The 57671-nt window shown below is 52.1% G+C and carries 44 protein-coding genes, 1 tRNA gene and 1 pseudogene (1 of these 46 running past the window's edge); 26 read left to right on the top strand and 20 right to left on the bottom strand.

Annotated features, from left to right (window positions below; translation table 11 throughout):
* The 4 genes in view from PK629_05770 to PK629_05755 are tightly spaced (at most 24 nt apart) and all read right to left on the bottom strand, a layout consistent with a single transcriptional unit that may run on beyond the window.
* Positions 1-1042 carry the 5' portion of a class I adenylate-forming enzyme family protein gene (locus PK629_05770; protein HOP10980.1) on the bottom strand. Its footprint begins 488 nt before the window's first position, so only the first 1042 of its 1530 coding nucleotides appear in the window; the start codon lies at positions 1040-1042; the stop codon falls past the left edge of the window.
* A gap of 20 nt (positions 1043-1062) precedes the next feature.
* On the bottom strand, positions 1063-2349 hold the full coding sequence (locus tag PK629_05765) for a lysophospholipid acyltransferase family protein (protein ID HOP10979.1): 1287 nt from the start codon (positions 2347-2349) through the stop codon (positions 1063-1065).
* Positions 2346-3773, bottom strand: a complete 1428-nt coding sequence (locus tag PK629_05760) for an MFS transporter (GenBank protein ID HOP10978.1) — start codon at positions 3771-3773, stop codon at positions 2346-2348. Before PK629_05760 ends, PK629_05765 begins: the two co-directional genes overlap by 4 nt.
* Positions 3774-3797: 24 nt before the next feature.
* Positions 3798-5729 carry an AMP-binding protein gene (locus PK629_05755; protein HOP10977.1) on the bottom strand — a complete coding sequence of 644 codons (1932 nt, stop codon included), beginning with the start codon at positions 5727-5729 and terminating at the stop codon, positions 3798-3800.
* A 479-nt stretch (positions 5730-6208) separates the two neighbouring features.
* Between PK629_05755 and PK629_05750 the strand changes: the two genes are divergently transcribed.
* The 3 genes from PK629_05750 (at position 6209) to PK629_05740 (ending at position 13780) form a co-directional block, all read left to right on the top strand.
* Positions 6209-9376 carry an exodeoxyribonuclease V subunit gamma gene (locus PK629_05750; GenBank protein HOP10976.1) on the top strand — a complete coding sequence of 1056 codons (3168 nt, stop codon included), beginning with the start codon at positions 6209-6211 and terminating at the stop codon, positions 9374-9376.
* Positions 9369-12767, top strand: a complete 3399-nt coding sequence (locus tag PK629_05745) for a UvrD-helicase domain-containing protein (protein ID HOP10975.1) — start codon at positions 9369-9371, stop codon at positions 12765-12767. Before PK629_05750 ends, PK629_05745 begins: the two co-directional genes overlap by 8 nt.
* Before the next feature lie 74 nt (positions 12768-12841).
* Positions 12842-13780: an alpha/beta fold hydrolase gene (locus PK629_05740; protein ID HOP10974.1), complete on the top strand. Its 939-nt coding sequence runs from the start codon at positions 12842-12844 to the stop codon at positions 13778-13780.
* On the opposite strand, the gene PK629_05735 is transcribed toward PK629_05740, so the two are convergent.
* On the bottom strand, positions 13752-14195 hold the full coding sequence (locus PK629_05735) for a SpoVA/SpoVAEb family sporulation membrane protein (protein ID HOP10973.1): 444 nt from the start codon (positions 14193-14195) through the stop codon (positions 13752-13754). The two genes, PK629_05740 and PK629_05735, sit on opposite strands and share 29 nt — an antisense overlap.
* 204 nt (positions 14196-14399) lie before the next feature.
* Between PK629_05735 and gpr the strand changes: the two genes are divergently transcribed.
* The 4 genes from gpr to PK629_05715 all read left to right on the top strand — a co-directional run bounded on the left by gpr (position 14400) and on the right by PK629_05715 (position 18752).
* Complete coding sequence (gpr, locus tag PK629_05730) at positions 14400-15266, top strand: GPR endopeptidase (GenBank protein HOP10972.1); 867 nt, start codon at positions 14400-14402, stop codon at positions 15264-15266.
* A 518-nt stretch (positions 15267-15784) separates the two neighbouring features.
* Positions 15785-16810: a stage II sporulation protein P gene (locus tag PK629_05725; protein ID HOP10971.1), complete on the top strand. Its 1026-nt coding sequence runs from the start codon at positions 15785-15787 to the stop codon at positions 16808-16810.
* 94 nt (positions 16811-16904) lie between these two features.
* Positions 16905-17636: a polysaccharide deacetylase family protein gene (locus tag PK629_05720; protein ID HOP10970.1), complete on the top strand. Its 732-nt coding sequence runs from the start codon at positions 16905-16907 to the stop codon at positions 17634-17636.
* A 165-nt stretch (positions 17637-17801) separates the two neighbouring features.
* On the top strand, positions 17802-18752 hold the full coding sequence (locus PK629_05715; protein HOP10969.1) for a class B sortase: 951 nt from the start codon (positions 17802-17804) through the stop codon (positions 18750-18752).
* Positions 18753-19026: 274 nt separating this feature from the next.
* On the opposite strand, the gene PK629_05710 is transcribed toward PK629_05715, so the two are convergent.
* From PK629_05710 to PK629_05675, 8 genes are all read right to left on the bottom strand, one after another.
* Entirely contained in the window at positions 19027-19230 is a 204-nt protein-coding gene (locus tag PK629_05710; GenBank protein ID HOP10968.1) for a hypothetical protein, read from the bottom strand.
* Between the two features lie 534 nt (positions 19231-19764).
* Complete coding sequence (gene nadC, locus PK629_05705; protein HOP10967.1) at positions 19765-20598, bottom strand: carboxylating nicotinate-nucleotide diphosphorylase; 834 nt, start codon at positions 20596-20598, stop codon at positions 19765-19767.
* A 129-nt stretch (positions 20599-20727) separates the two neighbouring features.
* Entirely contained in the window at positions 20728-22257 is a 1530-nt protein-coding gene (gene nadB, locus PK629_05700; GenBank protein ID HOP10966.1) for an L-aspartate oxidase, read from the bottom strand.
* Positions 22258-22288: 31 nt separating this feature from the next.
* Positions 22289-23197 (bottom strand): 2-oxo acid dehydrogenase subunit E2, encoded by a 909-nt coding sequence (locus tag PK629_05695; protein HOP10965.1) that lies wholly within the window; start codon positions 23195-23197, stop codon positions 22289-22291.
* Between the two features lie 17 nt (positions 23198-23214).
* On the bottom strand, positions 23215-24303 hold the full coding sequence (locus tag PK629_05690) for a phosphotransferase (protein ID HOP10964.1): 1089 nt from the start codon (positions 24301-24303) through the stop codon (positions 23215-23217).
* Between the two features lie 42 nt (positions 24304-24345).
* A complete protein-coding gene (locus PK629_05685) occupies positions 24346-25116 on the bottom strand; it encodes a TatD family hydrolase (protein HOP10963.1) in 771 nt (256 codons plus the stop codon).
* A complete protein-coding gene (gene metG / locus PK629_05680) occupies positions 25110-27044 on the bottom strand; it encodes a methionine--tRNA ligase (protein ID HOP10962.1) in 1935 nt (644 codons plus the stop codon). The genes PK629_05685 and metG overlap by 7 nt, the downstream gene beginning before the upstream one ends.
* A 21-nt stretch (positions 27045-27065) precedes the next feature.
* Entirely contained in the window at positions 27066-29465 is a 2400-nt protein-coding gene (locus PK629_05675; GenBank protein ID HOP10961.1) for a glycogen/starch/alpha-glucan phosphorylase, read from the bottom strand.
* 183 nt (positions 29466-29648) lie between these two features.
* Between PK629_05675 and PK629_05670 the strand changes: the two genes are divergently transcribed.
* Both PK629_05670 and PK629_05665 read left to right on the top strand, forming a co-directional pair.
* Positions 29649-30500 (top strand): DNA-3-methyladenine glycosylase, encoded by an 852-nt coding sequence (locus PK629_05670; protein ID HOP10960.1) that lies wholly within the window; start codon positions 29649-29651, stop codon positions 30498-30500.
* 254 nt (positions 30501-30754) lie between these two features.
* Positions 30755-31630, top strand: a pseudogene (locus tag PK629_05665) (AraC family transcriptional regulator).
* 283 nt (positions 31631-31913) lie between these two features.
* On the opposite strand, the gene PK629_05660 reads toward PK629_05665, so the two are convergent.
* The 3 genes from PK629_05660 to PK629_05650 form a co-directional block, all read right to left on the bottom strand.
* Complete coding sequence (locus PK629_05660; protein ID HOP10959.1) at positions 31914-33773, bottom strand: carbohydrate-binding domain-containing protein; 1860 nt, start codon at positions 33771-33773, stop codon at positions 31914-31916.
* Between the two features lie 85 nt (positions 33774-33858).
* The gene (locus tag PK629_05655) at positions 33859-34536 is read right to left on the bottom strand and encodes a DUF4956 domain-containing protein (GenBank protein ID HOP10958.1); all 678 of its coding nucleotides are present in this window, start codon (positions 34534-34536) and stop codon (positions 33859-33861) included.
* Positions 34529-35257, bottom strand: a complete 729-nt coding sequence (locus PK629_05650) for a polyphosphate polymerase domain-containing protein (GenBank protein ID HOP10957.1) — start codon at positions 35255-35257, stop codon at positions 34529-34531. Before PK629_05650 ends, PK629_05655 begins: the two co-directional genes overlap by 8 nt.
* A gap of 235 nt (positions 35258-35492) precedes the next feature.
* Between PK629_05650 and PK629_05645 the strand changes: the two genes are divergently transcribed.
* From PK629_05645 to PK629_05575, 15 genes are all read left to right on the top strand, one after another.
* The gene (locus tag PK629_05645; protein ID HOP10956.1) at positions 35493-36167 is read left to right on the top strand and encodes a response regulator transcription factor; all 675 of its coding nucleotides are present in this window, start codon (positions 35493-35495) and stop codon (positions 36165-36167) included.
* On the top strand, positions 36164-37591 hold the full coding sequence (locus tag PK629_05640; GenBank protein HOP10955.1) for a sensor histidine kinase: 1428 nt from the start codon (positions 36164-36166) through the stop codon (positions 37589-37591). The genes PK629_05645 and PK629_05640 overlap by 4 nt, the downstream gene beginning before the upstream one ends.
* Positions 37592-37767: 176 nt before the next feature.
* Positions 37768-38868, top strand: coding sequence for a hypothetical protein (locus PK629_05635; GenBank protein ID HOP10954.1), 1101 nt, complete (start codon positions 37768-37770; stop codon positions 38866-38868).
* A gap of 62 nt (positions 38869-38930) precedes the next feature.
* Entirely contained in the window at positions 38931-39626 is a 696-nt protein-coding gene (locus tag PK629_05630) for an ABC transporter ATP-binding protein (GenBank protein ID HOP10953.1), read from the top strand.
* The gene (gene rnhA / locus PK629_05625; protein ID HOP10952.1) at positions 39613-40059 is read left to right on the top strand and encodes a ribonuclease HI; all 447 of its coding nucleotides are present in this window, start codon (positions 39613-39615) and stop codon (positions 40057-40059) included. Before PK629_05630 ends, rnhA begins: the two co-directional genes overlap by 14 nt.
* A 165-nt stretch (positions 40060-40224) precedes the next feature.
* Positions 40225-41226 carry an aliphatic sulfonate ABC transporter substrate-binding protein gene (locus PK629_05620; GenBank protein HOP10951.1) on the top strand — a complete coding sequence of 334 codons (1002 nt, stop codon included), beginning with the start codon at positions 40225-40227 and terminating at the stop codon, positions 41224-41226.
* The gene (locus PK629_05615) at positions 41223-41978 is read left to right on the top strand and encodes an ABC transporter ATP-binding protein (protein HOP10950.1); all 756 of its coding nucleotides are present in this window, start codon (positions 41223-41225) and stop codon (positions 41976-41978) included. Before PK629_05620 ends, PK629_05615 begins: the two co-directional genes overlap by 4 nt.
* Positions 41968-42741 (top strand): ABC transporter permease, encoded by a 774-nt coding sequence (locus tag PK629_05610; protein HOP10949.1) that lies wholly within the window; start codon positions 41968-41970, stop codon positions 42739-42741. Before PK629_05615 ends, PK629_05610 begins: the two co-directional genes overlap by 11 nt.
* A 294-nt stretch (positions 42742-43035) precedes the next feature.
* Positions 43036-44385, top strand: coding sequence for a magnesium transporter (mgtE, locus tag PK629_05605; protein HOP10948.1), 1350 nt, complete (start codon positions 43036-43038; stop codon positions 44383-44385).
* Between the two features lie 357 nt (positions 44386-44742).
* Positions 44743-46437 (top strand): ABC transporter ATP-binding protein, encoded by a 1695-nt coding sequence (locus PK629_05600; protein HOP10947.1) that lies wholly within the window; start codon positions 44743-44745, stop codon positions 46435-46437.
* A 548-nt stretch (positions 46438-46985) separates the two neighbouring features.
* Positions 46986-47879: an alpha/beta hydrolase gene (locus PK629_05595; GenBank protein HOP10946.1), complete on the top strand. Its 894-nt coding sequence runs from the start codon at positions 46986-46988 to the stop codon at positions 47877-47879.
* A complete protein-coding gene (locus tag PK629_05590) occupies positions 47869-49158 on the top strand; it encodes an alcohol acetyltransferase (GenBank protein HOP10945.1) in 1290 nt (429 codons plus the stop codon). The genes PK629_05595 and PK629_05590 overlap by 11 nt, the downstream gene beginning before the upstream one ends.
* Before the next feature lie 28 nt (positions 49159-49186).
* On the top strand, positions 49187-49900 hold the full coding sequence (locus tag PK629_05585) for a hypothetical protein (GenBank protein HOP10944.1): 714 nt from the start codon (positions 49187-49189) through the stop codon (positions 49898-49900).
* A 132-nt stretch (positions 49901-50032) separates the two neighbouring features.
* Positions 50033-50308, top strand: coding sequence for a cold shock domain-containing protein (locus PK629_05580; protein ID HOP10943.1), 276 nt, complete (start codon positions 50033-50035; stop codon positions 50306-50308).
* A gap of 33 nt (positions 50309-50341) precedes the next feature.
* On the top strand, positions 50342-52462 hold the full coding sequence (locus PK629_05575) for a hypothetical protein (GenBank protein ID HOP10942.1): 2121 nt from the start codon (positions 50342-50344) through the stop codon (positions 52460-52462).
* 49 nt (positions 52463-52511) lie between these two features.
* Here the strand turns inward: PK629_05575 and PK629_05570 are convergent, their stop codons facing one another.
* From PK629_05570 to PK629_05560, 3 genes are all read right to left on the bottom strand, one after another.
* Positions 52512-53774 carry a hypothetical protein gene (locus tag PK629_05570; protein ID HOP10941.1) on the bottom strand — a complete coding sequence of 421 codons (1263 nt, stop codon included), beginning with the start codon at positions 53772-53774 and terminating at the stop codon, positions 52512-52514.
* A gap of 173 nt (positions 53775-53947) precedes the next feature.
* On the bottom strand, positions 53948-54724 hold the full coding sequence (locus PK629_05565) for a hypothetical protein (GenBank protein HOP10940.1): 777 nt from the start codon (positions 54722-54724) through the stop codon (positions 53948-53950).
* A gap of 262 nt (positions 54725-54986) precedes the next feature.
* Positions 54987-55062 (bottom strand) — tRNA-Val (locus PK629_05560).
* A gap of 154 nt (positions 55063-55216) precedes the next feature.
* Between PK629_05560 and PK629_05555 the strand changes: the two genes are divergently transcribed.
* On the top strand, positions 55217-55924 hold the full coding sequence (locus tag PK629_05555; protein HOP10939.1) for a hypothetical protein: 708 nt from the start codon (positions 55217-55219) through the stop codon (positions 55922-55924).
* Between the two features lie 165 nt (positions 55925-56089).
* Here the strand turns inward: PK629_05555 and PK629_05550 are convergent, their stop codons facing one another.
* Entirely contained in the window at positions 56090-56956 is an 867-nt protein-coding gene (locus PK629_05550) for a dihydrodipicolinate synthase family protein (protein HOP10938.1), read from the bottom strand.
* Between the two features lie 132 nt (positions 56957-57088).
* Here PK629_05550 and PK629_05545 point away from each other — a divergent pair.
* Positions 57089-57671: hypothetical protein (locus PK629_05545; GenBank protein HOP10937.1), on the top strand; the 583-nt coding region annotated here is incomplete at its 3' end.

The raw sequence follows: 57671 nt of genomic DNA, 5'->3' as shown, positions 1-57671 counted from the left end.
GTTCCTGATTGGGGTAGGGCATTCCGACCGAATCCGGGTGGGTCAGAAAGTCACCGCTGCCGCTGACGAGGTTGGCGGTTTCGGTCAGCCCGTAACCCGGGCATACCGCCACGCCGAGTTTGTCGAACTTGGCGATCAGATCGGGCGAGACGGGTGCGCCGCCGCAGATGATGCATTTCAAGTTTCCGCCCAAAGCACCGAGGCCGTAGGCCGAGGCGATGGTATAGAGCAGTTCGGCCAATGCCGGAACCAGCACCATCGTGTCGGGTTTCGCGGCGGGCAGGTCCTTCATAAACGCCTTCATGTTCGCGCATAAATATAACAGCGAACCGGTATAACAGGCGGTCAGCAGATTGCGCACCAGCCCGAACACATGGATGAACGGGATCATCGCGTAATAGCGGTGGAAAAACGCCTTTCCGAGTCCGTAAGCGCCGTTTTGCGCACCGCGCATCAGCGCTCCGTGGGAGAGCAGCGCACCTTTCGGCATTCCGGTCGTGCCGCCGGTAAAGATGATAACCGCCGGCGCGGACTTTTCGATGCGGCTTGCCGCAGGCGCTTTTTCGCTTTGCGCAAGGTCCTCTTCGATATCTGCTGCGTTGAAAAATTTCACATCGGGACAAGCGGCTTTCACCGGTTCGACCGACGCCGCAATCTCGGGATTAAACAGCAGCATCTTGGCTTGAAACTTCTTCAGCGAGCCGATCATCGCGGGCGGCGGAAGCTGTACGGGAACCAAAACCGCCACACAGCCGAGCGTTGTCGCCGCAAAGAAGAACCGCACAAAATTATACTCGTTTACGAAGGCAAACGCAAGATGGTCGCCCGGTTTTACGCCGTTTTTTAATAAAAATCCCCGTGCCGCAGCCACATCCGCGTCGAGTTCGCGGTAGGTCTTGACATGACCCTCCCACGCGACGGCTTCACGGTCGCCGAATCTCTTCACGCTGTCGCACAGCAAGCCGGAGATGGTCGGAATGTAGACGAGTTTTTCGAACTCGCCCTCATCCAACAAATTTTTAAAATACGTTCTGCTGTCCATTTTCAAATGCCTCCTTTTTTTCATTTATGCCGCTGCGCTTGTTCCGGCATCGACGCCATCATGCGGCGCAGTTCCTCGGTGTGTTTTTCAAGCATGTCCGGCGATGGGAAACCGCCGGAATTATACGCGGAAAAGTCAATCGGACGCCCGACGATAATCTCTTGCCGCCGAAAAATCCGGCAGGGTTTTACCGTATAAATCGGAATGATCGGTGCGCCCGAAGAGAGCGCCAGAAGAACAGCGCCCGGCTTGAACGGCAAAAGGCCGCCTTCGGGTTCTTCGCCGGGCAGTTTGAGGCGGCCCTCGGGGAACAATCCCACAACGCCGCCCGCTTTCAACACGTCAAGCGAATAGTTGAAACTCTCCAAATCGATGGATTCGCGGTTGATCTTGATGCAGCCCATCGACCGCATGAACCAGCCCATCAAAGGACCGCTTGTGAAAACCTCATCGGCGGCCACAATCCGCACCCGCCGCCTCATAAACGCATGGGACATCATCACCGGATCCCAGTAACTCCTGTGATTTCCGATCAAAATCGCGCTGCCCTTGATTTTTCGGGTCGCGCCGTCGAGATAACGGTATTTCGTGCCGAACGCAAGGCGCATCAGCGGCCATGCGGTGATGCGGACAAAATCCATCACGAACCAACGCGGGTTCAAAACGCCCGTCTGCCCGACTTTTTCCCGGAGCCGCACCTGCTTTTCAAATCCGAAAATCTTCTTTTTCAGCAGCCCCGCGATCTCCTCTGCTTTTTCGGGCGATGGGTCGACCGTATCGCAGTATTGGCTCAGATACATCTTCTCGCCGATCATCAGCTTGGCGCGTTTGAACAGCCCGTATTTCCCCTCGAACCACACCGGAATCACCGGCGCGCCGCTCTGGAGCGCCATATAGACCACGCTGGGCTTGAACGCCTCGCTGTCGCCGTTTCTGATCAGGCGGCTCTCGGGAAACACGATCACCACGCCGCCTTTTTTGAGCGTGTCGATGCTCTCGGCCAAAAACGAGACGTTTCCGCTGCCGCGGTCCACCCGAATGGCGCCGAGTGCTTTTAAAAACCACGGCATCAGTTTGCCGCTCTCATACACGACCTCAGCGGCCAAAAAGCGGCAGCTGCGCCCGAAAAACGTGAAAAACAACACCACGAAATCGAACATGGAGGTGTGGTTTGCCGCGATGATCGCCGGCCCTTTGATTCTTCGGCTCTGCCGCTGCCGATTTTCGTAATAGGTCTTGCGTTTGAGATACAGCAGTTCGGGCAAAAACGAGGTGATTTTGATAAACCAGATCATGAAACGGTTCAATTCCCGTGCTCCTTTTGGGGTAGTTCCACCCCGAGTTCTTTTGCCACGATCTCTTTGGTGTAGGTCTTGTGCATTTTAAACGCCAGCGCCCAGCCGAGCAGGCAGGTCACGCAGACGATGATCGGCACAAACATCAACCCCAGCTTAAACGGTTCTCCCGCAGGCGCGGTGATGCCGAACAGTTGGTCGGCGGTCAGCCCTTTGATGTATTCGTAGACGACCCCGGTCGAAATCGCCGCCGCCAGCGAAGTGAACAGCGCCTGCATCGCAAAATACGACGCGCTGCGGTTCTTTCCGGTCAGTTCGAGTTCCACCGCAGCCAGTTGGGTCGGCACGATATAGGGCATCGCAAAGAACGCGCCGATGCTGAAACTGCTCATCACGCCGCCGATGCAGCCGATCACGACCTGCGCGGTCACGTTGTCGGGCCAGAAGATTTTCCCGCCCGCAATAAAGCCCAGAATCGACACCGCAAACAGCAGAAACGCGGTCTGAACCGCAAACCGCATGCCCTTTTTGCGGAAGATTTTATAAAAGAAATACAGCATCAGCGGCACAGGTGCAAACGCCGTCGTGTTCATGATGGCCGCATAGTTCGCGCCGAGGCCCATCCACCCCGAAATCAGGGCGTTTTGCGCGGCCAAAAAGATCTGAAGCCCGAAAAAGACACAGCAGTTGACCAGTTCCCACTTGATAAAGGACTTGTTTTTCAATACGATTCTGAGGTTTTCCCAGAACGGGATTTTCGGTGTGTCTTTGGTGGTGTCGCCGTATTTGTCGCCCTCTTTGATCATAAAAACGGGAATCAAAATCGTCAGCATCAGCGGCAGCGCATAAAGCGCGACCGAGCGGATGTTGACGCCCGTGCCCAAAAACACCGGCACCAGCGCATACACGAGCGAATACCCGACCGTGTCGAAAAACGCCTTATAGCTCGATACCCGCACCCGCTGGGGTTCGTCTTTGCACACCGTCGATAAGCTGCCGTAAAACGCCAATAAACACATCGTATAAGTCGTGAAGAACAATACGCCCCAAATCATAATCCAAATCGTGTTTTTCACGCTGTTCTCGACGAATTCGAGCGGGATCCACATCAGCAGATAGGCGATCATCATCGGCAGAAACGAAACCACGATCGCGGGTCTGCGGTTACCCCATTTGGTGCGCAGATTGTCGGTCAGATGGGCCAGCGGGATGTCAACCACGCCGTCGAAAATCCGCCCCAGCGACCATAACAACCCCCATACCGCCGGAAAAATCAACGTATAGCCGGCGACGCTCCATTGGGCCTTGTCGGCCGACAGCGCGACCGGATAGACGGCGTCGGTAAAATAGGCCATCAAAAACACCATCATGATATTCGGCCCGAACCCGGACGCGGCATAGACAAATTCCTTCCATCGCTTATCCAGCGAATGCATAATAAAAGTCATCCTTTCTGTCTGCTAATTCTTCATAATAAATCCCGCGAATTCCGCAGGGGTTGCAAAAAATTCGGACGCGCCCAGCGAGATGGTCACATTGAATTCGGCGCAGATTTTCTCGACCAGCGAAAAATACTGCAAACTGTTCCCGCTGAGGTCGTATAAAAAATGCGCTTCGGGCTTGACGGGTTCTTCGGCGGAGAGCACCTCGGTAAAAAGTTCGCATACGCGCCCGAGGGTCTTGATGTAATAGCCGCCGTGTTTTCCCTCGAGGACAGCCATCTCCGAGAGTTTGACTTCCCGAAATCCGGTTTCGCCGTTTTCGAGCATTTTTGCGACCGCTCTGCGCTGCACCTTGCATTCCAGCACCGTCGGAAGATCCTTTTCGGCAAGCAGCACCCGTCGGACCTGCATGTTCATCGGCAGCGCGGAATTGATTTGAAACACCTGCGACAGCACCCCGTCGATCTGATAGGGTGTGGCGTTGTCCTCCGGCCGGACGATCAGCGCCGGACAGACGGTGTTTTTCGCGCCTTTGACGCCCAGCACGCACAAATGCTTGACGCGTTCAATCCGAAAATGACACTCAATCGCATCCGGACTCAGATTTTCACCGTTTTCGCAGATGATCAAATCGTCTTTGCGCCCGTCGATCCAGTAATCGCCCTTATCGCCGCGATGCACCAGATCGCCGGTATAAAACGGTTCCTCCGGTTTTCTTTCATGTAATACGCCGTTCTCGATAATCGCATGGGCAAGCGAATTTCCCCGCACAATCAGTTCGCCGCTGTCACCGCCCGCAATCTCATAAGTCACCGACGGGAACGGTTTGCCCACGCTGCCCGAGAGCCGTTTTTCAGCCGGCAGCGCCAGCTGCACCGACGTGATGCCGATCTCGGTCATGCCGTAGCCGTTGTAGAGCGGATAGCCGATCGCGTTAATCAGCCGCAGGGTATTTTCGTAGATATAACCGCCGCCGCTGATGCAAAACCGCACCGACGGCCCGAAGACCCGTTCCAGCACCTCTTTGAAAATCGAGGCGCTCACCAGTTTTCTGCCGAACTGCGGGAAAACCGACTGCAGCCAAAGCGAAAACCCGACGCCCTTTTCAAATTTCGCGGCGAGTTTTTCTCCTCGGTCCGCGATCTCTTTTTCGATGCCCGCGGCGACGGTGTTCCACAGCACCGGAATCGCGAAAATATGGGTCACGCCGTGGCGGCGGCAGGCGTCGCGGATGGCCTCGTGGGTATAGCCGGATGAAAAAACGAACGTGCGCCCGAAAAAGCTGAACCACAGCAGATTCGCCACCAGCCCGAAGATGTGGTAAAACGGCAGAAACGCCAGCAGTTTGGCTTCGCCTTTGTAATAGCTCTCAATGGTCGGGTTGGCCTTTAAAACATAGCGGCTGTTGAAAATCTGTTCCGAAATCGCCCGTCCACGGTAAAGGCAGAGCTTCATGGTGCCGGTCGTGCCGGAACTGCACAGCGCAATCTCGTCCGCCCATGCGGGTTCAATCGGCTTTTCGGGCTTTCGGATCAGCTGATTTGCGTCGATAAAAGGATATTCGCCGAACGGGGCGTCGGAAATCACGGCGGCGGCGTCTGCGGATTTCAATACCGCGCCGATGTCGTCCTGCGGCGCTCTGGTGTTGACAAGCAGCGGACGGTATCCGGCCATCAGCAGCGCCCAGAACGCGACGATCCACTCGGGGCTGTTTTCGAGCTTGATCCCGACAAACCTGCTGCGTTTTTGTTCCCCGAGCGCGGCAAAAAGCACGCCTGCGGCGTCCTCGATGTACGCTTTGCACTGCGCATAGGTGATTTTAGCGATTTCGCCGTCTTTTTGATATTCCAAAAAGACGTTCCCGCCGAAGCTGAAAACGACTTCAAAAATAGCCCGAAACGTCAGATCGCTTTTTTCAAGGTCGGAAAGCGCCCTGTTGTAATATTTCATACACACTCCCCGCGCGGTGTTTTTTGCAATATGGCATATGCCGCTCACATCCAAATCAGAACCGGCGGCGAAACATACGAAATCAGTTTATCATAACCCGCAAATCATTGCAAGAAATTTGTCATTTTAGGGCGAATCCCACCGCATGATGCCGGTTTCAAACGTGTCAAAAAATCTGTCGGTTTTTATAAAACGGGAAACCGCTGAAACGGTTTCCTGCGCGCCGCTTCCACACTCGGTATTTTTCTCTGTAGGGAACGGTCTTGACCGTTCCGAATGAAAATTCGCCAGAGACAATGACCGTCTATTATTCAACAGCAGACAGAACATACCCAAACGGGTGTTGCCCGCTTCGGAGACGGTTATCGAACAAAGTTTGAAGACCGTTTCCTACAAAGCAAATCCTCCGCCGAATCCCTCTCTTGAAACGCAGGCGGAAAATGTGGTAAAATAAATTCAACAAATCCGGAGGAACACGAATGCTCAGATTCATCGTCGGCCCCGCGATGTCGGGCAAGACATGGGAAATACAAAAACAAGCCGCCGAATACGCCGAAAAAGGCGAAAAGGTGTTGTTTGTCGTGCCCGAGCAGTTCGTGTTTTCCAGTGAGCAGATGCTGTTAAAAGCGGGCGGCGAACGGTTCATGCGCACCGCCGAAGTGCTGTCGCTGTCCAAACTCGCCCACGCGCAGGGCGCCGACGGCTGCAAAATGGCCGACGCCGCCGCCAAACAGGCGCTGATGTCGCTGGCGGTCTCACAGGTCTCGGACGAATTAACGATTTATAAAAAGCAGTCCGCCCGTGCCGACTTCATCCCGATGGCGCTCGCCGCGATCCACCGTTTAAAACGCGCCGCGCTCGACGAGACCAAACTGCACGACCTCTTTCTTCGGGCAAAAAGCCCGTTTTTAAAACAAAAGCTCTCCGATCTCGCATTGCTCTCGGGGGCTTATAACGCCGTCATGGGTGACAAATATTTCGACCCCGACGACGACATGAAACGGCTGGCCGAAATTCTCGAAGACAACAACCCCTACAAAGGCGCCTGCATCTTTTTCGACGCCTTCAAGGACTTCACCGGCGTCGAATACGACGTTCTGCGCCCTTTAGTCCGCGACGCCAAGGAGGCGGTTTTCACCTTTGCCTCCGACCGCGAAAACTTTTTGAAATGCGGCAGCGGCGCGCTGTTTTCGACCGTGGATCGCACCGCTCTGAAACTCATCGAAACGGCAAAAGAGACGAGACAGCCCGTCGCCGAGACCGAATTTCTTGAAAACACCTATTTCAACAGCGCCTTTTTGGCCTCTGCGGAAAAGACCTTCCGCACCGGCGCAACCGATGTGGAAGGCCCCTATGACGGCAGTTTGCGCATGACCCGCTGTTCCGGCCCGGTCGAAGAGGCCGAACGCGTCTCTCAGGCCGTCGAAAACCTCGTGCGCAAAGGCGATATCCGCTACAAAGACGCTGTGATCATCGCCCGCGACTGCAAACCGCTTCAGGGCATTCTCGACCGCGCGTTGGCCAAATATAATATCCCGTTTTTCTGGGACAACCGCAAACCGCTGTCGGCCTCACCGGTCTTCCGGTTTCTGCGCGGCGCGCTCGAAGTCGCCTGCGGCGACGGCGCAAAGCTGCTGGGCTGCCTCAAGTCGGGCTTTTTCGACCTCGATCAAAAATCCGTCTGCAAACTCGAAAATTACGCAATCGAAAACGGCAAGCGGACGCTGTCCGATTTCCGCAGCCCCTGGCCCGATCCCGAGATCGATCAAGTCCGTGCATCCGCCATGCAAAAACTCGACGCGCTTTCCGCCGGCATCGACAAATCCGACCCCATCGGTTTTGCCAGGGCGGTCTATGAATTTTTACAGACCAGCGGCGTGCGCAAACGCTTTGACGAACTCGTGGAACTCGAAAAAATCCCGCGTCTCGAGGCGATCATGACCGATCCCCGGCGCGCTTACAATACCCTGATGACCCTGCTGGACAGTTTCGTTGCGGCGCTCTCGGAAAACGAAGCCCTTCCCAAACTCAGCAAACGCCGTTACTGCGATATTTTGAATCTGATGGCCGATGCGATGACCATCGGCGAAATCCCGGAACACATCGACTGCCTGCAGGTCGGCGACGCCGACCTGATCCGTCCCGCGAACGCCAAAGCGGTGTTCGTCATCGGCGCCAACAGCGGTGTTTTTCCGGCGGATCCGTCCGAATTTCAACCGTTTTCCGCTTCCGAAAGCCGCGAACTGGCCGAACTCGGCGCCGATCTGGCCGACGAACCCGAGCGCCAGATCGCCGACGAGGATTACCTCGTTTACAGCGCCCTGTTCTGCGCCCGCGACTATCTGTGGGTCAGCTACAATTCCGCCAACCTCAGCGGCACCGAAAAACTCCAGCCCTCGCCGTTCGTCAACCGCTTAATTGAAATCGCGCCCGACGCCGAAAAAATCCCCGAATCCGGTTTTGCCGAACGGGTTTTCAATCCCGAACAGGCGGCGCTGCTGCTGACCGAATCGGACCCGGATGAATATGCCTCGTTGGAAGCCGCGCTGAAAGACACGGGACACGCAAACTTAGCCGAAGCGCTCAAAGAGAGCGCCGAATACGGCAAAACCCAAAACGCCCGAAACGCCTCCGCATTGCTGTTCGGCAGGAATATGCACCTCTCGCCGTCTCAAGTCGAGAGCTTTTCCCAGTGCCGTTTCGCCTATTTCTGCAATTACGGCCTCGGCGCAAGGCCGATCCGCCAAAAGAAACTCGACGCCGTTCAGTGGGGCACGGCGGTGCATTACGTCATGCAGCATCTGCTCCAAAAATACCCGCAGGGCGTCACCGCGTTAAGCGATGAGACGCTGACGTCCGAGATCGGCCTTTTGTTGGACGAAGCGGTCAAACTACTGATGCCGCCCGATTTTTCCCCGAGCGGTGAGGCGAAATTTTTTCTCGAAAAACTCAAAGCCGGATTGGTCGGCGACGCACGCCGCATCTCGGAGCACCTCGACAAAAGTTTGTTTAAAATCGACGGCTGCGAGATCGAGATCGGCCCCGATAAAGAGATTCCGCCGCTGGATTACGCATACGGCGACACGAATGTCATGCTGCGCGGTAAAATCGACCGGGTGGATCGCTACGACGCCCCCGACGGCAAGACCTACCTGAGCGCCGTCGATTATAAAACCGGCAGCACGAATTTCACGATGGCATCCCTTGCCGACGGCAGTAAGATTCAGTTGGCTTATTATCTCAAAGCCCTGTGCGCCGACGGCAGCAAATACAGCGGCTGCATTCCCGCCGCCTTCTTCTATTTCCCGCTCAACGTCAAATCCGAAATTTCAAATTCGGACGAACCCTCTTCGCGGATCCGCCCCAACGGCAAACTGCAGGGCTTTTTCCGCGACGGGGACACCTTTGCGGCGATGGGCGGCAGCGATTACTGCAAATTCACCCGCAACAGCGGCGGGCTCGATATGGACGGCGTCTTCGGCATCGTTGACAACCTTGTCACCGACATGGCGCAAAAACTCGCGGAGGGCGATTTCACCGCTATGCCCGCCCACAAGAGCGACTGCAAATTCTGCGATTATTACCGGGTCTGTTCTTTCCGGGGCAAATCGAACGAAGACGGAGAGGAGGCCGAAAGCGATGCGTGAACGGCAGCCCAATCCGGAGCAGGAAAAAGCCATCGTTTTCGAGGGCGGCAACCTTCTTGTCTCCGCGGCGGCGGGCAGCGGCAAAACCAGCACGCTGACCGCGCGTGTACTGCGTAAAATCCTCGACCCCGGCAACCCGATCGACATCGACCGGATGCTGATCGTCACCTTCACCCGCGCAGCTGCCGCCGATATGAAAAATAAAATTTCGACGGCGCTGTCCGAAAACAAAACCCCGCGTGCCGCCCGTCAGCAAATGCTGCTCCCGATGGCCCAGATCTGCACCATCGATGCGTTCGGGCTGTGGCTCATCCGGCAGTACGGGGCGGCCATCGGTTTGCCCGTCAACATTTCGCTCTCGCCCGAAGAGCGCGTCCGATTGCTGGAGGACGACGTCCTCAGCGCTTTTATCGCCGAAAAATTCGAGTCCGGCGGCGAGGACTTTTTAAAGTTCGCCGGCACGGTCGCCGAAAAAGACAGCTCCAAGCTGTTCGGCGTCATCAAAGGCCTTTCCGACTTTTTGCAGCCCCTGCCGAACCCCGCGTTTTTCCTGCAAAAACAGCTTGAAAAATGCGCGCCCGAAAATGATTTTTATCCGGAACAGGCCGTCTGTGCCGTGCGGGAAAAAGCCCGTGCGCTGGCCGAAAAATGCCGCGAATTTATACCTTTTATCAACGAAAAATACCGCGATTACGTCGTGCAGCTGGCCGAGAGCGCCGAAGCCGCATCCGATTACGCCGATCTGTATGATTTGAAATTCAAAAAACTCCCGAACGGCTGCAAATCTCCCGAAAATCCATCCGCACCGCTGTTTTCCGTCCTCGGTCGATACAAAGACGCCGTTACGGAATTAAAAACCGATTTGCTCACGACCCCGCCCGAAAAACTCGCCGCCGAAAACGCCGCCGTCAGAGCGCACCTCTCGGTGCTGTTCGATCTGACGATGGGTTATCTGCAAAAATGCGCCGAGGTCAAAAAGGAGCGGGAGGTCTTCGGCTACGCCGACATCACGCGGTTTTGCGCCGATCTGCTTTTCAAAACGGACGAAAGCGGCTTGCCGATACCCACCGAACTCGCCGGACAGGTGTCCGAAAAATTCGACGAGATCATGATCGACGAGTTTCAGGACATCAACGAGCTGCAGTTCGCCGTTTTCAATGCCATTTCGCGCGGCGGCAATCTCTTTATGGTCGGCGATATGAAGCAATCCATCTACCGCTTCCGCAATGCCACGCCGCAGGTGTTTGGCCGCGTCTGCGAGCGCAGCGGCCCGCCCGAGACCGGTGAAAAAGACGTTTTGATTCCGCTGACGAAAAACTACCGCTCCGAAAGCGCCGTCATCGACGCCGTCAATTTCGTGTTTTCGCAGCTGATGCACGGCTCCGCCGAAATCGAATACGACCGCGACCAGCGCCTCGTCTGCCGTTATGACGACAAAGCGGACATGGGGCTGGTTAAATTCTGTCCGGTGCAGACCGGCGCCGAAACCGACCCCGCATCGGCGGAAGCGGACGCAATTGCGGCGCAGATCAGAACTTTGGCTGAGAACGGCATTCAAACTTCCGACGGCCTGTTTTTTCCGAAATTGTCGGATATCTGCGTGCTTTCCTCCAAAAACGATTATTGCAAACGCATTTCCGAGCGCCTGACCCGACAGGGACTCGCCAATTACTGCATGACCGAACCCGACTTTTTCGATCTGCCGGAGGTCAAACCGCTCCTGCATGTGCTCTGGGCGACCGACAACCCGCTCAACGATCTGGCGTTGCTCTCGGCGGCGCTGTCTCCGGTCTGGCACCTCAGCGCCGACGAACTCGGGACCATCCGCGCCGAATACCGCGAAAAGACGCTGTTTTCCTCGATGGAACGCGCTTCTCAAAGCGATGCGCCGTATGCCGAAAAGTGCAAAAAGATGCTCGACGATCTCGATTTATTGCGCCGCTACAGCGCGATTCTGCCGCTTGGGGAGCTGATTTCCTGCGCGGTCGAACGCACCGGATTCGAGGCGACCGCTGCGGCGATGGGTACCGCAGGCGGCAAAAACATCGCCCAACTCATCCGTTACGCCGCCGACTGGGACGCACGCGGCGTCGATCTTTCGGCTTTTAACGCGCTGGTCGCCGACGCAATCGCAAACGGGCGCAAAGTCGAGAGCGGCGGCGCAATCCCCGCCGATGCCGTCACGATCTGCACCATCCATAAGAGCAAGGGACTGGAATTTCCGGTTTGTTTCTTGGCCGGAACGGTGGGAACATTCAATTTCCAGTCCAAAACGCCCGGCCTTGCCGCCGATCTCGACGCGGGTATTTCCGCTGTCATTCCGACTTCGGATGGCGCGGGCCGCTATAAACCGCTCGCCTACAAAGTAATCGGGCGCGCATCCCGCCAAAAATCCCTCGCCGAAGACCTGCGCCTTTTATACGTCGCGATGACCCGTGCCAAAACCGCGCTGATCATCACTTCCGCTTCCCAAAATCCCGCCGATATGATCGCAAAAATCGCGGAAAAGGTCGACGGCGCCGACGGCGGGGAAATTTTCGACAACGGGAAGTCCTTTGCCGAATGGCTGATCCCGGCTTTTCTGCATCATCCGTCCTGCGATGCGCTGCGCGAATCCGCCGGCGTTGATTTCGAACTCATCAATACCCCCGGAACCGTGCAGGCCGAATTCATCACGCCCGAAAAGATGCGTCCGCAGACGCTTTCGCAAACCGCCGAAGCCGAACCCGATCCCGTTCTCGTTCAAAAGCTGACCGAACGGTTGAACAATACCTACAAATACGCTCCGCTGACCGAACTCTCCTCCAAATACACCGTCACGGAATTGGCCGAGGGCAGGGACGACGACGAATTGACCGTCCCGCGCTTTGTCGCGGGCGAGAGCGGCACGAGTTATGGCACCGAGATGCACGCGTTCATGCAGATGTGCGACCTGAAAGCCAAGGACGCCAAAGCCGAAGCCGATAAACTGTATCGCGCGGGCAAACTCTCCAAACGCGCATTGGAAATGCTCAATTTCGACGCCGTAAACAAGTTTTTAACCTCATCCCTGTGCGCCGAATTCACCGCCGAAAATGTCACCGTCGAGCGGGAATTCGATTTCATCTCCACGATCCCGCTGTCCAAGGTCAAATCCACCGCGCCCGAATTTGCCGACGAGCCGGTGATCCTACAGGGCTGCGCCGACCTCATCGGCGTCCGCAGCGGCAACGGGTTGATTCTGGTCGATTATAAAACCGATGCGCTCACCGATCCCGCGCAGTTTTTAACCCGTTATAAAGCCCAACTCGACCTCTACGCCGAAGCCCTCTCCCGCATCTTCGGCCTGCCCGTTCTGAAAAAATCCATCTGGTCTTTTAAACTCGGCAGGGAGATCAAAGTCCCGGATTGAGGTCTGAAAAATAAATGTAAGAGCGGAGATCATCCGCCCGCCAAATAATCTTATTTCACTCAGGAGGCAAAACCATGCAGAAAAAAGAGATTTCCTACCCGTCCGCAAACGGCACCGACACCATCCGCGCCTACATCCGCCTGCCCGAAGAACCCGAAAAAGCCATCGGCATCGTCCAAATTTCGCACGGCGTGTGCGAATATTTCGGGCGGTACGAGTGGTTTTGCGACTTTTTATGCAAAAACGGGCTGATCGTCTGCGGCAACGACCATCTCGGCCACGGCAACAGCGTAAAAACGCCCGAAGACCTCGGCTATTTTGCCAAAAAAGACGGCTGGAAATTCCTTTCCGAAGACGTCTACACCTTGACAAAGCTCATCAAGGAACAGTACCCAAATCTGCCCGTTTTCCTGTTCGGGCACAGCATGGGTTCGTATATCGCGCGCGCCTATCTCAACGCCCACGGCGGGGAACTCGCCGGCGCGATCCTCTGCGGAACCTCCCCGAAAAACCCGAAATCCGCCATCGGAAAGATTCTCACCGCCATGTACACCCTTTTTAAAGGGGACCGGTACCGCAGCGCATTCGCGAAAAATCTTGCCTGCGACGGCTATCTGGACCGCATCCCCAATCATCGCACCGAAAACGATTGGCTGACCAAGGACGCGATGATCGTCGATAAATACTGTGCCGACCCGCTGTGCAATTATACCGTCACGGTCTCCGGTTATTACGACCTGATCAAAATTCTCGAATTTATCAACACGCCGAAAGGCGTCGAAAACATCCCCAAAGACCTCCCGATCTTCTTCGTTTTCGGCACCGACGATCCGGTCAGCGAATACGGCAGAGGCCCCGCACAGACCATTTCGCTGCTGGAAAGCGCCGGCTGTACCCGCTGTTCGATCAAGGGCTACGACGGCGACCGGCACGAACTTTTAAACGAACTCGACCGGGAACGGGTCGCCCAGGATATTCTCGACTTCATACAAGGCCGAATATCAGAGCGATGACCCCATAGGCCGCCGAAAACAGCGTCCCGTAGACGATCACCGGTCCCGCAATGTTAAAAATTTTCACACCGGTTCCGAAAATCAAACCCTCGCTTTTAAACTCCATCGCCGAGCTGACCACCGAGTTGGCGAATCCTGTAATCGGCACCAATGTCCCTGCCCCTGCGATATTGCCGATTTTATCAAAAACGTTCAACGCCGTCAGCAGCGCGGCGAGGAAAATCAAAAGCACCGACGAAATCGCCGACGCGCCCTTTTTATCCATTCCGCCCGCCATTGCGATATCGAACGCCCCCTGCCCCAGACAACAGATAAACCCGCCGATCACAAATGCGAAAAAACAGTTCTTAACGCTGTTGGTTTTCGGCGCGGAATCGGCCACCAACTTCTCATAGGTCTGCGGCGTGTGCTTCATAATATCCTCTCGCTTTCCGCCCGAAAGAGCTTCATATAAAGGCTCTTTCGGGTTTTTCGTTTTTATTCTGTCCTCTCTATCCCGCATAAATTCATTTTCATTCTGTCATCCTGAGCGCAGCGAAGGATCTTGGGCTCATCCATTCCGTTTGCATAAATCTTTTCCCCGCGCGAACACTACCGAAAACGAAAGCGGGGGATTTTTTTGAAAAATATCGACCTTGCCGTCGAATGCAGCGAAGTGCGCGGCACACCCGAAGGTGTCGAAGTCAAAAAGGGCGAGGGTGCGGGCTGCCGGGTTCATGTGATTACGGTCATGACCGAAGAGGCGGCGCAAAAACTGGGGAAACCCATCGGCAAATACGTCACTGTCGAATTCGACGAGGAACCCGGTGACAATGAGTCGCTGTTGGCCCTGTCCAAAGAGGTTGCAAAACATCTGTCCGATATGCTCCCCAAAGAGGGGGATCTGTTATTTTGCGGATTGGGCAACCGCAGCATCACGCCCGATTCGTTGGGGCCCATCGCCGCCGAAAAAGTGCTTGCGACCCGTCATCTGCCCAAGGACATGCCTGAGCTCAAGGGGCTCCGGCCTGTCAGCGTCTTTTCGGCGGGCGTGCTGTCTCAAACCGGCATCGAGACCGCCGAACTCCTCAGCGGCGTCGTAGACAGAACCAAGCCCGCAGCAGTCGTGACGACGGACGCATTGGCCGCCCGGCGCCTTTCTCGCCTCTCACGCACGGTGCAGATCAGCGATACCGGCATCGCCCCCGGCAGCGGCGTCGGCAACACCCGCACCGCCATTGACGAAAAGACACTGGGCTGTAAAGTGATCGCCATCGGCGTACCGCTGGTCGTCGACGGCGCGACACTGGCCTGCGATCTTTTTAATATCGAGGAACAAAAGCGCGAGGAAACCCGCAAATTATTACCCGAAAAGGCGGAACAGCTGATGGTGACCTCTCAGGAAATCGACAAGATCGTCACAGCTGTCGGGCGCTTGATCGCGCTGGCATTCAATTTAGCCGCGCAGCCGTCGATGGACCCCGAAGTGCTGCTGGAGATGTCTTAAAAAGTGAACAGTTGATTGTTTAAAGTGCACAGTGAAATACCTATACGAATATTTTAATGTTACTTTACACTGACAGGAAGCGTAACCGCACACTTTACCTTCACTCTTCCTTTAATTCCCCTCTGTGGAGGGGTGGTACGCAGTGCCGGGGTGGTCATCCTCGGGCGGCCACATGGGGCCGCCCCTACGGTTTAAACCGAGGATGGAAGCGGGTTTCGAAGGTAAAAAACCAGCAATTCCCCTCCGTGGAGGGATGGACGCGAAGCGGACGGGGTGGTCATCTTCGGGCGGCCACATGGGGCCGCCCCTACGGTTTAAACCGAAGATGGAAGCAGGTTTCGAAGGTAAAAAGCCAGCAATTCCCCTCCATGGAGGGGTGGCACGCAGTGTCGGGGTGGTCAAATTGATATGCCAGCCGCAGCGGTACCTTACCTCTTCACTTTTCACTCTTCACTTTTCACTGATATTCATATCCCGGCTTGTCCGCGCATATCCCTTTTACCACAGGAGGGACGATTATGCGAACTGCACGGAATTTGAAAGGACTGTTAAAATTTTTAGCTGTGGTCACCGCCCTTGTCGTGGCGGTCGTGGCGCGAAACCCGCTCTGGGAGTTTTCGAAAAAACTGGCCGTTGCGGCGGCCCGGCTGCAGGTACCGGCGGTCTCAATCACCTCAGAGGTTGTGTCGGACGAGCCATCCGAATTATCGGAAGTATCTGAACTTTCCCAGACTTCCGAGCCCGAGGACGACGGCATTGACCCGATCGAGGAGACGTTGATGATGCCGACCGCAACCGACATCGAGTACGACGGCGTGACTTTGTCCAATCTCACCAAAAATCACACGATCAATATCGCAACCTATCTGGCACAAAAGCCGGTCATCGACATGGTCAAAAACGGACGCCCTCAGATTCTGATCATCCATACTCACACCACCGAGGCCTATCTCGATGAGGAGAGCGACTCCTGTCCCTCCGACTATATTGGCCGCGGTACCGATCAGGAAGAAAACATCGTCGCTGTCGGCAATGTCATTGCGGATGCGCTCAACGATGCCGGCATCAATACCATCCATATCACCGAGGTCTTTGACGACCCTGAATTCAACGGCGCTTATGACCGTTCGGCAGAAGCCGTCGAGGCCATGCTCAAAAAATATTCCTCCATCGAGATGGTCATTGATATTCACCGCGACAGCCTGACGGATTCCGACGGCACCCGCATCAAACCCACCGTGATTATCGACGGCAAAAAGGCGGCGCAGGTGATGATCGTAGCCGGCTGCAACGAGGACGGCGCACTCGAATTTCTAAATTGGGAATATAACCTCCGGTTCGATGTGCGCCTGCAGCAGTCCATGAACGAACTGTACGAGGGGTTGGCTCGCCCGATTTATTTTGTCGCAAGGCGCTACAATATGCATCTCACCAAAAATTCCATGTTGGTTGAGATCGGAACCGAGGTCAATACGCTCGACGAAGCGTTGTATTCCGCACAGCTTTTTGCAAATTCCCTTTTAAAAACTTTGGACGATTTATAATCTATTGTTAAAAATTGATGTGCCTGTTTCAGGCGGTTGCGGAAATAATAAATCCGTTCACTTGAACGAATTGACAATGAGGTGAAAAACAAATATGTTAAAAAAATTAATCATAGGTGTGCTGCTGGTCTCGGCGCTGTCGAGTCAGGGTCTCAGTTGGTACCCGCACCGAATCAAAGGCACGGCGACACCCGCCGTGATGCCCGAAGCAAGCGCATTTTTCAGTCAATATAACGCCGTATTTATGGGCAGCCCGGATGAAAAAAAGGTTTATCTGACTTTTGACTCGGGTTATGAAAACGGCTGTACTGCCAAGATTTTAGGTGTACTCAAGGCAAAAGGGGTCAAAGCGGCGTTTTTTCTGGACGGAAACTATCTTCGCCGAAACCCCGATCTGGTCAGACAAATGGCCGAAGACGGACATCTGGTCTGCAACCATACGCTCAAACATCCGGACATGACCAAATTCACCGACTTCGAGCAATATAAAATGCAGTTGCTCGAGTGGGAGGCATTGGCGCAGCAAGTCGGTATCAAGACCTCGCCCTTCTATCGACCGCCGTCCGGCCGTTTTTCGGAGTTATCCCTGTCCTTTGACAAGGAATTGGGTTATAAAACGGTTTTCTGGAGTGTGGCTTATGCCGATTGGGATCCGGACAAGCAGCTCCCGGAGCAAAAGGCGTTGTCGATTTTAAAGAACCGAACCCATAACGGCGCAATTATCCTTCTGCATTCGGTCTCATCGACCAACACGGCAATACTGGGCAGCTATATCGACTGGCTGGTCTCCGAGGGGTATTCTTTGAATTCTCTTGATGAACTGTAATCAATAACTTTGAGTGCCGCTCTGAATTTGAGCGGCACATTTACATAAACAAAACTTTCCATACCATCATCTTCATATCACACCCCATAAAAACCCGATAAAAATTCCTTGATAATAGTCAGAAAATATGGTAGAATTGCACTAAGTCATCCATGGGAGGTTTTTATGCTGTCAAAAGAGAAACACACACACGGCATAATGTCCGCCGAAATGCGGAACACGCTGATCAAAGCCGGTATTTTTGTGCTGTTGACCGGGGCTTTGGCCCTGTTCGGCTGCGGCGAAAAAATTATTCCCGCCTGCGTACCGACCGAACTGGAACAGCTCGCTCCCACCGATACCCTTACCTGCATGGCTCTTGAGCCGAGTTACTGCACGCCTCAGACCGACGCGCTGGCACTGACGAAGGAATTGACCGCCGATGCGCATGCACTCCAACTGGAACCGACCCCGACCAAAGTGGTCAAAGCCGCTTCTTCCTCGTCTTCTTCCTCTTCGTCCAAGCCCAGCATCTCCAAACTCAAAACCATGACGCTGGACGAGATTTATAAAATCAACAAAGACATTTACGGCAAAGTGAAAGTTCCGGGCGCCGATATCAACGAACTGGTCGTTCTGACTAAGAACGAAAACGACTATTACCGTTATAATTTTTATAAGGTTTACGACCGTTACGGTACCATTTTTGCCGACAATCAGACCAGCCGTGATTACCTCGACCGCAACACGGTGCTTTACGGTCACAACCGCGGCAAATATTCGCAAAACTACAAGATGTTTGGTACATTGACCTATTTCCGCAGCGCAAGTTTCACCAAGAGTCATCCCTACATCTATCTCGAAACCTTCCACGGCAACTATAAATTCCAGATCTTCTCGGTGCAGCTGCGCGAGGACTATATCCCGAAAGAGCGCTATATCGAAAACTATATGCGCACCGATTTCGCCACAGATTCCCAGATGGGAGATTTCCTCAGCGTCATGAAGTCCAAGTCGATGTTTGATACGGGTGTCAGCGTCTCCGGCTCGGATTATATTATCACGCTGGTCACCTGCGTCTACGACTTTGAGGGTGCCAAACTGGTCGTCATGGGCAAACTCGTCGGCACCTATTAGAATCATGTAGGGAGCGACGCCCCCGTCGCTCCGCCGCCATAATGGCGGTTTCAAACGCGTCCTTAAATCTGCTGATTTTATAACCTCGTAGCCGCGTTTCCACTCTCGGTTTCACGTCTTCAACGAAGGGGCGACTTCATATGATCACCTGAAAATTCCCCTCTGTGGAGGGGTGGCAAGTTCGCAAACTTGACGGGGTGGTTCAAATTGAGGCAAATAAAAACCACGGGCGGTATTTTTACCGCCCGTGGTTTTTATTGATCCGAAAATCTAATCATGTCCGCCCGACCATCTCAATAAAATCATTGATTAACCGTTCCCGGTCTTTCGAGGTTTCGTAATACGGCAAGCCGTATTTTTCACACTGTTCCCTCATCAGGCGGCTTTGTTCCACCAAATACACACAGCCCTCTCTAATCTCGGCATCGGATTTATAATAGGTATAATCCTGCGGTGTGTCATATTTTTTTAATCGCATACCGCTCTTCCGGCGTGACATCGGCTGTGACAAAATAAAAGATATCGCAGTAGGCCGAGTCAATGTGCTTTTACATAGTCCTCCGGTAAAAATTGCGCCGCTCCCTACCCGAATGTCACTGTACACTTTTAACTGCCAACTGTTCACTGAGAAATTAAAACTTCAATGAGATATCCATCGCTTTCACGCTGTGTGTGCTGTAACTGTCATTCTGAGCGAAGCAATTCGGCGCTTTTGCGTCGTATTGCGAAGTCGAAGAATCTCGGTCTTATGAAGCCGCTTTCATCGTATGAAAGCCCCAAGAGAACGGCGGGCGAACGCAGTTCGCCCCTACGGAAGATCCCTTAAAACCGCAGCGAAATATCCATTGCCTTCACGCTGTGTGTGCTGTAACTGTCATTCTGAGCGAAGCAATTCGGCGCTTTTGCGTCGTATTGCGCAGCCGAAGAATCTCGGTCTTATGAAGCCGCTTTCATCGTATGAAAGCCCCAAGAGAATGGCGGGCGAACGCAGTTCGCCCCTACGGAAGATCCCTTAAAACCGCAGCGAGATATCCATCGCTTTCACACTGTGCGTTAAAGCCCCGATCGAAATCAAATCGACGCCGGTCGCCGCCACCTGGGCTAAATCCCGTTGGTCCATATTCCCGCTGGCCTCGGTCAAAGCGCGTCCGCCGACGATGCGCACCGCGTCGGACATCTGCTGCAAATCCATGTTGTCGAGCATGATGATATCAGCCTTGACGTCGAGCGCTTCCCTCAGCATCTCCTCGTTTTCGACCTCGACCTCTATTTTCAGCGTATGCGGCGCATTCTCTCTGGCGGCGCTCACCGCCGCGGTGATCCCGCCTGCGGCCTTGATGTGGTTGTCCTTAATCAAAACCCCGTCCGCTAAGTTAAAACGATGGTTGCTTCCGCCGCCGACCTTGACCGCATATTTTTCAAAAACCCGCAGGCCCGGTGTGGTCTTGCGCGTATCCACGATCTTTGCATTTGTTCCGGCGATCTTGGCAACGCACTCGGCGGTATAAGTTGCGATACCCGACAGATGCTGTAAAAAGTTCAGTGCCACCCGTTCGGAAGAAAGCAGCGAAGCCGCGAACCCGCTGACGGTCGCAATGATGTCACCCTTTTGTACCCGGTCGCCGTCGCGGACCTCGGGCGTAAAGGTCGTCCGGCTGTCCACCGTTGCGAATACAGCCCGAACCACATCGAGCCCGCAGATCACGCCGTCTTGTTTGGCGATAAAGTTACCGCCGGCAGTCATGTCGTCCGGAATCGTGGCACGCGTGGTGATGTCGCCGGTGCCGATGTCCTCAGACAACGCCTCCCGCACGATATTTTCAACGATATTTCTGTCGAGTTTCATGATGTGACTCCTTTCAGCATGTAATCGAATTTGTAGGGAACGGTCTTGACCGTTCCGAGCGGCGATTCGCCGCCGAATTTTAACACCGGAAAAATATATGCGGAATGGTCAAGACCATTCCCTGCATTTTTAATTATCTGTTCTGAAATGTGCGCCCACGCTCTCCTTGCGTGCAATGGCCGCCGACAAAATCGCCTCGGCTACCGTGAGCATATTCACCGTCTCGGTACCTTTGACCGACGACAGATCGTATCCGGCGAGCTGCTCTTTCATCGTGACGACAAGCCCGAGCGCTTCGCCCATATCCTTGCCGTTGCGGATGATGCCGCACTTCTTGGTCATCGCCACGCGGATCTGACTGCGCAGCGTATGCAGATCCAGGTCGCAGGGCACGAGATCCTGCGGCTCGGGCAGAACAGGCGTATGCTGCGGTCTGTTGTTTTGATTGATGTGCAGCGCGCAGCGCCTTCCGAATACAATACACTCCAACAGCGAATTCGAGGCTAAGCGATTTGCGCCGTGCACGCCGGTGCAGGAGGCCTCGCCGACGCTGTAAAGCCCCGGCACATTGGTCGCGCCGTCGAGATCGGTTTTGATGCCGCCCATAAAATAATGCTGCACCGGAATGACCGGAATCCAGTTGACGGCAATGTCGATGTCATAGTTCATGCACTCGGCATAAATCGTCGGAAAACGCTTTTGCAAAAACTCACGGCTCTTTGAGGTGATGTCGAGATAGACGTTGGGCAGGTCGTATTTCTGCATCTGCATAATAATGGCGCGAGAGACCACGTCACGCGGCGCAAGGTCGGCCATCGGGTGGACGTCTTTCATAAACGCCTCCCAACGGCGGTTACGTAAAACTGCACCTTCGCCACGCAGCGCTTCGGAGATCAGAAAATACCGTCCGCCGACGCCCGGGTGAATCATCGCGGTCGGATGGAACTGGACAAACTCCATATTTTCAACCGCCGCACCGGCCCGCATTGCCGCAGCAATACCGTCTCCGGTAGCGGCGATGGCATTGGTGCTGTTGCGGTAGATACGCCCGATACCGCCCGACGCGATGACAACGTTGGGCGTATTGACGAGAATATTTTCCCCGTCTTTTTCAATCAGTATACCGGCGACCCCGCCGTCCGCACCCTCGACGATGTCGATGAGCATGGCGCGGTCCAGAATCGTGATATTATCGCGTTCATGGACACGGGCAAGCAGCGTGTCGGTCATATGCTTTCCGGTGGCGTCGCCGCCGCAGTGCAGAATGCGGTTGCAGCAGTGCGCGCCTTCCCGGGTGATCGAGAGCTTGCCCTGCGCGTCCTTGTCGAACGGAACGCCCAGATCGGAAAGCCGCACCATATTTTCGGGTCCTTCGGAGACCAGTGTCATCACGGCTTTTTCGTCGCACATCCCCGCACCCGCGATCAGCGTGTCATGCACATGGTTTTCAACGCTGTCCTCTTTGAGCGTAACCGAGGCAATGCCGCCCTGGGCATGAATCGAATTGGATTCCTCTTCGCCGAACTTATTGATAATAACAACCCGTAGTTTCGGATCAACATTCAACGCGCAGTAAAGGCCTGCGACGCCCATACCGACAACAGCGACGTCAAAATCCAAGGTTGTGTCGGGTTTCTTTTTGCAATACAGATACTTCATTGTTTACACTTCTTTTCGTGTGCTGTTTTCCCTATTGAATTCTGGGGCTTTCAATCTCATCGTCGTACAAAACCTCGTGCGGGGGATGGAGCAGTTGTTCCGGCTTGAGCAGAATCTTTTTATAATACCGCATCGAGACCGCATAATAATGCCCGTCGCAGATACGCTCGTCGGTGACCATACGCAGCCGCATGGTTTTCTCGCTGTGTTCTTTGCCGTCCTCGTCCCGGACGGTCTCACGGTTCTTCTTGCCCATCGCCAAGAACAGCGAACAGGTGCCGAACTCATACAGATGATGATAAATCGAATCGATGCCGAGTGAACCGATGTTGGTCAGAAACGCCGAGGTATGCCACGGGCTGGCATCTTCGATGGCCTTGGGCAACATACCGTGACTGTCAAACCGGTACATCAGATTGACAAACGGGCGTTTAATCCACGAAGGAATTTTGCCCAGAATCTTGGCGGTTTTATCGGTGTCATTCTCTGCATCGGTGGGTTTTGTGGCCTTCATCTCTTCCTCGATTTTACGCACGATATCAGCCAGCGTGTCATCCGGTTCGAATTCCGGCTTAATCAGCGCCTCGCCGCCCTTGTCGGACAGGCCGCGCTTAATGGCAACCGAAATCTTGATGCTGTTGTGCGCATAGAGCTTATTGTGAACGATAAAGCGGTTCAGATAGGGTCGCTGTGAGATCAGCCGCACCATCGCTGCAATCAGAATATACATAATCGAGAGACCGGGGATATCCTTTGCATGTTGTTTGATGAATTCTTCAATCTTCGTAATCGAAATTTCCTCTTCAAACAGCACCTGAGAGTCAATGCGGGTACGCAGCACATACGGCACCAGGTCCATCACCGGATCGGCAGGCTTTACCCGCCAACCGTCGCGGCGGTCCCGTCTGCGTTTTTGATACAGCTTTTCCATGTTTCCCATAATTCATCTCGCATCCTTCACATATATTTGCGAATAACCTTTTCCATCTGTGAAAACTTTTTCTCCATATCTTTTGCCAGCGCAATCTGGCAGCGGGTACGTACGAGGTTGTGCTCGGGATAATTGAGCTTAAAATACGGATCGCCCATCAGATAATCGGTGCAGAACCGGAGAGCCAACTCTACGGTCATCATCAGTGCACCCGTCGGCAGCGACATCAACTCGGTCTCGTCAAAGCTTTCACTCAGAACGCCTACATAGCCCTTGGCAAATGCCTCGTAATATTCCAATGAAAGCGCGGTTTTTGAGATGTCCGGCTCGTCCTCGAGCGAAGTGTTGGCTGCGAACCGAATCGCATCGCCGAAATCGTAAGCCGCCAGTCCCGGCATCACCGTATCCAGATCAATAATGGCGGCGGGTTTTTGGGTGGAAATATCGATTAAAACGTTGTTATATTTCGTGTCATTGTGGGTAACTCTTTCCGGCAAAACACCGTTTTTGCGCATCTGCACGAGTTTGGAGCAAAACGCTTTCTGCGATTGAAGATAGCCGATTTCCGATTTAATGTCCTTTGCGCGTCCGGCGCAGTCGGCTTTCAAAGCCGTTTCAAAGGCCTCATAACGTTTTTCGGTGTCATGGAAATTCGGAATCGTCTCGACAAGTGACTCCATATCGTAATCGGCCAGCATCCCGGAAAAGTTCCCGAACGCCTCTCCCGCCGAGGTCAAAAGTCCGGTGTTGGGCACGCTGTCATAGGTCACGGCGCCGCCGATATAATCATACGCCCGCCACACACTTCCGTCCGAAAGTTCATGGCACAGTTTCCCGGTTGCATCGCCGCAAAAATTCAGCACCTGTCTGCGGCAGTCCAGACCCTTTTCCTCACATTTTCTGCGCAGATGTGCCGTTACGCCCGCGATATTACGCATCATACCATCCGGGTCGCGGAAGACGTATGTATTTACCCGCTGGATGATGTATTCCTTCCCATTCGAAAATTTCACAAGGTTGGTCTGGTTGATGTTGCCCGTCTTGATCAGGGTATGGTCAGCGATCTCGCCCGTAATACCGAATGCGCGGGCGGCTTCGAGAATCTGTTTCTCCATTCCAGAGTTCTGCCTTTCTGTACTTTTTGGGATGATTGGGTCTTATTCGTTGATTTTGAAAAGGTTCTTTGCGTTTTGCGCGGTAATCTTCACGATCTCTTCGGGCGTGACTCCTTTGATCTGTGCCAGTTTCTCTGCGACCAGCGGCAAAAGCGACGAATCATTTCTCCTGCCGCGATAGGGCGTCGGTGCCATATACGGACAGTCGGTCTCTATCAGCATCCTGTCGAACGGACAGATGGCGGCGGACTCGACGGCACGGCGAGCGTTTTGAAAGGTCACGACCCCGCCGAATCCGAGATAAAATCCGTGTTTCAAAAAAATCTTGGCAATCTCGGACGATTCGGAGAAGCAGTGCAGCACTGCCGCTCCTTTATATGCGTCCAAGATCTCGACCATGTCTGCGGTCGCGTCGCGGCTGTGAATCACAGCGGGTTTATTTAAACGGACTGCCAACTCCAACTGCCGCAAGAATAATTCTTTCTGCTTTGCTTTGTCAAATCCGGGATAGTGATAGTCCAGCCCGATCTCACCGATGGCCGCGCATTTTTCATCCGCCGCCAATGTTTCGATCTTCGCGAGGTCATTCTCTTCAGCTTCGTTTGCGTGTTCAGGGTGAATGCCCGACGCGAAATAAAACTGCGGATATTTGTGTGCTAATTCCATCGAATTGCGGCTGGTCTCAGCCCGCTCACCGCAGTTCAATACCCATTTTACACCCGATGTAAAGATTTTATGAAGTACTTCTTCTCTGTCCCCGTCAAACGCGGTGTCGTCATAATGCGCGTGGGTATCGAAAATACCTTCTAACACAATTTTGCGCCTGCGGGAACGCCGTCGTTGAGCATCAAAAGATTCAATTTCCCATCCTTTTCGGCCGATAACAGCATGCCGTTGGATTCGGTGCCCATCATCTTGCGCGGCGGCAGGTTGGTGCAGGCCACCACGGTTTTGCCGACGAGTTCTTCCGGCTGATAATATTTCGCAATGCCCGACAAAATCTGTCTCGGAACACCCGAGCCGTCGTCGAGCTTGAACTGCAATAGTTTTTCGGATTTTTCAACCTTTTCGCAGGCAAGCACTTTGCACACGGTCATCTCGACCTTGGCAAATTCGTCTATCGTGACCTGCGGCTTTTCGGGTTCGGTTTTTTCAGCCGGTTTCGCGGTCTTTTCGGCGACTTTCTCAGCCAGCGTCTTCTCGTCAAAACGCGCAAACAGCGGCGCTGCCGGTTTTGTCAGCGCACCCGCTTTCAATCCGCCAAACGCCTCGACGCTCTCCAGTGTTTCGTCGCAACCGCCGAGTTGCTCGAAGATGTTTTTGCAGGCCTCGGGCATAAACGGCACAAACAGCACCGCGAGAATGCGGATGCACTCCAGCAGGTTATAGAGCACCGTGCCGAGCCGCGCTTTGTCGGCCTCGTTTTTCGCCAGTGCCCAGGGCATAGTCTCGTCGATGTATTTGTTGCTTCTGCGCGCCAAGTCCATTACGGCAAATGCCGCGTCTGCAATACGCGTCTCGTCCATCAATTTGCGGTAATCGGCCACGGTTTTGGCGGCAACCGCTTTCAGATCGACGTCCGGACCCTCTTCACCGGCGGGTTCCGGAATAACGCCGTCAAAATATTTACCCGTCATCGCCACCGTGCGGCTGACGAGGTTGCCGAGGGTATTCGCCAGATCAGAATTATAACGCGCGGCAATGTTCTCCCAGGTGACGTTGCCGTCGTTGGCATAGGGCATCTCGGCCAGCACATAATAGCGCACCGCGTCAACCCCGAACAAGTCAGCCACGTCGTCAGCATAGATCACATTGCCGGTCGATTTGCTCATCTTGTCGCCACCCATCAGCAGCCACGGATGCCCGAGAACCTGTTTGGGCAGCGGCAGGTCAAGCGCCATCAAAAAGATCGGCCAGTAGATGGTGTGAAAACGCAGAATATCCTTGCCGATCATATGCACGTCGGCAGGCCAGTATTTTTTAAATAATTCACCGCTCTCGCCGTCGGGATTATAGCCAAGCCCGGTGATGTAGTTTGAAAGCGCGTCCACCCAGACATAGACGACGTGTTTCGGGTCGAATTCCACCGGCACGCCCCAAGTAAACGAGGTGCGCGTGACGCACAGGTCTTTAAGGCCCGGTTTCAAAAAGTTGTTGACCATCTCTTTTTTGCGTGATTCCGGCTGGATGAAATCGGGGTTTTCCTCGATATATTTCATCAGCCGGTCGGCGTATTTGCTCATACGGAAAAAGTAGGCCTGCTCCTTGACCCGCTGTAACGGTTTCCCACAGTCGGGGCAGACGACACAGTCGTCTTTTTTGCAAACCTGACTCTCGGTATAAAAGGCCTCGTCGGGTTCGCAGTACCAACCCTCGTATTCCGAAAGATACACGTCGTCCTGTGCGTAAAAACGGTTGAAAATCCTTCTGACAATGTCCATGTGGTCCGGATCGGTGGTGCGGATAAAGCGGTCATAGGTCGTGCCCACGCGATCCCAAAGCGACTTGATCTGATTGGCGACTTGATCGGCATACTCTTTCGGTGAGACACCTGCTTCCTTGGCGCAGTCCTCGACTTTTTGACCGTGTTCGTCGGTGCCGGTCAGAAAGTAAACATCAAACCCGCAGGCACGTTTATAACGCGCGACGGCGTCAGCCATGATCGCCTCGTAGGTGTTGCCGATGTGCGGCTTTTTCGAGGCGTACGGAATCGCAGTTGTAATATAATAGGGTTTTTTCATAATCAATGGCTCCTCATCAGTTTATTTGATCGGTTTTGCGCCCCAGATATCCGCCGCATACCGTTCAATCGAGCGGTCGGACGAGAAACGCCCGGCTTTTGCGATGTTCATCAGCGACATCTGCATAAAGCGCATTCGGTCGTCATAGATCGTGCGCATTCGGGCCTGAGCGTCTTTATAGGCGGCAAAATCGGCCAAAACCATATACGGGTCATAGTTGGTGAGGTTGTTGTGAATATCGGCAAAGGTGCAGTCACAGATACCCTTTTTCAAAATATCGGTCAGCGCCTTCAGTTCGGGATCATTTTTCAGCAGTTCGGCGGGTTTGTAGTCGGGTTTTTTGGCGGCAACCTCCTCAGCATTCATACCGAAGATGAGTATATTCTCTGCGCCGACGGCCTGATAGATTTCCACGTTCGCGCCGTCCATCGTGCCCAGCGTCACCGCGCCGTTGATCATCAGCTTCATGTTGCCGGTGCCGCTGGCTTCGGTTCCCGCCAGCGAAATCTGCTCACTGATATCAGCCGACGGCATCAAGGCCTCAGCCATCGTCACACGATAATCTTCCAGGAAAACAACACGCAGCTTGTCTCGCACCGCCGGATCAAGTTCGCACAGCCGTGCAATCGCCGAGATCAGGCAGATGATCTCCTTGGCCATCTGATAGCCGGGCGCGGCCTTTGCGCCGAACAAAAAGGTCTGCGGAACCACATCCTCGTTGGGATGTTCCTTGATCCAGATGTAGCGCGAAAGAATATGCAGCGCGTTCATATGCTGGCGCTTATATTCATGCAGCCGCTTGACCTGTACGTCGAAAATCGAGTCGGGGTTCAGCGGGCGCAGGCCGCTTTTGGCAACGAGATTGGAAAACGCCAGCTTGTTCTCACGCTTGATGTCATAAAGCCGGGTCAGGATATTTTCGTCGCGGGTGTAAACCGACAGATCGGTCAGCCGTTTCGCGTCGGTTTTAAAGCTGTCTCCGATCAATTCGGAGATCAGCCCCGTCAGGCGCGGATTGGCCTGACACAGCCAGCGCCGGTAGGCGATGCCGTTGGTGACGTTTCGAAACTGCTCCGGGTGATCCTCGTAGAAATCTTTGAACAGATGGTCGCGCAGAATCGCGGTGTGCAGCTTCGAGACGCCGTTCACGCTGTGACAGACCGCACAGCACAAATTCGCCATCCGCACCTGCCCGTAACTGATAATCGACATACGCGAAACCCGGTCAAAATCAGGCTTTTCGGCCCAGAGCTTGGCACAGTAGCGGCGGTTGATCTCGGTCACGATCTGATACATCCGCGGCAGCCGCTGGCGGAACAGATCCTCGGGCCAGGTCTCAAGCGCCTCGCTCATCACCGTGTGGTTGGTATAGGCGATGGTACGCTCGGTGATGCTCATGGCGGTGTCCCAGGCATAGCCGCAGTCATCCATTAAAATCCGCATCAGTTCCGGAATCGACAGCGCCGGGTGTGTATCGTTGATGTGAATGGCCACTTTTTCAGGCAGCGCGTCAATCGGATGCCCCTCGGCCATATGTTTTTTCACGATGTCCTGCAGCGAAGCCGACACCAAAAAATATTGCTGGCGCAATCTTAAACTCTTACCCTCGGGCATATTGTCCGACGGATACAGCACTTTCGAGATAACCTCGGCCATGCCGCTCTGCTGCATCGCAGACATAAAATCGCCGTTGTTGAAGGCTTTCATATCAAAGTCCTTCGCCTCTGCGCTCCAAAGCCGCAGCACGGCCACGCCCTTACCCTCGTTGCCGACCATCATCAGATCGTGCGGCACAGCCATAACGGAATTGTAGCCGGTGTAATTCTGATGCCGGTAACCCTGTTCGTCCCAGTAGTCGGAAACGGTGCCGTCAAAGCGCACCTCAATCTGCTCGTCCGGACGCGCAGAAAGCCAGACCTCGCCGCCGGGCAGCCAGTCGTCGGGCAGTTCGGTCTGCCAGCCGTCTACCAGCTTCTGACGGAAGATGCCGTATTCATATAAAATCGAATACCCGGTCGCGGCATACCCGAGTGATGCCATCGAATCCATAAAGCAGGCGGCAAGGCGGCCCAGACCGCCGTTTCCGAGACCCGCATCGGGTTCGCACTCATAAATATCCGAGAGTTTTACGCCCAAATCGGATAACGCCGCATCAAAGACCTCGGTCATCCCGAGGTTGTACAGCGAGTTCTTCAGTGACCGCCCGAGCAGAAATTCCATGCACAGATAATTGATCCGCTTGACGCCCTGTTTGCTGCATTTGTCATTGAACTCGGCGCGGTTCTGCGCTATAATATCATTGAGATAGGCGGCGGCAGCGCGGTAATACTGGTCGTCGGTCGCGGTTTTGGGATTGACGCCGTATTCCGTATCGAGCCGTCTTTTGATCTCATTGACAACTTCGTTTTTTGTCAGTTTCATAATTACATTCTCATTTCCCGGCTGTTTGAATCATAAGCCGTCAGCAGTCGGAAGGGGCCTTCCGTTGTATATTAAAACATATCTAATATACTTATTCAAACAAACGCCTTTTCAAACAGACACTTGTTCATGAGACATTATATAACAACCCCGCTAAAATTTCAACAAAAGGAGCGCAAAAGAGTGACCATATCCGCTTCCGGCAGTAATCTGACGGTTCAAATCGAACAGTTTTCACTGGCTCAGACACTCGGCTGCGGCCAGTGTTTCCGTTTTGACCCGGTGGGCGACAATCCCGACCGGTGGCGGGGTATTGCAAACGGGCGTGTTCTCGAAGTGTCCCAAACCGGTAACAAACTGACCTTTTATAATATGGAACAATCCGAATTCGAAGCCGTCTGGGCGGACTATTTCGATCTCAACACCGATTATATTTCCATTCACGCCGCGCTCTGCGCTGATCCGACCCTCAAAACCGCCTGCGATTTCTGCGGCGGTATCCGAATTATCCGGCAAGACCCGTGGGAAGCGCTGTGTTCCTTTATTCTGTCCCAAAACAACAACATTCCGCGCATCAAAGGGCTTGTCTCTCGGCTGTGCGAACAGTTCGGCGACCCCATCGACGGCGGATTCGACTTTCCGAAACCCGAGACCCTCGCTGCGCTCTCTCCCGAAGATCTCGCTCCGGTGCGCTGCGGCTTCCGGGATAAATACATCATCGACGCCGCCAAAAAATTCGCCTCCGGCGAAATCAATCCCGCAAAAATCGCCGCCCTGCCGCTTGAGGAAGCCAGAACTGAACTGATGGCCGTCAAAGGTGTCGGCCCGAAAGTAGCCGACTGCGCGCTATTATTCGGATTTTACAAGCTGACGGCGTTCCCGACCGACGTCTGGATCAAGCGCGCGATGGCCGATCTCTTTTCCGACGGCCTGCCCGCCTGCGCTGTTCCCTATGCCGGCGTCGCCCAGCAGGTTTTGTTTCATTATTACCGGCGGGCAGTGCCCGCTCACAATACGCGCACTAAAGCCTGCTGATTTTTTCTCATCGTAGCCGCGTTTCCGACCCTTCATTCCCCTCTGTGGAGGGGTGGCCGAAGGTCGGGGTGGTCTCTATAAACCAAAACAACGTGTTTCAGTAGGGGCGAACTTCGTTCGCCCGCCCCGTTAATCTCGCCCCATAAAAAAGACCTGCAATCACCACGGTCGATTTGACATCACGCCGCACATAAAGTCAAGAAATTTTTAACAACCCTCGGTAAAATGACAAACATACGGAAGGAGGTTACGGAATGGATTGGATCACGGGAATTCAACGGGCGCTCGATTATACCGAAGCACACCTGACCGATGATATTGATTATGAAACCGTTGCGAAACAGGCCTATTCATCAGCGTTTCATTTTCAACGGATGTTCACTATGCTTTGCGGATATGCGCTCGGTGATTATATTCGTATGCGTCGTCTCACTCTGGCGGCCGATGAGTTAATCCGGACAAACAGCAAAGTGATTGACATTGCCCTTAAATACGGATATGACACGCCCGAAAGTTTTTCGCGTGCTTTTTCGCGTTTTCACGGGATTACCCCGACCGACGCAAGACACGGCGGCAACGTCAAATCCTTTTCGAGACTTTCCGTAAAATTGATTTGATCGGGAGGCAACACCATGGATTACAGAATCGAAGAAAAGCAGGCATTCAAAATTGTCTGCAAGAAAAAACAGGTCAATAAACCGCAGGGCGATACCGCCACAGCCGACATTTCGGCATTCTGGAGCGAATGCACTCACAACGGCACCATTGACGCGCTTTGCAAATATGCCAAATACGACAATCTTCACGGCATTCTCGGCATTTGTTTCTCCGGGGAGATGGCGGATTCCGGTTTTCCCTACGGCATCGGTGCCGAATATAACGGCGTTCCCGTGAAGGACGAGGACTTTGAAGTCGTTGAAATTCCGGCATATACCTATGCGGTTTTTCAGTGCAAAGGCAAAATGCCCGACGCGTTCAAGGACACTTATCAAAAAATCTGTACCGAGTTCTTCCCGCAGAGCAATTATGAATACGGCAGCGGCATTGAACTTGAGGTCTATCCGTCCGCCGATACCCAAAGCCCGGATTATTCCTGCGAAATCTGGATCGCGGTGAACGAGAAGAAATAAGGCAAAAAACATTTAAAGACATCTGTCAAAAAGGCAGATACCTTTTTATTGTGTTGGGAGATGATTATAAAAAAGTAGGGGCGTACCTGTGTGTGCGCCCACAATTTGCGGGCGATCACATAGGATCGCCCCTACAAAATAACAAAATAAAGGACGAACGGAGGGAACGGCCGTTCGTCCTTTTATATAGAGCCGCCGGGGATGGCGACTCTCTAAACCCCGCGCCCGCACCGTGCTTGCTCGGCACGGGTGGAGATTATAGCAAATTGATATGCGATGATATTCAGCGTCTGCCTCCGCCGGTCATACCGCCCATACCGCCGGCGCTGCCGATCGTGGAGAGTCCGCCCGCTGTAAAACTGCCGGCCGAACTTCCGCCGATATTCAGGGTGTAAGTCGTACCGGTCACAAGCTGCGGTGCCGAGATAACGATGCTGGAAAAGCTCTTAGACGGTGTGTACTCGACGATGACGTTTCCGCTCTTATCGGTCACGGTGACCTGAGTGCCGCCCGAGACCGTCGAAACGGTTGCCATGATGCAGTTTACCGAGGAATTTGAATCAGGTGCCTGCGCCATGCCGCTGCTGCCCGCGGCAATCAGAATCGCACCGCTGTTGGTACAGGTTCCGTTATAGTCCATCGCGCCGTTGCCACTGTCGGTCGGCCCGTCGACCAGAATTGTGCCGCCGGTCAGCACCATGCTGCCGTTGCTGTCAAGCCCGTCACCGCCGGCATTGACATAGATGTAACCGCCGCCGATGGTAATGCAGTTGTCGGAATTGGCCCCATCCATCCCACCGCCACCGAAGAAGACATTTCCGGTGTCATCGCTGCCGCCCGCAGAATTCAGACCGTCGTCACTGGAAGTGACGCTGATATTGCCGCCGCAGATATAAATGGTCATGCCCTCAAGGCCCTCATAGGACTTTGTGATTTTGATCTCGCCGGCGTCAATTTCAAGCGCGGTATCGGCGTGCATGCCGTCGTCTCCGGTCGCAATGGTGAAAGTTCCGCCTGCAATCTTGATATCGCCGTTCGAGTGGAGCGCATCATCACTGGTATCAAGCGTGAAAGTTCCGCCGGTAATATAGATGGCGCTGCCTCCTTTGAGGCCTTTCATGCTTTCGGTAGTGGAAGTGGAAGTCGAGCCGGTCGTACCGCGCGGATTAAAGTAATCGTTGGAGCCTCCGCTCGAAGCATTCGAGCTTCCGCCGCCCGTGGTAATATCAAAGGTACCGCCGCTGATCAACAGGGTCGTATAGGCCTGGATACCGTCGTTGCCGGATGTGATGTCGAAATCACCGCCTGAGATATTGATATAGCCCTTCTCGGCGTCCTCGTCGTTGTTGGCCTGCAGACCGTCGGCACCTGCGTTGATGGTAAAGGTGCCGTCGGTGATCGTGATGCTATCACGGCCGCGGAGGGCGTCATTGACCGCGGTGATGACATAGGTTCCGCCGGCGATCACGAGATCGTCTTTGGACAAAATGCCGTTGAGATAATTGCCGTTTACGGTCAGCGTTCCGGTGCCGTTGAGGGTGAGATCATCCTTGGAAAACAAGGCGGCGTTGGGCTCGTCAGTATCGGCTTCAAGGGTATAGGAGGAACCATCGGAGATCGTATTTTGAGTCCCCGCCGCCAGTGTAATGATGATCTTATCGCTCTGTTCGCCGTAAATTCCGCTGCTGTAAGAACAGCTGATATCGACGCCGTTGAGAATCAGTGTAACCAAATCGTCCGTGCCCGCGTTGACGATGATCTGCCCGTCATCGAGCGTGCCGCTGATGGTATAGGTGCCCGCTCCGGTGATCGTAGCGGTGCTGCCGCTCACGGACACATTGGAACCGGAAGCGGATATCGAACTGCCGTTCAAAACAATCTCATTCCCGTCGGACGGTTCCGCAACGGTCGTATCCTCGGACTTAACTTTGTTCTCGACCGAAGAGACGGCGGCTTTAATCTCCTCGCTTACATCGGCGACCGAAGCCGTTTCCGAAGTTGCGGTTGAAGATGCGGGAAAAGAATTGGTGGAAAATATCGCCGTGCTCGAGGCGCTTGACGTAATAGTTGAGGTTGAACCCGCACAGCCCGCCGCAAACAAAAGCACCATTGCCGTGCAGAGAATTGCATAGATCTTTTTCAAGTGAAACACTTCCTTATACTAATTTACAAAACACAAACTGACGTTTTTAAAAGTAGATTCCATCTGCTTTTTATAAAAATTAGTATTACAGTTCCTCTTTCAGTGTGTTGCCGGCTTTACCGCAGCTGACATTGAGATTGCCGTTGCGGCAGCGCAGCGCATCAAGAAACTTTTTTTCGATTAAATTCTGATCGCCGTTTAAAACGATCTTGTACTGCAGCTCAAACATGCTGCCGAGATTGGTGGACTTGACGCGAACCAGCTCAGTCTTTTTGGTGTAAGCGGCGAAGATGTCATCGAAAGCGCCGTTATAATCGAGCGATTCGGGGATGGTGATTTTAAGTTCGCGTTCGCTGTCGCGAATATCGCCGTATTTTACGGTGAATAAAATCAGCGTCAGCAGCGCTGCGGCGATAAAGATGACAATCGCATAGGTGATATAGCCCATACCGGTTGCAATGCCCACGGCCACGGCCATAAAGACCGCCGAGATTTCACGGGCGCTGCCGGGTGCAGAACGAAAACGCACCAAGCTGAACGCTCCGGCCACGGCGACACCGGCGCCGATATTGCCGTTTACCATCATGATGACGGCCTGAACCAATACCGGAAGAAGAGCCAAGGTCACGATAAGACCCTTGGAATAGGTATTTTTATAAGTATGAATCAGTCCCAGCAAAACGCCCAGGACAATCGAAGTGAGGGTACACAGCAGCAGCGGGCCGATTGAAAGCCCCTCTGAGGAAATTACGGTTTCAAGCACAGATAATGCCTCCCTTTTGATTTTGAATATTTGGGAATATATAATCGGTATAGCAGGTTCCGTACTTGGAAAACGAGACCGGTCGAATTCCGTTTTCGTCAAAGAATCTGCACATCCACAGCGGGATCGCACCGGCGGTTTTTACCTCGACCAATCTTCGGTCGTTTCCGATGATCGGCGTTCCGTCACAGCCAAGTGCGGGAGACAGCCGGTTTGTACGCATCCGTATACCGCTGTCGAAGGTCAAGCGAAGATTGGGATCTTCGTTATCGTAGAATGCCTCGCGTTCATAGGCGATAAACACCTTGGGATCGGGTCTGTAAAACTGCATAAAATATTCAATCTCTCGGCCGATCTGACTGTCGCAGCTGACTCCGGGCCTGCCGCTCATCCAATCGAGGGCTTCATCGAGAGGCATCTCGATACGTCTTTTATATACGACGCCTTTGTATTTTTTCTTCAGTTCCAAAAAGATCGTATCGTCCGATTTCGGAACCCCGTAGCAGCGCAGCCGCAGCTTTTCCTTATAAACGGGCTTTTCGATGGACGCGCGAATGATACGGTAATCGTCGGTATCGAAATAAATATTACAGATCGTACTCTTTCCGAATGCATCCGGGTGCATCCTGTTCTCCATCAGCCGGCAAAGTTTTGCGGCCTGTTCACGATCGAGCAGATATTTCTCCTCATATCGTTTAAATACTGTTGTGATGTTCTGCATCCGAAACGCCTCTTTTCTCGAGAGTTGAATCCAAGCCGCAAATATGTTAGAATCAAGCGGATGGTTCTTGTCGGGTTTCCCCGCGGGGTATGCCTTTATTTTACACGGGTTGCTGAAATTACTCTGAAAAATAAATTTCAGTTTTTTTTCAGCTTTAAGCGATAAAATATGCACATACAATGTTCGCGCGAACTTCATAAAGCGCGAGCGTCCCTGATGAAAGGAGCTGTTTTTCTTGCGCGTATTAATTGTGGAAGACGAAAAACGTCTTGCTGAGGCACTGGCGCAGATATTAAACGAACATAAATTCGACGCCGAGACGGTATACACCGGTACCGACGGTCTTTACTATGCCAAAAATTCCGCCTACGACGTCATCATCCTCGATGTGATGCTGCCCGGCATGACCGGATTCGAGGTTGTCAAGCAGCTGCGCACCGATAAGATCGCAACACCTGTTTTGCTGTTGACGGCCCGCGATGAAATCAACGATAAAGTGAAGGGGCTGGACTGCGGTGCAGACGACTATATGACCAAACCCTTTTCGCCCGATGAATTGATGGCACGCGTCCGGGCGCTCTCACGGCGTCAGGGCGAAGTCATCACCGACCAAATCACCTTTGCCGACCTAACACTCGACCTATCCTCCTACACCTTAAAAAAAGACAGCAAATCCGTCCATATGGGTTATAAAGAATTTTCGGTATTGCGGCTTTTGATGGCCAATCCGAACACGGTCGTACAAAAAGAGACGATCTTGGTCAAAGTCTGGGGCAGTGATTCCGACGCCGAGGACAACAACGTAGAGGCCTATATCTCGTTCCTGCGTAAAAAATTCTTCTATCTCGGTTCAAAAGTCAATATCGGTACGGTCCGGAAAGTCGGCTACCGGCTGGAGGTTTTGGAATGATCAGAAAACTGCGGATCAAATTCATTCTCATCAATATGCTGTCGGTATTTCTGGTACTGGCGACAGTCTTCGGCGTCCTGCTTTATTCTTCGGCCAAACGTCTGACCGACAGCAGCAACGAGGCGCTGGTTCTCGCGCTCTCTCGCGACGGAAACGACGATCAACAGCCTTGGGAGATCGGCGGCGGTAAAAAAGCAGGGACCGATCCGCTCAATCCCAACGATGTTCAGCGGTTGAATGAAAACAATACTTTTATCCGTACTTTCACCGTTTCGGTCTACACCGACGGAACCCTATCCACATCTACATACAGCGGCGAAATCGACATCAGCGATGACATTCTGAATGCGGCGGTGGAAACGGCATTGGCTGACCCCGACGGAGCGGGTACCATTTCCGATCTGCATCTGCGCTATCTGGTCAAAATCGGCACCGACAGCACCAAAATTGCCTTTGCCGACACAAGCAGTGAGCGCATTTACATGAATAACCTCATCATCATCTCGTTGGAAGTGGGTGTTCCGGCGCTGGCTGTCTTCTTCCTGCTGGCCTATTTTCTGTCGGGACTGGCGCTCAAACCCGCCAAAACCGCTTGGCAGCAGCAGCAGCAATTTGTCGCCGACGCCTCTCATGAACTCAAAACGCCGCTGACCGTTATTTTAGCCAACACCGATATCCTGTTGGCACATCCAAGCGCCTCAATCCAAAGCCAGCGGAAGTGGATTGAAAACACCAAGACCGAGGGCGAGCGAATGAAAAAACTGGCCGACAACCTGTTATTTTTGGCCAAGTCCGACGCCGCCGAACACGTGAAAGCCAACCCTATGCCACACGAGCAGGTCAATCTCAGCGACACCGCTTGGAACGCGCTTCTGCCTTTTGAATCGGTGGCGTTCGAACAGGGCGTTGAATTGAACAGTGACATCAAACCGAACGTAACGGTCTCCGGCAATGCGGATCAATTAAACCGCCTGATCGTAATTTTGATCGACAACGCCTGCAAATACAGCGGCAAAAGCGGAAGCGTCACCCTGACACTGACCAAAGAACAGGGAAAAGCCAAACTCTCGGTTCATAATACGGGAACTCCGATCGACAAAGATGATCTCCCCCACATTTTCGACCGTTTCTACCGCGCCGACAAATCACGCTCACAGGTTTACGATGAACCCGGTAGCGTATTACACACTCCGTCTGTCGGCGCTGACGACAAATCGCGCTCACAAGTTTACGATGAACCCGGTAGCGTATTACACACGCCGTTCGTCGGCGCTGGCGACCAATCGCGGGCGCAGACGAGCGGAGGCCACGGGTTGGGGCTCTCGATTGCCAAATCCATTGTCGATGCCCATAACGGAAAACTCACGGTAAACAGCAGCGCCGAACACGGTACGACCTTCACCGCCGAATTTTCGGCGAAATAATCTTGGTTTTCAGCCAAACAAGCAGTTGCCTGCGGCTTTGCCGCAGGCGACTGCTTTATATCATATGCACAAATTTTGCCTGAACAATTTATTCCGAAGGGAAATTTCCCCCTTCTCTTGCAAATTTCAAACATTTGTATTAGAATATACGGGTATTAAATCTTGGGGGTCTAAAAATGTCAAGAGCAAAACGCGTTATTTCGATATTGCTGTTGTTTGTACTGTCTTTGTCGATGTTCACCGCCTGCGGTCCGGACACCGAAGCGATCGTCACGATCAAAGGACAGGCTTTCAGTGTCGAACAGTATTTAATGTTCCAGTTGGACGCCTATAACACCATGGCCAGCAAAATGAGTTATACCTTCAACCAGCAAAAAGACGACGGCTCTTATCTGACGGTCAAGGAGCAGATGGAACTGTACAACAACATCGACGGCAACCGCGTCGATGTCTGGATCAGTGCAACCACCCTTGAAGAACTGCGTAAAGTCGTCTATTACGATCAGGCGCTTGCCGACGCCGGCATCACCATCACCGACGAGGAAATCACCAACGCCAATGATCAGGCCAAGGCCATCTACGATTATTACGAAGCCTATTATGACGGCTACTATACCCGCAACGGCATTAATTTGGAAGCCGTACAGCTCTGGCTGCTCAACAGCCTGAAAGAGAACAAGCTGTTCAAGAGCATCTATGATACCGACGGCACACTGGCAGTTCCCGAAGCGGACATCCAGTCCCACTTCCAAGAGCTGTATGCCAGTGCCAAGATCATGAAGATCCCCTATTTCAACGAAAGCAGCGGCGTTGTCCTGACAGATGATCAGATCGATAACATCGACGCCTTCTGCCAAACCGCGATCGAAAGGCTCAACAGCGGCGCAATCGACATCGACTCCTTATATTACAACTTCCTGTTGGCCAACAGCGTGATCTCCGAAGGCGATGTGGTTGATCCGATCCCATTCCAGCTGTTCGACCTGAACGACAACGACTATACGACCGATATGATCTCGTCCTATGAGGCATTAGAGATCGGTCAGACCGGTTATACAAAAGACACCAATCAGGGATACTTCTTCATCTATCTCAAAGGTGATCCGCTCACCGATGACGCATCCAATTACACCAACTACCGCGACACCGTGCTGCGCGATCTCAAGGATTCCGAATTCCAAGAGAACATTATGGCGATCACCGATTCCTATGAAATCGTCATGAACACCCGGCTGATGAAAAAATATCTCCCGGAAAATATCGAAAAGCTCTCCTAAAGCTCATATTCCTCCCGTCTCCGACAGATAATAACCGCATACGCGAACATCGGAGGCCGGACATGGAAATCATCTGTACCGAAAACATTTATAAGATTTACAACCAGGGGCGAAACGAAGTCAAGGCGCTTGACGGCGTTTCGCTTTCTGTTATGCAGGGGGAATTTCTGGCGGTCATGGGTCAGTCGGGATCCGGAAAGTCCACACTGCTGAATATTCTGGGCTGCCTTGACGTCCCGACATGCGGACGGTATTTTCTGTTCGGAAAATCATCCGATACTTTCGACGAGGAAGAGCTCTCCGGCATCCGCAACCACCGAATCGGATTCGTATTTCAAAATTACAATCTCATTCCCTCGCTCTCCGCCGTTGAAAACGTCGAACTCCCGCTGCTGTATCGCGGTGTCGAATATGAACAGCGCCGTAAAATTGCCCTTGAGGCACTCGAAAGAGTCGGCCTTTCGGAGCGTTCCGAGCACCGGCCTTTAAAGATGTCGGGCGGACAGCAGCAGCGTACCGCCATTGCACGCGCCATCGCCGCCGATCCCGACATCCTGCTGGCCGACGAACCGACCGGAAATCTCGACCGCACGTCGGGCGCTGAAATCATGAATCTTTTAACCCTCTTGAACAAAAAAGGCAAGACGGTTATAATCATTACGCACGACCCCGCCGTCGCAGCTTATGCAAACCGAATTGTGACCATCAGTGACGGCAAAATTGCAGCAGACGAAAGGAGCGCCTATGAAGCAGGTTGAGATTTTCACCGACGGCGCTTGCCTCGGAAATCCGGGTCCGGGCGGCTACGGCGTCATCCTGAAATATCAGGGCACCGAAAAAGAACTCTCCGGCGGCGAACCCGAGACGACCAACAACCGCATGGAATTGACCGCGGCCATCGTCGCGCTCGAGGCGCTCAAAACGCCCTGCGCGGTAAAGCTGTACAGCGATTCGCAGTATCTGATCAACGCTTTTGAACTCGGCTGGCTGGAAAAATGGAAAATGAGCGGCTGGAAGCGCACCGGCAACGCCGAGGTCAAAAATGCCGACCTGTGGCAGCGGCTGTCCGAACTGACCGCGATACATAACGTCGAATTTATCTGGGTGCGCGGCCACGACGGCCATCCGGAAAACGAACGCTGCGACCGCCTCGCCAGCGGTTACGCGCAAAAACTCGCCGACAAATCGTAGGGGCGCACCTATGTGTGCGCCCGAAAATTTCCCTCCCTTGGAGAGGTGGCAGGGGACATCGCAATGTTCCCTGACGGGGTGGTCAAAAATCCGCCGGCAAAAAACTTTGCTGAAATCCATATTTAATACATAACAAAAACCAAACGAAAGAACGGTCGTTGAATTATGAAAAAAATCCTTGCGCTCTTTTTCTGCGCAGCCCTGTTTTTCACCTTGTTCGGCTGCGCACCCGCCGAAGAAAAAACCACGGTCAATATCGCCTTTTTCCCGAATATCACCCATGCGCAGGGTCTGATCGGCTCCGCGAACGGCGCTTTTGAAGAAGCTCTTTCGGGTTATGACGTGGAATATCAGGTTTTTAACGCCGGCCCGGCCGAGATCGAGGCGCTTTTTGCCGGCGAAGTCGACATCGGCTATATCGGACCGGTACCCGCGATCAACGGCTTTGTGCGTTCGGGCGGCGATGTCGTCATCGTCTCGGGCGCGGCAAACGGCGGCGCGGTTTTGGTGGCGCGCACCGATGCGAACATCACCTCGGTCGCCGATCTCTCGGGCAAAAAAGTGGCGATCCCGCAGCTGGGCAATACCCAACATCTTTCGCTTCTCCAATTATTATCGGCCAACGGCCTCTCGACGACTTCGGCGGGCGGCACGGTCGACGTCTATGCGGTCGCCAATTCCGAGATCAAAACCCTGATGCAGAGCGGCGAAATCGACGCGGCGCTGGTGCCGGAACCCTGGGGCGCCCGGTTGGTCAACGAGATCGGCGCGCAGCTCGTTTTGGACTACGATCAAATCTGGCTCGACGGCAACTATGCCACGGCGGTTGTCATCGTCAATAAGGACTTTTTGACCAACTACCCCGACCTCGTCGAGAAATTTTTGCAGGCGCACGTCAAAATCACGGCATATATCAACGAAAACCCCGACGAGGCGTTGGCGATCGCCAATGCCCGCATCGAAGAACTGACCGGCGCGGCGCTTGATCCCGCAATCCTGACCGAGGCCGCCTCGCGCATCGTCTTCACCACCGATCCCGCCCGTGAATCCGTCGAGGCCTTTATCGACCTTTCCATCGAGCAGGGCTTCATCGAAGCCTGCGACAACCGCGACGCCCTGTTCAATCTCAATATGATCTCAACAATCAATTCGGAGATTTCGCAATGAACATCACCGTCGAGTCCCTCTATAAGACCTTTCAAAACCCCGACAAAGAGGTCTTAAAAGACATCAATTTGGAAATCGCCGAGGGCGAGTTCGTCTGCCTGCTGGGTCCGTCGGGCTGCGGCAAATCGACGCTGCTCAATATCATCGCGGGTCTCGATACGCCGACTTCGGGCAGCGTCAAATTCGGCGGAGAACCGGTCACAGGCCCCGGGCCCGACCGCGTGATGATCTTTCAGGAATCGGCGTTGTTCCCGTGGCTCTCGGTCGTCGACAACGTCAAATTCGGTCTGAAAATCGCCAAAATCCCCGACAAAGAGGCCGAGGAGCGGGCGATGATGTATCTCCAAAAAGTCAATCTGGCCTCCTGCCGCGATTATAAAGTCAGCCAGCTCTCGGGCGGCATGAAGCAGCGCGTCGCCATCGCAAGGGCGCTTGCGCTCAACTCCAAAGCCCTGCTGATGGACGAGCCGTTCGCCGCGCTCGACAAACAGACCAAAAACCTGCTGCGCGACGAACTCGAACGCCTCTGGCTGTCGGAAAAACGCACCGTCGTCTACGTCACCCACAGCGTCGAAGAAGCGTTGTTTTTCGGCGACCGCGTGGTGATGATGAGCGCCGATCCGGGCGTGATCAAGAGCATTTTTAAAATCGATTTCCCGCGCCCGCGCCAAATCGACACGCCGGCATTCGTCAAACTGCGCCACGATATTCTGGCCGATCTCAGAGTGGAGGTGGAACGCTATGAAAAATAACACCCTGCTCAAGGTCTTAAAAACCCTCGGCTTTATTTTGATATTTATCGCCGTTTGGCAGCTGCTCTATTTCGTCATGGTCGAAAAGGCCGCCGTCTGGAAACCGTATGTTTTCCCGTCGCCGCTCGGCGTTTTGAATTCCTATGAAAAACTGGTCAATAACGGCACCCTGTTCGCGGGCATCGGGCAGACCCTGCGGCGTATCGGCATCGGATACGGCATCTCGATTCTAATCGGCCTTTTCCTCGGAATGCTTTTAGCTCGCTTCAAAGCGCTCTCGGAACTGATGAAACCGCTGGTGCTGGGCATCCAGACGCTGCCGTCCATCTGTTGGGTGCCGTTCGCAATTTTGTGGTACGGCTTGGCCGAAAGCGCGACCATCTTTATCGTGGTCATCGGTTCGACGTTCAGCATCTGCATCGCGGTCGAGACCGGCATCCGCAGCATCAATCCGCTCTATATCCGCGCCGCCAAAACGATGGGTGCAAAAGGCCCGGCGCTCTATACCAAGGTCATTCTGCCCGCCAGCGTTCCGTCTCTTGTCGGCGCGCTCAAACAGGGTTGGTCGTTTGCCTGGCGCGCATTGATGACCGGCGAGATGATGATGTCGTCCAAAGGCATCGGCCTGATGCTGTCGCAGGCGCGCGAGATCGGCGGCATCAACGAGGTCACCGCAGTCATGCTGGTAATCGTTTTAATCAGCATTTTTGTAGATAAGCTTATCTTCGGTTTTATCGAAAAACACGCTTTGAAATGGACTTGACTTTTTGAGAAAAACTGCATATACTGAATACGAACAGAATACTTCGGCGGGGATAAAACCCTGCCGAACTTTTGTTGAATCTGGATTACAAGGAGTTGAAAAAGCGTGGACGCATCGAGCGGAAGCAGTCACAGTACACGGACAAGCCCGAAAACAAGCGACGGCACCCCGATACCGTTGTGCGCTTTTTCGGCGTTGTCATAGAGAAATCGCGTGATCACCGACTGACCGCGTGTTGACCTCTCGTGTGCTGTTTCCCTTTTGCTGAAAAACTTCAAAAGGAGGAACACACCGATGAATCAGGAAGCCATGGCCCTGCTGGAGGAGAAAAAGTTTCCCCAGTTGTGCCGCATTTTAAAAGAGATGAACCCCGCGGACCTCGCGGCGCTGTTCGCGGAATTTCCCGAAGAATATCTGCCCATCATATACCGGATTCTGCCCAAGGAACTTGCGGCGGAGACTTTTGTGTGCATGGACGCGGATCTGCAGGAGGTCCTCATCACCGCCTTTTCCGATAAGGAACTGCGCGAGGTGCTGGACGAGATGTATATGGACGACACGGTCGACGTCATCGAGGAGATGCCGTCCAACGTCGTCGCGCGCATTTTGAAGAACTCGAATCCAGCCGACCGGAGAACCATCAATGAATTGCTGAAATACCCGAGCGACAGCGCGGGCAGCATCATGACGACCGAGTACGTCTACCTCAAAAAGGACATGACGGTGCGCGACGCGTTTGCCCGCATCCGCAAAATCGGCCCCGATAAAGAGACGATTTATACCTGCTATGTCACTGATGCCAGCCGCAAATTGGTCGGCGTCGTCACGGTCAAGGATTTGCTGCTGGCGGAGCAGGAGAGCGTCATCAACGACATCATGGAGACCAATGTCATCTATGTCAGCACGCTCGAAGACAAAGAGACCGCCGCGCGTCTGTTCGATAAATACGACTTGCTGGCCGTTCCGGTCGTCGATCAGGAGCAGCGCCTCGTCGGCATCATCACGGTCGACGACGCGATGGACGTTTTGCGCGAAGAGAACACCGAAGATATTTTAAAGATGTCGGCAGTCACCCCGACCGACGACACCTATCTCAAAACCTCGGTTTTCAAGCACGCCAAAAACCGCATCGTCTGGCTGTTGATTTTAATGGTCTCGGCCACGATCACCGGCGCGATCATCACCAAATACGAAGCGGCTTTCACCTCGATCCCGCTGTTGATCGCCTTTTTGCCGATGCTGATGGACACCGGCGGCAACAGCGGCTCCCAGAGTTCGACCACGATCATCCGCGGCCTCGCGCTCGAGGAGATCAAACCCCGCGACTTTTTCCGGGTCCTGTTCAAAGAAGTCAGTGTCGCGCTGATGGTGGGCGCGGTACTCGCGATCGTCAATACGGCACGAGTGCTGATTACCTATCCGCATGACCCGATCAAATATCAGCTTGCGCTGGTCACGGGAATGGCGCTGATGTGTGCGGTTTTGATCGCAAAGACCCTCGGCTGCTGCCTGCCGATGCTGGCGCAGAAGCTGAAAATCGACCCGGCATTGATGGCGGCACCGCTGATGACGACGATCGTCGACGCGGGTACGGTTTTGGTCTATTTCTCCATCGCCACCGCCGTCATGCACCTCACGTTATAATTTCTGAATGTAAAATGTAGGGGCGGCGAGTCACCGCTCACAAACGTGCCGCCATGATGGCGGTTTCAAACGCGTCATAAAATCTGCCGGGCTTTATGAGTCGAGAAGAATGTTCCGCGAGGAATATTCTTCAAGAGAACCGCTTTCAAGCGGTTCTTGCACGCTACTTCCAACCTCGGTGTAATGATAAAATTATAGGTAAGGCGGTGAACTCATGAAAAGGCATCAACGAGATAACTGCTCAGTATGGTTGAGAAATCTGCCGCGGACTGTACTGAGCAAAACGCAATAAACTGCGGACAGTACTCAACCGTACTCATTCTCTGATTAAACTAAAAACACAATAGGAGTACGGTTATGAAATATCTAATCCAATCTGCAAAGCGATACAAATCGCTTATTTATCTTTGTCTTGTTTTAGGGTTCGCCGGAACTTTCCTGCAAAGTTTCAGTGCGCGTTATCTTCAAAAAATCGTCGATCGTTTTACTGCGGGCACTTTAACGCCGATGAACATCGCCGTTTACGGCATGGCGTTGGCACTGCTTTTCGTTATCAGTTATCTCAACAATTATCCGTGGCGCAAGCTGGAATCGGGAATCCCTTTACTCTTAAAAATCAATGCCCTCCGAAAAGTATCGGTCATCGATTACCTGTCATATATCAAATTGGGCACAGGCGAATTGATTCAGCGAATCGAAAACGGCGCTTCGGCGGGCTCAAGTATTTTCTTGGGGTTTTATCTGCGGCTTGCAAGCGAGTTGATTCCCTCGATGGTATTCAGCATCATTTTCGTTTTCATCATCAGCCCTGTGGTGACGGCAGCGATCATGATCGGTTATCTCGTCGTTTTCGTCATCACGAATATTTTGTTGAAAGCGCTGTATCAGGTGAAAGGCCGAATTCTCGACAGCGAGGAAAAATTCAATCACTATTTCGTGCGCGGTTTAATGGAGATGGTCGTGTTTCGCGTTTATCGGCGTTTCACAAAGGAACTCCGAAAAGCGGAGTCCGCCTCCGATGAAATCATCTCTTCCAACGTGAAAATGAAAATGACGCATGAGGCGTTTTTTACCATTTTCGCCTTACTTATCGCTTTTATCAAGATCGGAGTCATCGCATACGGCTGGAGCTCCAAAACCCTGTCGATCGGTCAGATCGTCGCGCTGGTCGCGCTTGTGGATTGCGCATATCAGCCGATCGCCGTCATCAATGTGTCGTATGTCCAATACAAGCTCGATAAAGTCGCTTTCGCCAGATATACGGAATTTCTGGATGCAAAAGAGGAAGCACGGCTCACAGAAGGGGAAACTGTCCCCGAAATCAAAGGAGACATCTCCTTCTCGAAGGTCGGCTTTGATTATGATAACCGTGAGATATTGAACGATTTCGATCTGGATATTCAAAGTAAAAAGAAAGTCGCCTTCGTAGGCGAAAGCGGCTCCGGCAAAACGACCGCCGTCAAGTTATTGGTCGGGCTTCTGCATCCCCGAACCGGGCAAATCACAATAGATGGCTTTGACTTGAATCGGATCAATCTTAATGACTATTACAAACACGTCGCCTATCTCCCGCAGGAACCGTCCGTATTCGACGGAACACTGCGCGAGAATCTCGTTTTTGATGAAACGGCAGCGGATGGCGACTTGACAGAGGTCCTCGAAAAAGCGGGATTGGGCGGCTTATACGCCAAATTGGAACATGGATTAGAAACTCCGTTAGGTGAAAAAGGGGTGCGTTTATCCGGCGGGGAGCGTCAGCAGCTTGCGATCGCCCGGCTTTGGTTTTCCAAGGCGCAAATCGTCATATTTGACGAAGCGACGTCGGCGATTGACAACTTGACGGAGGAAGCCGTCATGAAAAATGCCATGGCTTTTCTTTCGGATAAAACCGTCATCTCAATCGCCCATCGGTTAGATTCTATCAGGTCTTTCGAAACCATTTTCGTGTTCCGGGACGGGCACATCGTGGAGCAAGGCGGCTTTGACGAATTGATGGAAAAGCGCCGGTCGTTTTATGAATTATACAACAGGTCAACAATATCGCCAACATGATGCCGGTGGGCAGTGCCCGCTCCCAATACGCGCGTTAAAATCTGCCGATTTTGTACCTTCATAGCCGCGTTTCCATCCTCGGTGTTTTTGTAGGGGCGGATATCATTCGCCCGCATCATAAACGCGTTAAAAAATCTGCGAACCGCAAATCCGATAACGCACTTCAATAAATTCCCCTCTATATGGCGTCGCAAGCGACACCTTTGGGGTGACACGGCGAAGCCGTGACGGGGTGGCTCGTTTCCCTGTAGGGGCAGCATCCTTGACGACCTCATTCATTGTAGTGGCGTACCTGCATTGTGCCCGCAAATTCCTCTCCACGAAGAGAGAGTTTTTACTTGTCCTTCTAATTTGCATTTAACTGCCGCTATTCATTACAAATCTACCACCCGAAAAACCGATTCTACTCCCGGTTTACCCGCCTAAATTTGCGGTTTATATTCATTTTCATTCGGTCGATTGCAGATTTTTTCCGCTTGTGCTATGATGAATCCGTCGGGGAACCAGATTTTTTCAAACCTCAATCCGGCGAAAGGATGGTTTTGTCGATGCCCTCATTACGCGCTGTTACATTACGCAATCAAATTCGCTTTTTAAAACCGCTCACATCTAAAATGGACATTAAAACCGCTCGTGCGGGTCAGGACGCTTTCGGCGCACTCGGTGCGTCGGCCAACGCGCGCAAGCTCATCTTTTCGACCGTTACATTCGGAATTTTCAAAGCCCGTTATATCACCCGGCGGGAAAACGCCAACAATAAAGTCATTTTATATCTCCACGGCGGGGCCTATACCGCCGGAGACATCAAATACGCCTCCGGTTTCGGCAGCATTCTCTGCGCCCGAACCGGTGCTGATGTTCTCTGCCCCGCCTACCGTCTCGCTCCCGAACACCCCTTCCCGGCTGCTCTGCGCGACGCGGTGGCCAGTTACGAATACCTATTAGCTGAAGGCAACCAACCCGAAAACATCTCCCTTGTCGGCGAATCAGCCGGCGGCGGATTAATTTTTTCAGTGGCGATGGAACTGCGGGCAACCGGGCTTCCGCTGCCGCATAAACTCGTCGCAATCTCCCCGTGGGCGGACCTGACCTTCTCAGGCAAATCCTATGAAGATAACCGAACTGTCGATCCGTCGCTGTCCGAAGACCTCTTGCGACAATATGCCGTGATGTACGGAGGGGACGATTTGTCCAACCCGTTGATCTCGCCGATCTTCGGCGACTTGTGTGGTCTTCCTCCCGCTTTGATTTTCGCGGGTGGGGACGAGCTGTTGCTTTCCGATGCCCGAAATCTGGCCAAACGGATCGCCGCCTGCGGCGGAAGGTGCGAATTGATTGTCGAAGACGGTATGTGGCACGTCTATCCGTTGTTCAACTGCCCCGAATCCGATGCCGCGCTCAATAAAATCAATGACTTTTTGGAGATGTCAAATGGCCGCTAAACCGTGGATGAAACTCGATAATGCCGCCAAAATCTATCCGGCGGCAAAACGCCGCAATTGGACGGCGCTGTTTCGGCTATCCGCACAGCTGACCGAGCCGGTCGACCCGGTGGCGCTGCGGGCGGCTTTGGAATCGACCGCAAAACGATTCCCGACCTTCACGCTGCGTCTGCGGCGGGGTGTGTTCTGGTTTTATCTCGAACACATCGACGGCGTGCCCGATATCCAGCGCGACGTGGCAAACCCCTGCGTGCGCATGGATCTCCGCCAAAACCGGGGCTTCATGTTCCGCGTCCGTTATTATGAAAACACCATCGCCGTTGAAATTTTTCATGTTTTAACCGACGGCACCGGCGGATTTATTTTTCTCAAAACATTGGTCGCCGAATATCTGCGCATCAAATACGGCACGGTCATCCCACGGGACGCCGAAATTTTGGACTGCTCCGAACCGCCGAAGCCCGATGAATACGAGGACGCTTTTTTCAAATTTGCCAAAGGCCACACCGCCCCGCGCGGCGAGAGCAGCGCTTATTACCTAAAAGGCACGCTCGAAAAACCCGACGTCATCCACATCACCAACGGTCAGATGCCCGTTGACATTTTACTTGCCAAGGCCAAAGAGAAAAAGGTTACTTTGACCGAATATCTGACCGCCGCATTGATCTTGGCCATCGACAAAGTCCAGCGCGCCGAAGGAAGGCCCCAGCGGATGCTGAAGCCGGTCAAGATCTGCGTACCGGTCAACCTGCGCAAATTCTATCCGACCCATACGCTGCGCAATTTTTCGAATTACACCAACCCCGGCATCGACCCGCGCTACGGCCAGTTTACTTTTGATGAGGTTCTTTCGGCCGTCCACCACCATATGGGCATTGAAGTCACCGAGAAAAAACTCAACGCTAAAATTTCGACCAACGTTAAAAGCGAAAGCGCGCGCGTCATCCGCCTGATGCCGCTGTTCATCAAAAACTTCGCCATGAAGATGACCTTTAAATTCGTCGGAGACCGCCAGACCAGCAGCAGCATTTCCAACCTCGGCGCGGTCAAACTGCCGCCCGAGATGGAGCAGTATGTTACCCGCATGGACTTCATCCTCGGCCCGCTGTCGAGAAACCGCGTGATCGCGGCGATGCTGTCCTATCAGGGTACCGTCTATTTCAATTTTACCCGCATCATCAAAGAGACCGTCATTGAGCGCGAATTTTTCCGCTTTTTGATCAAACAGGGCATCCCGGTCCGCATCGAAAGCAATCAGATCCGGGAGACCGACGAATAAATTTTTACGAAGGGAACGGTCGTCCAATATGTCCTACTGCGTCAACTGCGGCGTGGAGCTCGCCCCCGCCGAAAAAAAGTGCCCCCTGTGTGGCGTGCCGGTGATCAACCCGGCTGCGCCTCCGTCCGATCTACCGGTCGCGAAATCCTATCCGACCCGCATGGAGATGATCTCCAAAAAGATCGACCGAAAATATTTCGCGTCATTGGCCAGCATCCTGCTGATGATCCCGCTGCTGGTGACGGTTATCGTCGACCTGATTACGGGAAGCGGACTTTCATGGTCGCTGTATGTTATCGGCGCGCTGTTTTTGCTGTTCGTCTGGGGCGCACTGCCGTTCTTTTTCACAAAACGCCACCCCGTATGGTTCGCGCTGCTCGACGGGCTCGTTTTAATAGGTTATGTCTTTTGGATCGCCTTTATCTCGAATGGCAACTGGTTTTTGCCGCTCGGACTGCCGATTTCAGGCAGCGCGGTTTTGCTCGCGTTCGCCATCACGGCGCTGTTTTCGGATAAAAAACACCGCGTCGCGGGTCTGTCTAAATTGGCGTCGCTGCTGTTCGCCTCCGGTATGATGACGGTCTCGGTCGAACTGATCCTCGATGCCTATCTCGGCCAGCCCATCATCCCGCAGTGGTCGCTGTATGCCTTTATCCCCTGTGTTCTGCTGGGCCTTTCTGCCGCGGTTTTGGAACACCGCCGTAACTTCAAGGAGCAAATCAAAAAGAGGTTGTTCTTTTAAACTCTTAACCTAAGTTAAGACTTTAATATTTCTTGAAAATAATCCCTTTTAATGTTAATATTAAAGGGTGATTTTATTTAACCTAAATTAATAACGCATCGAGTTTTATAAGGGAAAGGGTGGAATTCAACAATGAAAGGAAAAATAGCTTCTATACGCACCTCAGTTCAAAGTGGACGTGAATACGGCTTTATAAAAGGAGAGGATGACTCCTCTTATTATTTCGATAGTCGATCCTTATCAAACGATAAAAAGATGACAGATTATTATGAAGGCGATATTGTTGAATTTTCTGTTTTAGAAAAAAGAGACGGGAAAAAATCTGCGTACAGTATAACTTATATTGAGCCGAAAATCATCACACCGACTGATAAATTGTCAGTAAATATAGAAAACAAAAAATCATAAAATGAATACTATACACCAGGATATTATCGTCATATGAATCGGGAACATATGCGCACAGAATATTTAAAAGACAATTCCGGTGAATATGAAGTATTAGATAAATTAAAAGATATTCTATATATTTCACACGTAAGTCATCACGAAATGGGCGGAGACGATGTAGTATTCCCCTTTTGTTTAATTGGAGCAACTGAAAGCCTTAAACAGTTTATACGAGGCAAATATGAATTCCTACTTGTTTTCTCTCATTTTGATAATTGTGATTGGCAACAAAATACATTACGGGCAATTAAGTTTATTCGACAGCGCAAAGAAATTGCCGGACGCCGCCCACTTGTAAATTTCTATTTATTGGTAAGTAATGCACGAAATTTGAAAGTTGAAATTGATAAGATGAAGGGTGGAACCGAAGCTGCTATTATTCCATTTTCTTTTTCCGAAATATTATCTTGCAATGATTCATCTTCACTTACTGCTTTGCTTTTAGACCGGTTCAAAGAATACATTTTTGAAAATAATATGCTTGGTGAGACAAATCCTATTGAAGAAGAGCAATTGTTATTTGGTGATCGAGGAAAAATTGCAGATGCAATAGTACATCGATGCATTGAAAAAAAACACTCCGGAATATTTGGATTACGTAGAAGCGGAAAATCTTCTGTGTTAAAGGCAGTTACTCGTAGGCTCGATTATGCGAAAATAAAGTATCTTAATATCGAAGCCAGATCATTCCTCGAAGGACTTGATTCATGGAAAACCGCATTATTTGATATTGCTAAGGAAATTAGACATATAACATTAGACCTCGTTCAAGTAGAAAATGAGACAAGAAGCGAGTTAACTGAGCGATTAAAATTAAGGAGCACCGAGGAGGACTATAATAAACGTCCATCACAATGTTTTGTTGAAGATGTAAGGAATTATATAAGTAATGAATCTGTATTTGTAATAGCAATTGATGAAATAGAATTGATCACTTACAATACAGCTTCATCGTCGACATGGAAATGCTTGGATGCATATAAGGGCTTTTGGGGTGCCCTCCGCGATTCAGGGTGTTCATTGATTCTATGCGGCGTAAATTCTACAATTAACGAAAAAAATATTATAGAATTTCAAGGTGATTCCTGCGATAACCCTATGTATGAACGAATTCACAATTGTGCAGATTTCTCCAAAACATATTTGCCTGCATTTACAGATGAACAAACAAAAACAATGATAAATACATTAGGCAGCTACAGTAATATTGCTTTTGATGATATATATGTTGATATTAACAGGGCTTTCGGCGGTCATCCATATGTAATTCGTCAATTCTGCTCCTATTTATTTGAATGTATAAAAGATCTCAGAATTCCCAATCAGTTATACATGATTTCAAAACCTACGTTTACTGCATTGATTTCTGAATTTAACAATTCCGATAAAGGGGTACAAGTATTTAATACGATTTTACAGCACATAATTATTTATAAGAGCGAATATGAAATGTTAAAAAGGTTTGCTTTATCACCAGATAAATATAAAAAAATTGAACATAAAGACATTTCACTGATTGATCATTTAGAAAAATACGGTTTAATCGAATATGATAAATCTACGTCTTTTATAACTTTTAATATAAAATCAATACAAGATTATATTTGTAAAACAGAAACTAAGTCGCCTCAAGATATGACAAACGAAGAACGTAGACAATATGTTCAAAGCAAAGTTTATATATGTGAAACTAAGCTTAAAAAATATATTTTCAACTATTATACATATCACGGAGGTGATGCAGCTGGAATAGCATTATTAAAGTCAAAGCTACAACCAAATCCAAAAGCTAATCCACAACCAGATCCAGCTTTTTGTAGATTAAGAGATTATTTTGATCACAAACAATACATTATGTATTTTTCTACATTAAAAAAACTTATTACAAATAATTGGTCAACCCTCGGAAAGGCTATCGAATCTGCTAATATGAGCAAAAGCAGATTTGAAGTTCTAATGGAATGGCTAAATGCAGGTAGAACTGATGCTGATCATTATGATCCTGAAGATATGACGAGCCCCGACGATTGGCAAATTGATGATAGCATTATTAAATGCTTTATGACCTCATACGAAGCGTTTGAAGCACTTTTTAATTCATTGAATTTATAAAACAAAACATCATTAAAATTTTAATTCAACTAACTGCTCACTTTGCCTTTTACGGTCTCCAATATTCCTCAATCAATTCCCGCAGAATCTTCACGGCTTTTGCGGGTCTGCCTGGGTCGCCCATCAGCGTGTAAACGTCACGGAAGATGATCTCGATCTCACACCCCTGCGCTTTCGTAAGGGTGTCTTTCATATATTTCCGGTAGCCGTCCTCGTCAAACACCGGGTCAGCGCCCAAAAACCGCGGCGACGGTTTGCGCGAATAGATGATTTTCGTGCCGCGCAGCGCCTCTCCCATGATGTCCTCATCGCACCAGGCCGAGATCGACACCTTGCGCATATTGGGCAGATTCTTTAAGCACTTGTGCCAAATCGAATGCACCGGTTCGCAGCAGCCGTAATAAACCAGCCCGAACCGGTCTGCGATTTCCGCAATATACGGATAGACGAATTCGGTATACATATCGGGTGAAATGGCGAACGACTCCTGCGAATTCGTGTTGCCCCACTTGTTTTTAGCCATGGGGATTCCGTCCGCCGGGACTTTCAGTTCATCGGAAAACCCGAAACTGCCCGCTCCTGCATAGTTGTTGCCGGTATCGGACGTAAACAGCTTTTCTTTTTCCGCCCAGTCGATATAGCGCTGCATATTGACGGTCAGGTAACGCATCAATTCATGTACGCCGTCGGGATTGTCGGAGAGCTCATACATCCACTGCTCCATACCCATCAGCTGTATGATCTTGGCGGTGTGCATATAGTACCAAACCTGCTGGCGGTTGGTCGGAACACAGGGCAGAATATCCCCGACCGCGTCTTTAACCGCCGCCAGTTTATCGGCAAACCGCTTGCGGTCAAAATTGAACTCGAACGGCTTTAGCTTCGAAAAATCCTTTTCCAGTGACTTGATCGGATAATTATATTCATAGCCGATATTGCGCCCCTGCGTGTCAACGGCGTGGTGCATCTCAATCGACATGCCGAATTCGCGCACCTCGATATCCATAAAAACTTCTATAAAATCCGGCACCACAATATCGTCGTCAATGCGCTCGTGCTGTAAAATTTTCGATAATAAATACCGCTCAAGCTCTATGGCGAACTTGCCCTCACACTTCGGCTCAGGCAGAAAATCACGGTTAAACGACCCCTGCTCCACCACGATCAGCGGCTTGACGCCCTTGACCGCATTGTGCGCATACCATTGCTTGGTGCGCTCGGCCATAATCGGCAACGCGGCGTATTCGGCCTGCTTCTCGGCCAGTTCCCTCAAATATGCTTTATCCTTTGCGGAGATAAAAAATTCATCCATTTCAACACCCCCGCTCTATTATAAAGGCAATAATTCTTCGGGTCAATAGCAATTTTCCGAGTTAACATACCCGGAATCATGCATTAAAAATTCCCCTCTGTGGAGGGGTGGCGCGAAGCGCCGGGGTGGTTAAATAATGTAATAAATATTAAACTCCTGAACTCCAAATTCTCCTACCTCTTCCGCTCAATCCCCCAACAGGCAACCGCCATTGTCAGAATCAACGCAACCTGCAGCGGTTCGACCGCCGCTTCATAGAGGAAAAACGAACAGATCATCGGATAACACATGGCAGACACCATCTGAACCGGTGTAAAAAGAACCACGTCCCCGATCCGGAAAGCCACCTGCGCCGCGCCGACCGAAGCTCCTCCCGTCAGCAGATAGAAATATAAAAAAGGCGAGGCGAATATCTGTGCGCTGATCGCTCCGGTCTGTTTGACCAAAATGTTCAACATCACCACGCTGAGCCCCATCATAAAGCCCGAAAACACCCCGAGCAGGGCGACTTTGTGCTTTTTATCGAATTTGAACAAAAGCGGAATTAGCACAAGTATCGGCAGGGCCAGCAGCGGATAGAGGTAAGTCCGGTTCAACTCTCCCGAGGTATCGGTCAGATGAAAGCTCAATAAGACGATGCAGCCGACAATCAGCAGCCCGTATATCATGTCCGTACGATACAGCTTTTCTTTGAGGAAGAAGTGCGATAACACCACGGTCAATGCGATGTTAAATCCCGACAGCGCCGAGATAATGTGCGGTGCCAGTTTTTCGGAGGCAATAATCATCGGAACAGCCGAAAACGCATAGGCGACAATCATTCCGGTGCACCAAATCAAAAACAAAGCCCGCGCATTTTTCGGACGTTCGTTTTTGCGCGTCATCCATCCGCAGCCTTTTTTCTGCAAAATCGTGCCGACCGAACCCAGCGCCGAGCTGAGCAGCGCCATCGTGATATATAAGATGCCCGTCGCCCCCTTTCAATCGTAGAACCCGTATCTATTATATAACTTATCCGTAAGAATGAAGCGTCATCTTCACCGAAGCAGTGATATTGTTTGCTCCTGCGAACAGTGATATTACTCACTTTGTTCATCGTGATATTATATTCGTCTTTCCCAACTATTCGCAAATAATATCAGCTCACAATGCCGCCGAATCTGCGGCACGGACGAACATAACTAAAAAACCACGCGAAGCGTGGTTTTTTCATGGTGGGCGCTAACGGACTCGAACCGCTGACCATCCGCACGTCAAGCGGATGCTCTACCAACTGAGCTAAGCGCCCAAAGCCGCTCTATTTTAACATAACAAATGATAAAATGCAACACCTTTGCGAAATTTTTTCGCGAAATCCGGTTTGACATTTCCTGCCACATTTTCTATAATGAATTTATCTTTTCGTGTTCATCAACAAACCATCGTTTCGTGAGAGGTATCACATGAAAAAGCATTTACCGTTTTTATTTATCTGTGCTTTGTTATTCAGCGGCTGCGGACAGGCGCGTTCCTACGCTCCCGCCGTCATCTCCTCATCGCGATTAAGCGTGTCTTCCGTCCCCGTTCAATCCGTCCAAACCCACATCGATGAAATCTCTTCTGCCATTTCAGCCGTTGAATCCGAAATCGTCTCCGAGACCTCATCCGCAATCTCGTCTGCTGTTAACACGCAGGAATCCTCTGCGGTTTTCTCCGAAGCCGCATCCTCCCAAGTCAGCTCATTTGTTTCAACCGTATCTTCCGCCATGAATTCAACAGTAACCTCCTCCAAAATGACTTCTTCTCAACAAAGTGCAGCGGAAAACTCGGTACTCTCGTCTTCGAGTTTTACTGCTTCTTCTGAAAGTCCGGTTTCCTCTACGGTCACAAACGTTCAAGATATCCAAATAATTTCCCTGACATCGCCGATTGTGCACGGGCAAGATGCCACCATTACTATAAAAGGCACACCGGGTGTAAAATACACCATTCAAGTCATCTACAAATCCGGCGCAAGCGAAGCGAGCGGTTTGGAGCCGAAAACCGCCGGTTCGAACGGTATGGTCACCTGGAGCTGGAAAGTCAGCAGCCGAACCACCCCCGGCACCTGGTCTATCGAAATCGCAGGCGGCGGAGCGTCAGTCACCGTGCCCTTCGTTGTGACCGAATGAGAAGCAAGAACAATTAAGTACTGTGTTTTACCGCACTATTCACCGTTGTTTTTAAGCACGTCAATTCGTGTATATCAAACGAAACCCACCGCACCGAAAATCGGTGCGGCGGGTTTTTCTCATCCTGAAGATTCCGGGCAAATCCGGTCCGGACTCTGTGTTATATTACATATTGTCCTTGATCGCCTTCTCAATTCTGGCCTTTTCGGCCTCGGTCAGCGTACGCAGCGGGCGGCGGCAGGTGTCGTTGTCCAAGATACCCAATACCTTGGCTGCATACTTCATGCCCGGCAGCGTTCTGGCTTCAACAGTCGCCTGAACGACGTTGTTGAGCCGGATCTGTTCGGCCATCGCGGCTTTGATATCGTTTTGCTCAAACAGCTTCTGAACCTTGATAAACTTCTCAACCTGGAAATTCATCGAAGTGCCGATGGCGCCATCGGCGCCGGCAGGCAGTGCATAAGCGAAAGCCTCGTCTTTACCGCTGAAAATCGGTTTTTTTGTAGCCTGTTTGATGCGATTGAGCACATAGTAATCCGTCTGTGTATATTTGAGTGCGTAAACCCGATCGTCGGACAGCAGATCGCAGTACTGTTCCAAACTCATCGTGCCCTGTGTGGACAAACTGTAGACCATAATTTTCAGCCCGCAGGCGTCGGCGATATCGGTATAGTAGCTTTTCACTTCACCGGCCTGATAGGGATAATAAAACGGCGGGACCGAGGCGACCGCATCCGCTCCCAAAGAAGCGGCATGCTTTGCGAACATGATGGCATTATCGACACCGGGCGAACCGATGTGCGCAATGATATGCGCACCGTCGGCGGCTTTCATGGCGACTTCGAGCGTCTTCTTGCGTTCTTCTTCGGTCAGCAGGACGAATTCGGCGGAACTGCCGGTCGTGTATAAACCGTCAGCGCCTTTGTCCAGCACGCTGCGCACCAGTTTTTTCAACCCGTCATAGTCCACCGTGTAATCGCTTTTAAAAGGGGTAAAAATCGGAACAAGGATTTTCGGATTTTCTCTTGACATGAAAACAGCCCTCTTTCATGAGTTTCTTGTGCCATTGTACCCCAAAAGTGAATCTCTGTCAATGTTGCAACTTTCGACTTCAAGTGCTACAATATGGACGCGCAAGCCATGATGAAAGGCAGGGAGATCTCTATGATACAAAACAGAAAAAGCGCCTTAAAAAAAGAGAATGGCGCATTCAAAGCATTTATGGACAAGCGGTGGTTCTGGCTGTTTTTCCCGCTGGCCGTTATCTACATGGAACTGGTACTCAAAATCGCCGATTATCAGAACCCGTTTAATGTCGGCTTGATATATATGATGTTATTTTCGCTGTCGCTGGGAATCTTCCTGACGATGCTGTGCACGCTGTTTTCCCCAAAAACCAATCTGACCCTTGCAAAAGTCATCAGCATCCTGTTCTGGGTCTGGTATTCGACACAGGCCGTTTACCACTCGATCTTCAGAACTTTTATGGTGCTGTTTTCAATTCAAGGCGGCGGTGATGCGATCACAAACTTCTGGAAAGCCGCGCTCAACGGCATCTGGAGAACCTCCCCCGTCATTATTCTTTTGTTTATCCCTTCTTTGCTGCTGATTTTATTCGGTAAGAAATTTTTAGCTCCGCGCAAGACCAATAAAGGATTTGCGTTATTGAATATCGGCGCTTCGGCAATCCTGTACGGCCTCACCGTTCTCATCATTTTAGCCTCGAATTCAAGCGCCATGTCCAGCA

Source organism: Oscillospiraceae bacterium, assembly GCA_035380125.1.
Classification (GTDB): Bacteria; Bacillota; Clostridia; order Oscillospirales; family JAKOTC01; genus DAOPZJ01.
This window is presented reverse-complemented; position numbering and strand designations above follow the sequence as displayed.

What these genes read in the sequence shown, in the direction of transcription:
- PK629_05690 (HOP10964.1), bottom strand. Translation starts at nt 24,303, where the DNA reads ATGGAGAAACAGATTCTCGAAGCCGCCCGCGCATTCGGTATTACGGGC.
- PK629_05695 (HOP10965.1), bottom strand. Translation starts at nt 23,197, where the DNA reads ATGGGAAACATGGAAAAGCTGTATCAAAAACGCAGACGGGACCGCCGC.
- PK629_05610 (HOP10949.1), top strand. Translation starts at nt 41,968, where the DNA reads ATGAAAAATAACACCCTGCTCAAGGTCTTAAAAACCCTCGGCTTTATT.
- PK629_05585 (HOP10944.1), top strand. Translation starts at nt 49,187, where the DNA reads ATGTCCTACTGCGTCAACTGCGGCGTGGAGCTCGCCCCCGCCGAAAAA.
- PK629_05725 (HOP10971.1), top strand. Translation starts at nt 15,785, where the DNA reads ATGCGAACTGCACGGAATTTGAAAGGACTGTTAAAATTTTTAGCTGTG.
- PK629_05635 (HOP10954.1), top strand. Translation starts at nt 37,768, where the DNA reads ATGTCAAGAGCAAAACGCGTTATTTCGATATTGCTGTTGTTTGTACTG.
- PK629_05590 (HOP10945.1), top strand. Translation starts at nt 47,869, where the DNA reads ATGGCCGCTAAACCGTGGATGAAACTCGATAATGCCGCCAAAATCTAT.
- PK629_05565 (HOP10940.1), bottom strand. Translation starts at nt 54,724, where the DNA reads ATGGCGCTGCTCAGCTCGGCGCTGGGTTCGGTCGGCACGATTTTGCAG.
- PK629_05580 (HOP10943.1), top strand. Translation starts at nt 50,033, where the DNA reads ATGAAAGGAAAAATAGCTTCTATACGCACCTCAGTTCAAAGTGGACGT.
- PK629_05735 (HOP10973.1), bottom strand. Translation starts at nt 14,195, where the DNA reads ATGAAGCACACGCCGCAGACCTATGAGAAGTTGGTGGCCGATTCCGCG.
- PK629_05750 (HOP10976.1), top strand. Translation starts at nt 6,209, where the DNA reads ATGCTCAGATTCATCGTCGGCCCCGCGATGTCGGGCAAGACATGGGAA.
- PK629_05650 (HOP10957.1), bottom strand. Translation starts at nt 35,257, where the DNA reads ATGCAGAACATCACAACAGTATTTAAACGATATGAGGAGAAATATCTG.
- PK629_05600 (HOP10947.1), top strand. Translation starts at nt 44,743, where the DNA reads ATGAAATATCTAATCCAATCTGCAAAGCGATACAAATCGCTTATTTAT.
- PK629_05570 (HOP10941.1), bottom strand. Translation starts at nt 53,774, where the DNA reads ATGGATGAATTTTTTATCTCCGCAAAGGATAAAGCATATTTGAGGGAA.
- PK629_05550 (HOP10938.1), bottom strand. Translation starts at nt 56,956, where the DNA reads ATGTCAAGAGAAAATCCGAAAATCCTTGTTCCGATTTTTACCCCTTTT.
- nadC (HOP10967.1), bottom strand. Translation starts at nt 20,598, where the DNA reads ATGAAACTCGACAGAAATATCGTTGAAAATATCGTGCGGGAGGCGTTG.
- PK629_05745 (HOP10975.1), top strand. Translation starts at nt 9,369, where the DNA reads ATGCGTGAACGGCAGCCCAATCCGGAGCAGGAAAAAGCCATCGTTTTC.
- PK629_05710 (HOP10968.1), bottom strand. Translation starts at nt 19,230, where the DNA reads ATGCGATTAAAAAAATATGACACACCGCAGGATTATACCTATTATAAA.
- PK629_05755 (HOP10977.1), bottom strand. Translation starts at nt 5,729, where the DNA reads ATGAAATATTACAACAGGGCGCTTTCCGACCTTGAAAAAAGCGATCTG.
- PK629_05595 (HOP10946.1), top strand. Translation starts at nt 46,986, where the DNA reads ATGCCCTCATTACGCGCTGTTACATTACGCAATCAAATTCGCTTTTTA.
- PK629_05760 (HOP10978.1), bottom strand. Translation starts at nt 3,773, where the DNA reads ATGCATTCGCTGGATAAGCGATGGAAGGAATTTGTCTATGCCGCGTCC.
- PK629_05715 (HOP10969.1), top strand. Translation starts at nt 17,802, where the DNA reads ATGCTGTCAAAAGAGAAACACACACACGGCATAATGTCCGCCGAAATG.
- PK629_05630 (HOP10953.1), top strand. Translation starts at nt 38,931, where the DNA reads ATGGAAATCATCTGTACCGAAAACATTTATAAGATTTACAACCAGGGG.
- metG (HOP10962.1), bottom strand. Translation starts at nt 27,044, where the DNA reads ATGAAAAAACCCTATTATATTACAACTGCGATTCCGTACGCCTCGAAA.
- mgtE (HOP10948.1), top strand. Translation starts at nt 43,036, where the DNA reads ATGAATCAGGAAGCCATGGCCCTGCTGGAGGAGAAAAAGTTTCCCCAG.
- PK629_05555 (HOP10939.1), top strand. Translation starts at nt 55,217, where the DNA reads ATGAAAAAGCATTTACCGTTTTTATTTATCTGTGCTTTGTTATTCAGC.
- PK629_05720 (HOP10970.1), top strand. Translation starts at nt 16,905, where the DNA reads ATGTTAAAAAAATTAATCATAGGTGTGCTGCTGGTCTCGGCGCTGTCG.
- PK629_05575 (HOP10942.1), top strand. Translation starts at nt 50,342, where the DNA reads ATGAATCGGGAACATATGCGCACAGAATATTTAAAAGACAATTCCGGT.
- PK629_05740 (HOP10974.1), top strand. Translation starts at nt 12,842, where the DNA reads ATGCAGAAAAAAGAGATTTCCTACCCGTCCGCAAACGGCACCGACACC.
- rnhA (HOP10952.1), top strand. Translation starts at nt 39,613, where the DNA reads ATGAAGCAGGTTGAGATTTTCACCGACGGCGCTTGCCTCGGAAATCCG.
- PK629_05640 (HOP10955.1), top strand. Translation starts at nt 36,164, where the DNA reads ATGATCAGAAAACTGCGGATCAAATTCATTCTCATCAATATGCTGTCG.
- PK629_05620 (HOP10951.1), top strand. Translation starts at nt 40,225, where the DNA reads ATGAAAAAAATCCTTGCGCTCTTTTTCTGCGCAGCCCTGTTTTTCACC.
- PK629_05615 (HOP10950.1), top strand. Translation starts at nt 41,223, where the DNA reads ATGAACATCACCGTCGAGTCCCTCTATAAGACCTTTCAAAACCCCGAC.
- PK629_05675 (HOP10961.1), bottom strand. Translation starts at nt 29,465, where the DNA reads ATGAAACTGACAAAAAACGAAGTTGTCAATGAGATCAAAAGACGGCTC.
- nadB (HOP10966.1), bottom strand. Translation starts at nt 22,257, where the DNA reads ATGAAGTATCTGTATTGCAAAAAGAAACCCGACACAACCTTGGATTTT.